This is a genomic window from Amycolatopsis sp. NPDC050768 (assembly GCF_040654155.1).
Lineage (GTDB): Bacteria > Actinomycetota > Actinomycetes > Mycobacteriales > Pseudonocardiaceae > Amycolatopsis.
On the sequence record NZ_JBFAHL010000009.1, the window covers coordinates 165,906 to 219,590 of the forward strand.

Consider the following 53,685-nt stretch of genomic DNA (forward strand, 5'->3'; position numbering starts at 1 on the left):
TCCCGGTGCCCGACAGCAGGTCGTCGGGCAGCGAGTAGCCGAAGAAGCCTTCGAACATGCCCAGGATCAGCAGCGTCGCGCCGATCAGCCACGTCGCTTCGCGCGGCCGCCGGAACGCGCCCGTGAAAAACACCCGGCACATGTGCACCGACATCGCCGCGATGAAGATCAGCGCGGCCCAATGGTGCACCTGCCGCACGAACAACCCACCCCGGACTTCCATCGAAATGTCCAACGTGCTGGCAAAGGCCCGCGACATCTCCAGACCCTGCATGTTCGTGTACACGCCGTGGTAGGTGACCGCTTGCATCGACGGGTCGAAAAACAGCGTCAGGTAGACACCGCTGAGCAGCAGCACGATGAACGCGTACAGCCCGATCTCGCCCAGCAGAAACGACCAGTGCGTCGGGAACACCTTGTTCATCTGGTGCCGCAGGCCCTTGGACACGTGGTAACGGTCGTCGACCGCCTTCGCCACCACGCCGGCGGCCTTGAGCGCGCCCGGGTCGGACTTGGTCGGACTGGTCAGTGAGCTCATGTGATCCTCACTCGCCTACGCAGGACGGCCACCGCGAACACGGCGCCCAACACTTCGACGACGGACAGCACCCCATTTGTGACAACTCCCGGCCCCAACCACGCTCCGAACACGAACGACAACACCATCGAGACGCCGAGCAACACCGCGCCCGACCGCCCGCGCGTGCGGAAGTGGCGCCAGATCCCCACCGCCGACAGCCCCAGGATCCCGACGGCCACACCCACCGACGCCACGCTCGGGTGCACCACCGCGCGGGCCACCACGCCGGCGCAGTGCAGCGCGACGATCACCGCCAGCACCCGATCGATCCATACCACCAGCGGGGGATCCTTCACCACGGCATGGCCGTTCACCCGCCGCGCGACCTCCGGCCCCGGCGTCATCGCTGCTCACCCGGAGTCGTGGTGTCCAGGGGAACCGCGGCCGACCGGACCAGGCCCAGTTGGACGGATTGGCGAGGCAACAGCGCGTCCAGCAGCCAGTCGACCGCCGTGCGGATGCGGTTGCCCGGCATGGCGAGCAGGTGGTAACCGCGCGTGACGAGCTTCGCGACCCAGCCCGACAGCGGGATGTGCAGCGGGTTGGCAGCGGCCTGCGCACCACCGAGGTCGACCACGAACCCCAGGTCGTGGTGCTTGTACTCGCGCGCGATGCCGAAGCCGAGGGAGGCGGCGACGTTGCGGCCGGCGAGAGTGCCCTGGCGGGTGGCGTGCTGGGCAGTCATGGCGGTGACCTCGCCGGGGCGGGTGAGGTCGGGGACGGCGGACGCCTCGCCGCAGGCGAAGATGCGGGGGTGGCCGGGGACGGCGAGGGTGGTGTCGACGACGAGGCGCCCGCGTTGCGTCTCGAAGCCGGCGCCGGCGACCAGCGGGTCCGGGCGGACACCGACGCACCACGCGATGGTGCGCGTCGGCACGAACTCGCCCGAGGTGAGCCAGACACCGTCGGTGGTGGCCTCGCGGACGGAGGTGCCCGTGAGCACCTCGACGCCACGCTTGCGGAGGACCCGATCCGCGGCCCGGGAAAGCCGCGGATCGAGCTCCGGCAGCACCTGGGGAGCGAGGTCGAGCAGCAGCCAGCGCGTCCGCTGCCCTTCGAGCTCCCGGTGCCGCCGCTGGATGGCCTTCGTGAACAGCGGGCCCTGGGCAGCCACCTCGGTCCCGGTGTAGCCGGCGCCGACCACGACGAACGTGCACCGCGCGTCGCGCTCCTCCGGTGAATCACTGGCGGCGGCCAGCTCCACCTGCCGGATCACGTGGTCGCGGAGGTACAAGGCTTCGGCGACACCGCGGAAACCGTGCGCATGTTCGGCGACGCCGGGGATCGGCAGGAGCTTGGTGACGCTGCCCCCGGCAATGATCAGGCGGTCGTAACGAAGCTCGTGGACCGCGCCCTCGGGGTCCGTATAGGACAGTCGATCTTTTTCCGGCGCGATCGCCGTCACCGTGCCGAGAGCCAACCGGACATCGGGCAAGGCGGCCGGGAGCGACACCGTCACCCGCCGCGGGTCGACGACGGCGGCAGCCACTTCCGGAAGCAGCGGCAGGTACCGGAAGTAGTCCGTCTCGTTGACGATCACGATCTCGATCCCCGCCGCCTTCGGCAAAGACCGCCGCAACGCACGAGCGGCGCGGTAGCCGGCGACCCCGCCGCCCACGATGACGACTCTGGTCGGATCCCCGTCCATGCGTCCAGCCTTTCTCCACGAGAGCCTGACCCAGGTCAGCCTGCCACCGCGTGCCCGATTCGTACCCTCAGTCGTCCAACCACACAGGACACCGCAGAACCTGGATATTCAGTATCCAGATTCAAGTCACAAGCTCACGGCAAGCTTTCCTTGGCTCCTCATAACCAGGACATTAATCATCCCGATTAACCATGTCAAGAAGGGCGCGCGAGCCGGACGAACCGGCCCGCGCGCCCGAGAACTCTCAGCCCACCAACGCAGACGGGTGCTGCGCCAACGGCGTCACACTGACACTCATGTACTTGAACAACGGCAGGTTCCACAGCAGGTCGTGCAGCTCGCCGTTGTCCGAGACGTCGAACACACTCAGGTTCGAGTACTCACCCACGACCCGCCACAGGTGGACCCACTTCCCCTCCCGCTGCAGCTTCTGGCTGTACGCCTTCTCCGTCGCCAGCAGCTCGTCCCGGAACCCGGGGTCGAGGTCCAGCGGCAACGAGACGTCCATCCGCACCGCGAACAACATGCCGGCCTCAGGCGGGGTCGAGCACGAAGTCGTACCGGACCTCTTCGCCGGCGCCCGACGAAGCCGCGGTCGGCGCGAGGATCAGCGCGTCCTTCACCGCCGTGGCGATGTCGTCGCCGACGTGCTCACCACCGTCGAAGTAGAGCTGCGTCGTGATCACCTGGTGCCCCGGCGCGTAAACCTTGATGTGCAGGTGCGCCGGACGCCACGCGTGCCAGCCGGCCGCGGCGATCAACGCGCCCGTCGCGCCGTCGGTCGGGATCTGGTACGGCGCCGGGTGGATCGTGTGGATCGAGAAATTGCCCTCGGCGTCCGTGGTGAAGCGGCCGCGCAGGTTCCACTCCGGGATGCCGGGCGCGAACTGCGAGTACAGACCGTCGTCGTCGGCCTGCCAGAAGTCCACCACCGCACCCGCGAGCGGTTCGCCCGCCACCGAGCGCGCCTGGCCGAAGAAGCGCAGCGGCTGCCCGCCCTCGCCTTCGCGCATCGGCAGGGTGCCTTCCGCGCCGAACTCCGGCGCACCCTCCACGTAGTACGGACCTTCGATGCTCCCGGCGGTCCCCTCGCGGCTGGCGTTCGCGACCTTCTCCACCTCGTGCTCGATGAACACGTCGAGGAACAGCGGCCACTCACCGTCTTCGCCGACCCGGATCAGCCACGCCTTGAAGGCGTTGTACTCGTCGTAGGTCAGCTGGTGCTTGCGGACGACCTCGTGCAGCGCGGCCAGCGCGTCCGTCGCGATCGCGTCCACGCGGGCCGCGTCCGCCGCGGCGGAACCCTTGGCCCGCTCCTGGAAACGCTCGGTCGCCGACGCACCCGAAGCTGCGGCTGTGGGCGAAACGACTTCAGTCATGGCAAATACCTCTCTTCGTGGTGGGAATCAGTCCTGGCGGTAGCGCGCGAGCTTGCCGTCGTCGAGCTGGATGCCGAGGCCGTGGCCTTGCGGCACGCGCAGCTCGCCGTGCTCGATGCGCAGGGGTTCGGCGAGCAGGTCGTCGGTCATGTCGAGGAAGTTCGACAGCTCACCGGCCCGCCGCGAGGTGAGCTCGAACGCGGCCCCGAACGTCGCCGCGCACAGCGAGCCGATCTGCCCGTCGATCTGGTTGCCGAGCACGACCTCGACGCCGAGCCCGGCACACAGGTTGAGAACCCGCTGCGAGTACGTGAAGCCGGTGCGGGCCGTTTTGATGCTGACGCCGTGCGCCGCGCCGGCCAGCAGCTCGCGCGTGACTTCGCCGGGCCGCGTCGCGCTTTCGTCTGCGTAGAGCGGGATCCGGCTCTGCGTGGCGAGCCACCGGCGACCGAGCACGTCGTCGGCCGGGCACAGCTCCTCGGCGAACAGCAGGCCGACGTCCTCGAGCGCCCGCAACGCGGCGGCCGACTCCGAGGCCGTCCAGCCGCGGTTGCCGTCGATGTAGAGCTCGACGTCGTCGCCGAGCGCGGCCCGCAGCGCGCGGCAGACGTCCACGTCGAGACGGATCGGCTTGCGGCCCACCTTCACCTTGAACGTGGTGATGCCGTAGAGGTCGCGCACGCGCTCGGCCTCGTCCACCATCTCGCCCGGCTGCGCGAACCCGACCATGTGGCACACGCGCATGCGGTCGGTGTAGCCGCCGAGCAGCTCGGTCACGGACACGCCGAGGCTCTGCCCGATGAGATCCCACAGCGCCATGTCGATCGCGCTCTTCGCGGCCGGGTTCCCCACCGTGCGGTCGAGTTTGGCGTGCACGGCCTCGCGGGCCAGCGGCGACATCCCCAGCAGCTGGGGCGCGAAAACCGAGTCGATGACGGCCTTGATCGAGCCCTGGGTCTCCCCGTAGGTGAACGGCCGGGGCGGGGCTTCGGCGGTCCCCACCAGACCCTCGTCGGTGTGCACCCGCACGAGGATGTGCGCGGCCGTGTCCACCTCGCCGCTCGCGAACCGCAGAGGTTTGCGGTACGGGATGGCGAACGGGATCGCCTCGATTTCGGTGACTTTCATCGCGGTCCTTTCACAGGGGCCGGATCAGCGCCTGATCAGCGGACTGCGCACCACGTGGGTGCCCGCGGCGCGGTCGGCGGAGTCGAAGAAGTCCTCGCGGTAGATGTCCCGGGGGAACAACCGCGCCTTCATCAGCGCCTTCATGGTGTCCGAGACCATGTCCGGGCTGCCGCAGATGTAGGCGACGTTCCCGCCCGCCCGGGGGAAGTCCTCGGCCAGCAGCGCCGGAACCCGTCCGGAACGGCCGTCCCAGTCGTCGCGCGAAAGCGCCGGCCGGTAGGTGAACCAGTCTGTGCGCGCTTCGAGCTCCTCGAAGTACTCCCGGTCGTAGAGATCGTCCTTGGTGGCCACTCCGTGGTACAGCGTGACCTGGTGTCCGCCGCCGTCCTCGTCGATGTGGCGGATCATCGACTTCAACGGCGCCAGCCCGGTGCCCGAACCGAGCAGCAGGATCGGCTGCGTCCGAAGTGGACGGAACGAGAACCGCCCGTACGGACCGGACAACGTCACGTCGTCACCGGCCTTCAGGCTGGAGAAGACCCAGCCGTCGGTGGCGACGCCGTTTTCCGAGCGCTTCACGTGCAGCTCGATCAGTGACCCGTTCGACGGCGTGCTGGCGATCGAGTACGGCCGCTGGTGCCCACCCGGCACGTCGAGCAGCACGTACTGCCCGGGGTTGAACCGCATCGGTTCCTCGAGCGCGAGCACCAGACGACGGACGTCGGGCGCGATCTCGTCGAGGCTGTCCACCCGGGCGCGGAAGTCGCGCACCGGGTGGACACCGACGCCCTCGTCCATGTCGACTTCACCCTCGAGCACCACGTCGCCGCGCGGCTGGGCCACGCAGATCAACGCGGCACCCTCGTCGCGCTCGCTTTCCAGCAACGCGTACGGCGACGCGTCGCCCAGGTCGACCTCACCGTCGAGGATCTGGGCCTTGCAGGTGCCGCACGTGCCGTGGGTGCACGCGTGCGGCAGCCAGATGCCCTCGCGCAGGCACGCGTCGAGCACGGTCTGGTCCTCCCGGCACTGAATCTCGGCGCCGATCGGTTCCACGCGGATGGTGTGCGTCGTCAAGACGAATTCTCCGTTCAGGCGGTGAACTGCAGCAGCGCCTTGTGGCCGATGCCGAGTTCGGTGAGCGGGGCTTCGGCGGAGCCGTCGAGTGGCCGGCCGTTCACCCGCCAGTCGCGCACCGCCGTCGGGTCGAAGTCCGGGTCGGACGCGGCCCAGGGGCCGACGACCGTCTCCACGAACTCGCCGAAGCCCAAGGCCTTCGGCACGCGGAAGCAGGCAGCCGAGCAGAACAGGGGGTTGCCTTCCCAGTGCACGTAGACGAGCTGGTCGTCGCCGAAGAGCTCGGCGCGGTCGGCCGACGGGAAGTCGTAGTCGTAAAGAGCTTTCACCGCCATGTCAGACTCCCTGTTCCACGTCGCCGTTGTGCCACCCGATCCACGACTTGTGGTCGGGCGAGCCCTTGTACTCGCCGTTGTCGCCTTCCTGGATCCCGTACCACTCCAGGACTTCCGGCACCGACGGGCCACCGCAGTTGCCCTGGTAGATCTGGTGCACAGGCAGCCACGCCTGCACGAACTTCTCCGGCTCGCGCTCGAAGATCCACTGGCAGCCGTCGCTGCAGGTGTGGAACTGCTCGCCACGGAACTCGCTGGAGCGGAAGGAAGTCTTCGCCGGGTCGTCCTTTTCGGTGAACACCATGGGGATCTGGCAGACCTGGCACAGCTGCGGCAGACCCTGGAAGAACATCCGGCCACCTCCGGCCTCGATGCGGTGGTGCTTCTCCCACACGGGCCGGTAGTGCTGGTCGAACGTCTCCGGGTACTGCTCGGCCAGCCACTTCATGTGCTGCTCGTTCGGTGCCTGCGTGGTGAACGAAGCGGCGAAAGAGAAGTTGTGCAGCACCTTGTAAACCTCGTGCGACAGCTTGTCCTTCTCGGCGATCGCGTCCTGCACGTGGCGCGGCGGGCGGATGCCGTAGTACTCCAGGTCCGGGAAGAGACCGCCGAGCATCTGGTCCTCGAAGTAGAGCTCGAACGCCTCCTTCCAGCTCATCACCGGCTTCGGCAGCATGTAATCCATCATCCCGGCGACCAGCGCGGACATCCGGTACGCGCGCCAGAACCACTTGTCGATCCAGTCCTGGATGATCGGCACGTTGCCCTCGTCCTGCTCCAGCAGGAACTTGATGGCCTCCAGGCCGAGCGTCATGTGCCGGCTTTCGTCGGACTGCGCCGAGAAACCGAACGACATCGTCGGCATGTCACCGTTGAAGCTCGCGCCACTCATGAACGGCACGAACAACAGGTTGGTGAGCAGGTACTCGAAGCTGAACGAGATCGAGATCAGGAACTCGAACGGCCCGGCCGTCATGGCGTCGTCGAACAGCGACTTCGGCACCGACAAGTACCACACGCGGTCGTGCATCTTGGACCAGCTGTGGAAGCCGCCGTAGTACTTGTTGTAGTTGCTGATCGTGTGGATCTGCGTCTGGCAGTGGCGCAGCTCGTCCACGCTCTGGCACAGCGCGGCGAACCGCGGCGCCGGGCCTTCGAGGTAGCGCCCGAGGTAGGCGAAGTGCCGGTGCGCGGCGTACTCCAGCGGCGTCACGCCCTGGATGAACAGCTTGATCGCGTTGAGGTAGCTGGCGTCCGCAAGGCCCAGGTGGCCCTGGCTCTGCGCGAACCCGTCGAGCACGGCGTAGAGCCGCTTGTCCTTTTCGGCCTGGTACTTGTAGTACGCGTCCACGGTCAGGCGGAACGGGTCTTCCCAGCCGTCCCAGTCGTGGACCTTGATGCCCTCGTAGTTCGTGTACGGGAACAGCTGTTCCTTCGTGACGTAGCTGGGATCCCAGTCCAGGTCACGGGTGAGCAGCGCGTAGCGCTCCTTGAGCGGCAGCTTGCGGCGCGGTGCGGTCTGAGTCATGTCCTAGTGCTCCCACTTCACGATGATCCGGTCGTCGTCCCACTCGGAGAGGTTCCCGGCGAACGAGACGATGGCCAGCTGGAACTCGCCGGTCTCCCACTCCCGCCCGAGCTCTCGCTCCACCGACTCCCGGTTGATCACGATCTGGCCCGCGGCCTGGATCTTCACCAGACCCGGCAGGTGGCGGACGGTCAGCTCCGGGTTGTCGGCCCGGATGGCGGCGACGAGGCCGCGGTTCTCTTCGGACTCCTGGATGTCGATGCCGACCTGGCGCAGGGTGTCGCTCATGCCGCACCTCCGGTGACCTGGGCCCAGCGCTGTTCGGCGGCGGCCGTGGTGCGCGCGAGCGCGGCGACCGTGCCGGCGTCGGGCAGCTGGTGGTCGACGACGCGCGCCAGCTCCGTGGCGGCCTCGTGCGCGAGGGGGTTCCACGTCGCGACGATGCGGGACAGGTGTTCCCGGTTCTCCACGCCGTGTTCGCCGTCGGCGGCCCACGCCTTGATCAGCGCGTCGAGCCACTTGCGCTGGTCCTTGAACCAGGTGTGCAGGTACTGCGTGAACAGGCTGTACGCGCCGGCGCCGCTGGTGAGCGCGATCTCGTCGAGCTCGCGGTAGAGCACCGGGTAGATCAGCGAGTCCACGAGGTCGACCGCGACCAGGCCCTCGGCCCAGTCGGGCGTGACCATGGCTTCTTCGGTGAACCGGCGCAGCGGCTGCAAGTGCTCGCTGTCCAGCCACTCGCGCTTGGCGACCTGCAGCAGGTCACCCGTGCCCGCGCCCAGCGCGATGCCGACGCGGGAGAGCATCTGCGCGTTGCCGATGCGGTCGAACGCCGCGAAGGTGCAGCACTGCTCCAGCGAGGTCCCGTACGCGAACCGTGCACCACCGACGCTCACCATCTGCGCGCCGGATTCGTAGTGGCGCAAGGGAAGGATGGCCGTGGTGAGCACCGTGCGCCACGCCGCGGGCAGCTTCGCCAGCAGCTCGCGCTCTTCGAGGTACGCCATCTGCTTGGTGAACTCGTCGTGCAGGTTCGCCCGGTTGGTGACGTACGGCGTGTAGTAGAACTGGCGCGGATCCGTGTAGCTGTAAGGATCCTTGAGCTTCAACACGGTGTAGTCCGCGTCGTAGAGCTCACGGTGCTGGTCCCACGTGGGCCGGTAGTGGAAGTTCTCGCGCGGTTCGACGTCGAGCGTCGCCTCGAGGTAGCGGCTGGCCGGCTGGTCGCCGAACCGGTCGATCACGTTCTGGTAGGTCTGCCTCTTCGGCTCGATGACCTGATACCGCAGTTCGTATTGCATCAGTCCTCTTCCAGGTCAGTGGTGGGCGGGGAGAGGGTCCAGCCTCAGCAGGCTCAGCAGCAGCGCCCGGAGCTCCTCGTCGCCGGCCAGGCGCCGCGGGACCTCGTCGGCTTCACCGGCGATCACGAGCTGCACGGTCGCTTCCCGGCCGGACATCGCGGTGCGGATGCGCGCGCTGCGGTCGGAAAAGCCCACGGTGAAAGCGAGTTCTCCGTCGTTGCTGTCGTCGACGAGGCTGAACACCGGCCCGTGCTCGCGGAGGATCGCGTTGGCTTCGCACACCAGCTGCTCGGCGAGGGAACGGATGATCACCTGCTCGTCGGTGGCCACGGCCACCGATCTCGGGGCGGCCGGTTCGGTGGCCGGCACGGGGGCTTCCTCCCCGTCCAGCAACGACTGGACAGCCAGCATGAACGGGGTCACGGCTCCTCCTTGAGTCCGGGAAAACCTCGACCAGGGAATACCTGGCATTTCACGATTGTTTCCGACGGATTCGGAAATGAGAAATACTTACAACTTCACGATCGATAGATGCGGCTTATCAATCGCGATGGCTCAGCGCGGGCCGCCGAGCAGCGAGTGGGCGCGCGAGAGCACCTTGGCGACGTGCGGCGAGAGGTCGTCCGCGCGCGTCGCGGCGGCCAGCTGGACCTCACGGGTCGTGCCCGCCAGCGGCCGGTACTGCGAGCCCGTGATCTGCAGATGGCGCACGGACGCGGGTACCAGGGCGACGCCCAGCCCACCCGCGACGAACGAGACCAAAGTGGAGGTCTCGCCGACTTCCTGCACCACGGACGGCACGAACCCGGCCTGCTGACACGCGTCGAACACGGCGTCGTAGACCACCGAACGGTGCCGCGACGGGTAGCAGATGAACGGCTCGTCGCGCAGGTCCGCGAGCCGCACAGTGTCACGGTCGGTGAGCGGGTGACTGGCGGGCAGCACCGCGATCAGCGGCTCGCGGCGCAGCACCTGCACCACCAGCCCCGGCTCGCGGACGGGCGGGCGGAGGAAACCGATGTCGAGGGTCTCCTCCACCAGCGCCGTCACCTGGTCGGGGGTGAGCATCTCGCCCTTGAGGTCCAGCTCGATGCCCGGGAAGTCGCGGCGCAGCACCCGCGCGAGCGAGGGCAGCAGCTCGTAGGTGGCCGAGCCGGTGAAGCCGATGGCCACCCGGCCGACGTCACCCCGGGCGACGCGACCGGCCTCGACGCTCGCCGCGTCCACCGAGGCCAGCACCGCGCGGGCCCGGTCGAGGTACCGCTGTCCGGCGGGCGTGAGCTGCACCTTCCGCGTGGTGCGCGTCAGCAGTTCGACGCCGAGCTCGGCCTCGAGCTGCTTGATCTGGTGCGACAGCGCGGGCTGGGCGATGTGCAGCCGGTCGGCGGCGCGGCCGAAGTGGCACTCCTCGGCGACGGCGACGAAGTACCGCAGGTGCCGCAGCTCCATCCGGACCTCACCTCCGACCGACCTCGGCTCACACCGCGAGCGACTCCACTGTTCCAGCCGGCTCGTACTCCGGCCAGGCGGCGTACGGACCGGCCTGGTTCAGCAACTCTGCCGGGTCGTCGACCGGAGGGTAGATCCACTGCTCGTTGATCGTGTGTTTGAGGTCCTTGGCGATGTGCTCGGTCATCTGCGCCTCGCGGTCCCAGCCCGACGTGACGACCGCGCCCGCCGGCCCGAGCGAGAGGCAGGTGACATACGGCGCCGGCTCGAACCGGACCAGGGCCTCGTCCAGCAGGTCCGCGGCGACGTTGTGCCCCGCGAACTTGCCCTGAGGAAGGGCGTGCTGGCAGCTCTGCATCACCACGCGGCCCTCGGCCGGCGACAACGCGGCGGCCGTGTCGCCGGCCGCGTACACGTCGGGGACACCGCGAACGCGCAGGTACTCGTCCACGTCCAGTCGGCCGAGGTGGTCCTTCTCCGCCGCGATGAACGACGTGAGCGGGCTGGCCGTCATGCCGGCCGTCCACACGACCGTCGACGTCGGGATCACCGTGCCGTCGGACAGGCGCACCTTGTCGTGGGCGAGCTCCTCCAGGCTGACGCCGAGCCGGACCTCGACGCCGAGGTCGGCCAGGGCCTTCTCGATCGCCGGCCGCGGGCCCTCGCCCAGCTCCGGCCCGACGGCGTCGAGCCGCTCCACGAGCACCACGCGGACGTCGTCGGCCAGCTCCTTCAGCCGTCCGACGAGCTCGGTCGCGATCTCCAACCCCGTGAACCCGGCGCCGACGACCACGGCGGTGAACCTGCCTGGCCCGGCTTCGCGGTCCGGCAGCCGGCGCAGGTGCGAGTCGAGCGTGGCCGCGCCGGCGAGGGTGTCGATGTCGAAGAGATGTTCGGCGCCGGGCAGCGCGGGCCGCACGACCTGGCTGCCCGAAGCGAGCACGAGGCGGTCGTAGCCCAGCGTGGCGGTGGTCCCGTCGCGACGGACCGCGGAGACCGTGCGCGCGTCGGTGTCGATGCCGACGACAGTGCCGGCGACGCGGCGCACGCCGATCGGGCCGAGCACCCGGTCGAGCGGCACGCGCATGCGGTCGGGATCCGCCTCGTAGAGCCGCGGCCGGATCACCATGTCGTCGCCGGCGTTCACCACGGTCACCTGAAGGTCCTTTTCGGACAGTCCGCGTTCCTGGCGGAGCTTCACGGCGCTCGCCGCGCTCCACACCCCGGCGAAGCCACCGCCTACGATCAGGATCCTTGACATCCGGATTCTCCTCCCACACGACACCGTGTCGACCACCGTCGGTCAGCGGCCGGTGACGTCGAACCCTACGAATCTGGATATATACTGTCAAGGTTCCGCGAGTCCGAACACCGACTGATACACGGGAACGACGAATCCATACCTTCACCGTCCGAATGTCGCCTGGCCACCCCGGTGTCCCACTGACCCGGACGTCACCCGCTCGAACCTTCCAGGAGGCTCGGCATGAAACTGACCACGATCCGCACGAGTGGCGGCACGCGCGCGGCGCGGGCCGAAGGCGACGGCACGCTCGTCGAGCTGCCGTACCCGGACGTCGGCGCGCTGCTTCTTGATCCACAATGGCCGGTCGCCGCGGCGGGCCGGGCGCACGAGGCGATGTTCTGCGACCGGGCGCCATTGTCGGCGCGCCCGGGGAAGGTGGTCCGGGTCGACTTGGGCCGGCGGTCCGTCCACGTGACCCGGCCGAAGTCGTTCGCCGGGCCGCGGGACGCGATCGTGCTGCCCCAAGAATCCGTGGCCGCCACGTGGAAGGCCGAGCCGGCGGTGGTCATCGGGCGGCTCGGCACCATCGCGGGGTTCTCGATCCTGAACGAGGTCACCGTGCCGTGGCTGTCACTCGGCCCGGCGCTGGTGACTCCCGACGAGCTGCCGGGAGGTCTGCGACCCCGGCTCGCCCTGCACAGCTTCGTCGACGGCCGGCCGGTGCAGAAGACCGACACCGCGGATCTGGACTTCGTCGCGTTGGTCCACCGAGTCTCGCAACATGTGCGGCTCGAGCCGGGTGACGTCGTCGCGGCGGGGCACGAGGAGGTTCCGCTTTTGCTGAGCGCGGGTTCCGTCCTCGAAACGGAGATCGACGAGATCGGTTTCCACGAGAACGTCCTGGAACGGGTTACGTGAGCGTCGCCGTTGCCCGGAAGGTGCCGAGCCGGTCGGCGATGCGGTGGCTGATGGCGAGGCCGGCCTCGGTGACGTTGCGGGCGGCCTCCGCGACTGCCTTGCGCGTGAACGTCTCGCTCAACCCGGCGATGGAGACGGCGCCCACCGGATTGCCTGTGAGGTCGGTGATCGCGGCGGCCACCGACGTGGTGCCGCGCTGGAACGAGTGACTGACGACGAACCCGTCGCGCCTCGCCGTCGTCAGCACGGCGGTCAGCTCGGTGAAATCGGGTGCGGGCAACCGTTCCGCTTCACAGGTCAGCGAAACGAGCCGCTCCACCACCTCCGGCTCCAGCGCGCTGAGCGCGGCCTTGCCACAGCCGGTGCGGTGCGCGGGCGCGCGAAGGCCGACGCGGTTGCGCATCGGCCGCGGCTCCCGGCCGGTGATGCGGTCGAGGTACACGACCCAGCCGTCGACGAACTGCGCGAGGTGCGTTTCCTGACAGGTGCGCAACGGCAGCCGCCGCAACAGGCCTTCCGACGCGGTGGCCAGGCCGGTGCGGTCGATCACCTGGCCGCCGAGCCCGACCAGCGCGGACCCGAGCCGGTACCCGCGCCGCGGCACCTGTTCGAGCATCCCGGCCTGGCACAGGGCCAAGCACAACGAGTGCGTGGTGCTGCGCGGAAGCTGCGTGCGTTCGGCGAGCTGCCGCACGCTGAGTGTCGGCTGAACGGGGCTGAACGCGTTGAGCACGACCATCGCCTTCGCGACGGACGCGTTCCCTTTCGACGCGACGACCATGGCGTGCCTCCGTTCGAGCCCGATGCGGAAAATACCCCCGCCCGGGCCAGATCGGCGATCCTCTGTCCGGCTGTACCGCACGCGAGAATTGCGCTTGCGGTGCGGCAAAAGGAGTCCGGTCAGGCCGGACGCTTCGGCTGTGTTCCGCCGTTGCGGCCTCTAGCGTGCCGAGGATGTCCAGCGTGTTCCGGATGTCCCCCGAGAGGAGCCCGCGCGTGCCTGGTGCGACGCCGGAAGAACGGTTGCGAGCCACCGGTCTGAGCCTGCCCGCGCTGCGGCCGGTCGCCGGCAACTACGTCGGCGCGTACCAGGAAGGCTCCCTCGTCTACCTGGCCGGGCAAGGCTCCGAAGGCTGGCTCGGTCGGGTCGGCGAAACTCTCACGGCCGAAGACGGCTACGCGGCTGCGCGTGAGTGCATGCTGCACTTGCTGGCTCAGCTGCGTCAGACGCTGGGCAGCCTCGACCGGGTGCGCGGCATCGCGAGGGTCGTCGGCAACGTCTCGTGCACCGACGATTTCACCGGCGTGGCACAGGTCCTCAACGGTGCGTCCGACCTGCTGGTCGAGGTCTTCGGCGACGCCGGGCGCCATCCCCGCTCGGTCGTCGGCGCGAAGGCGCTGCCCAAGGGCATTGCCGTCGAAGTGGACCTGATCGCTGTCGTGGAGCCCGCCGGTCGCTGACCGGCGGGCTCCACGCGGTCACGGGATGATGGCGGTGACCACGACACCGTCGGGCAGCTGTTCCACGAGGGTCGCGCCGATCCCGGACGTCGACCCGGTGACCAGCTCGGTCCGGCCGTTGAGGTCGAGCTTCACGAGCTCCTCCGATCAGGCCAGGCCGAGCTGCTGGTTGAAGGTCTGGTTGTCCCAGAACAGGAATTCCTCGTCCATCGTGCCGCGACGGTTCCAGATCCCGACGGTGGCCATGTTGATCGCGTACTTCCGGCCGGTCGGCTGGATGAAGCCGCCCTTGCCGTCGGGCATCGGGCGGGTGAAGGTGCCCTGCATCACGCCGGTGACAGCGGTGAGCTCGTTTTTGGCCACGCGCAAGGGATGTGATTGGATGCGCGTGTCGGGCGCCCAGACGAACATCGCGGCGAGGTCGGCGATGTGCTGGTCGATGCCGTCGGTGTAGTGCCCGTCAGGCCAGTGCACGCGGATGTTGCGGGCGTGGCTTTCGTCGAGGCGCTTCCAGCCGGCGTGGGAGAAGACGTCGAAGTCGAGCTCGTCGAACGTCTCCAGGTGCTTGCGCTCGTCGTGCGTCAGGTTGCGCGGATAAGGCGGATTCGGCACGGGGTGGGCGGCCGGGTCCGGCAGCAGCGGCTGCCCGGCGGCCTCGGCCACGTTGCCGCTCGCGACGGCGGTGAGGGCGAAGGCACCGAACGCGGCGGCGGCTCCGCCTTTGAGCGCGGTACGGCGATCCATGATTGCTCGCTTTCAGCTGGCAGAGGGGAGTTCGCGCCCGGTCGCCCAGGCGTGGCTGGTGGAGACGATGGCGGTGACGACGTCGAGTTCGGTCTCGTCGCGGGGCCCGTAGACGAGGACCATGCCCGGCGTGAGCCGGATCCCGGCGAGCGGGTGGGCGACGGCCCAGCCACGTTCGATCGCTTCCGCGGCAAGGGAAACCGGCAGGGCGACGTGCAGGGAACCGTCGGCGCGCGGGTGCAGGTGGGCGAACTCGCCGGCCCGCGGCACGAGGAACGCGTCGGCCGGCCCCGCCTGGCCGTCGGCGAGCATGAACCCGCGGGCGCCCGGCACGGAGATGGCCGACTGCTCGCTGTTCACCCCGGGTAGCGCGTTGACGCGGGCGAACAGCTTTTCCTGCAGCTCGGCCGGGGCGTTGCCGGTGAGCTGCTGCTGGGGGATGGTGACGCTGACGTCCGGCCGCTTTCCCGTTCGCAGTGGAAGGTCCTCGAGTCCGTCCCACCGCGTCGGCTGAGGCCCGGGCACACGGCGCCGCTCGAGGAAGTCCGCGCGCTCGGCGAGCCAGCCGCCGAGGGAGGCCAGTGCGTCGGGCGCGATGCCGTGGCCCACCGGGTCGCGCCGCGCGATGGTGGGCGCTCCGGACTCGGCCGTGAGGTAACGCCAGGTCCGGTCCTGCAGGTCGCGCGGGATGACCTGGTCGTGCTCACCGTGCGCGAGGAACACGGGCAAGCCCGCCAGCCGCGCCGGGTCAGTGGGCACACCCGCGTCGAACGGCAAAGTGCCGTAAAGGATGGCGGCGCCGGCGAAGCGGTCCGGATCGTCCAGGACCAGGCCGCCGGCGAACGCGGCCCCGCCGCTGAACCCGATCAGCAGCACGGGCCCGCGTTGCCGGTCGAGCCAGGCGCGGAACCAGTCCATCGTGATCCGTAGTGACTCCGGCGTCGGGCGGCCGATGCCGCGGTTGGCGAACCACGCGAAGCCACCGCCTTCCGCGATCGGTGCTCGCACTGCTGCGTAACGGAAACCCTTGGGCAACGCGTCGGCGAGCCCGATGATCTCGGTCTCGCGCGAGCCGCGGCCGTGCAGCAGCACGACCAACGGCCCTTCGGCACCTCGGGTTTCGACGACCGGGGTTTCGACGACCGGGATTTCGACAACCGGCTCGTTCATCGGAGTGTCCTTTTCAGACGGTCGGGCCGAGCAGCGCCCAGCCGGACTGCCAGGGCCAGTTGTTGCCGGCGTTGAGGGCGATGTTGAGGAACGCCATCTCCTCCAGCGCGCGGGCCATGCGCAGGCCGCCGGCGTCGATCGGGCGGAAACCCAGCGAGGTGAGCAGCTCCGCGACGACCTTCTTGGCGTCGGTGTCGTCGCCGGCGTAGAAGGCGTCGAGCCGGTGACCGCTCTCGGTGGGCGTGCCGAGGCGGCCGGCGAAGATGGTGTTGAAGGCCTTGACCACGGCGGCGTCGGCGACCAGGCGCTGCAGCGTCTGCACGGCGGCGGTCTCTTCGATGTCGAGGTCGGTGAACGTCGCGTTGAGCGGGTTGGTGGCGTCGACCACGACCTTGCCGCGCACGGCAGGCGCGATCTCCTGGGCGACGGCGCCGACGGCGTTGCCCGGCACGGCCAGCACCACGACGTCGGCGTCGGCCACCGCGTCGAGGTTGCTCGCCGCGCCCCGCGCCCCCGTCTCGGCGGCGACCTTGGCGGCCTTCTCCGGACTGGTCGCGGTCAGGGTCACCGCGTGCCCGGCGTCGACGGCGGCCTTGCTGAGAGCCGAGCCGACGTTGCCGGCTCCGATGATGGCGATCCGCATGATTACCTGCTCCTTCAATATCTGACTGTTCAGATACTGACACGGTAACCACAAGATGCCTTCCGATGCAATAGCTGACGCGTCAACCTTCTCCGCGTACACTTGCGGCATGGACCCGATCGACGACCGCCTGATCACGACGTTCGGCAGGCTGGTCGAGGCCAGTAGCCAGTTGGAACGCCGGCTCGGGCCCGCCATGCAGGCCGAGACCGGGCTGCAGCACACGTGGTTCGAGGTGCTGATCCGGCTCGCCCGCTCCGACGGCGGGCAGCTGACGATGAGCGCACTCGCCGGCGAAGTGGCACTCACCACAGGCGGCATCACGCGGCTGATCGACCGCATCGAGGCGGCCGGCTACGTCGAGCGCCGCCCGTGCCCGACCGACCGCCGCGTCGCCTACGCCGGTATCACCGACGCGGGGCGCAAGGTGCTTGACCAGGCCGCGACGGCCCACGCGCGCAACTTGCGCGCCGCGTTCGCCGCGTTCTCCGAGACCGACCTGGACACCCTCGACGGGCTACTGGACCGCGTCCGGCACGGTTTTGAGATTGCTTGAAGGTTCAAGTCGGACGGCGTAGCGTTTTGACTGAACGTTCAACTGCCCACGCTTGGAGACGTCCGTGCGATTCCAGCTCCTCGACATCCTGCCGCACCTGCAGAACCCGGTCACCGGGCGAATCGTCAGCACGTCGGACCGGTACGCGCAGGCGTTGAACACCGCGCAGCGGGCCGAGCAGATCGGCTTCGACGCGGTGGCGCTCGGCGAGCGGCACGCGGGCCCGTTCCTGTCGGCCGGCGTGACCGTGCTGCTCGGCGCGATCGCCGCGACCACGAGCCAGGTCCGGATCCAGACCGGCGTCACCGTGCTGTCCATTTCGGACCCGGTGCGCATCGCCGAGGACTTCGCCACGATCGACCAGCTCTCCCGCGGCCGCGTCGAGATCGTGATCGGCAAGGGCAACGAGGCCCGGCAGCTGCCGATGTTCGGCGTCGAGCCCGGGCAGCAGTGGGACCAGCTGGCGGAGAAGTACGAGCTGCTGCGCCGGCTGTGGCGCGAGGAAAACGTGACGTGGGAAGGAAAGTTTCGCGGCGCGCTTGACGGGGTCACCACCCTGCCCCGCCCATTCGCCGGCGCTCCCCGCGTGTGGCACGGCTCCGCGACCACCCTGACGTCCGCCGAACTCGCCGCGAAGTGGGGCGACCCGCTGTTCAGCGCCAACGCCATCCAGCCGCGCGACAACTACAAGATCCTCATCGACCACTACCGCGCCGAGTACGACCGCCACGGCCACGACCCCCGCTACGCCTTCGTCGGCGCCGGCGCGGGCTTCCTGTACCTGGCCGATTCCACACAGGACGCGCGCGAGCACTTCGGCCCGGTGTACGAGAAGATGGTCGAGTTCTTCAACAAGCCGGGCAACCACACGCCCGGCAACGAAATGGACTTCCGCGACATCGACCACGCCATCGCCGAAGGTCCCGTGCTCGTCGGCAGCCCGCAGCAGATCATCGACAAGATCCTGTACTTCCACGCCGCCTTCGGCCACGACCTCCAGTCGTTCAGCCTGCCCACGATGCTCCCGCACGAACAGCAGCTCGAGATGCTGGAGCGCTTCGCCGCCGAGGTGATCCCCGTGGTGCGCAAGGAAGCCCCCACGACACTGTGGACAGACGCCGACCCGTACGGCGCCCGCCCCGCCTTCGCCGGCAAGCAGGTCCCGGACGCCGCCGCCCTCATCGACGGCCGCTGATTTTCCCTGTCCCGCCAGGCAGGACGCAGGTTTTGATCACCCCGATGGAGGCATCCGTTTCGGGTGGGCTTGCCGGTACCGTGAGCGCCGACCTCCCGGCCGAAAGGTGTTCAGCAGGTGTCGGACTCAGATCTCGCGGCGGGCGTCAGCTCCACCGCCCTCATGGTCGCGGCCGCGCGCGCCATCGAAACCCACCACCCGCACAGCCTGCTGCGCGACGAGTACGCCGAGCATTTCGTCCGCTCGGCCAACTCCCCCGTCGCCCTGCCCACCCGCATCGAGGACGTCTCCCTCGGCGACGCGGACCCCTTCTGGGGCCACCTGGGCCGCTTCTTCGCCGTCCGCGCCCGCACCTTCGACGACTTCCTGGCGGACTCCGCCCCGCACACCCCGCAAATCGTCATCCTCGGCGCCGGCCTGGACACCCGCGCGCTGCGCCTGGACCTGCCCCCTTCGGTGACCTGCTACGAGATCGACCGGCACGACGTCCTCACCTTCAAATCGAAGGTCCTGGGCTCCCTGGGCGCTCTTTCGCCTGTACCCCACCACCTCCTCCCGGCCGACTTGGCCGACGACTGGCCCTCTGTCCTACTGTCCGCGGGCTTCAACCCCTCCGTGCCCACCACGTGGATCGCCGAAGGCCTCCTCCTCTACCTCCCCGCGCCGGTCGAGACCTCCCTCGTCGACACCCTCAACACCCTGTCGGCCCCCGGCAGCCGCGTCGGCCTGGAAACCCTCCCCGGCCAGGACTCCCTTCGCGACCACACGCTCTTCGACACCAGCACTGCGGAAACCGGGTCGCACCTGGGCAGCCTCTTCGATCCTGACCCTCGTCCTGACACGCCCGCTGCTCTGCGCGCCGCCGGGTGGACCCTCACGACCTCGCCGGTGGACACCTTCACGAGGCGGTACGGGCGAGGCCCGGACCCGTCGATTCCGGGGCCGATCCTTCAGTCTCGCTTCACCTTCGGTGAGAAGGACGCCTGAACGCCGTCATTTCCGAGCGACGCCGGCGAGCAGCAGCGACTCATTGGGCGAAGGCAGGTGCGCGGTCCGGTCACCGTCGCTGGCGTCCTCCGGGTGCCAGAGCGGGGTCCACATAACGCCGGGCTCCAGCAACGTGAAGTCGCCAAAGAAGTCGGCGATCTCCTTGCGGCTCCGGAAGACGACGGGACTCGACGACGTGTCGTACAGGCGTTTGAGGTCCGCGAGCATCTCCGGGTAGCCGGGCGGGACGAGGGGCTGGTAGTCGCCGGTGGTGCAGACCTCGAGCGGGGGCGGGGTGTTCGTGCTCCCGGAACAGCCGGTCGCGAGGAGGGCTGCGGCCAAGGCGACGGCCGCGATTCGGATGTGCACGGCGACCTCCTCAGCCTGGTTGCTCACGCTCCGTCAAGATCGTAATCCGCTTCGAGCGGAAACGGTGGCGGGCGCGGCGGCGCGAGCGGTCCACTGGTGCTTGTGAAGGCGGCCTACGACGAAATCGCGGACTGGTACGAGGGGCAGTTCCTGCGCGAGCAGCAGTCGGATCCGCTCGGGATCTCCGCCGCGCGTCGGGAGCTGCTCGGGGCGGGCACCGGGGTGTGCCTCGAGGTCGGGTGTGGCACGGGCGTCCACGCGGGCGTGGTGCGGGAGCTGGGGTGGACGCCCATCGGGGTCGACTTGTCGGCCGGGATGCTGCGGTACGGGCGCGAGCGGATGCCGGTCGCCCGCGCGGATGCGCAGCGGTTGCCGGTGCGGGACGGCGGCGTGGACGCGGTCGTCGCCGTCATGGTGCACACCGACATGCCGGCGTATCCGGCCGTGCTGCGCGAGGTGGAGCGCGTGCTGCGGCCGGGTGGGGTGTTCGTGCACGTCGGGGTGCATCCGTGTTTCTGCGGCAGCTTCGCGGATCGCAGCGACCCGGCCGCGGCGGTGATCCGGCCGGGCTACCGGGAGCGGCACTGGACAAAGGATTCGTGGACGGACCAAGGGATCCGGGACAAGGTCGGGGCGACGCACTGGCCGTTGCCGGAGTTGCTCAACGCGTTCGTGGACGCGGGGTTCGGGCTGGAGCGGTTCAGTGAGGGTGGGGTGCCGTTGCCGATCGTGTTGTCGGTGCGGGCCGCAGCGTAAAGGGCCGACCACGCGGACCATCGGCGCCCCACCACGGTCAGCGGCCAGGGAGCCGTTCCGTGATCTCCTGCAGGAACCATTCGTTGCCGTCCGGGTCGTGGAAGGTGGCGAAGGTTCCGTAGGACGCGCGGGTGGGATGGGGGCCGTCGGCGAGATGGGTCGGGTTCGTGTGGTGGAAGACGCCGCCCTTGTCGTGGAAGGGGGTGGAGGCGGGGATGCCCGCGGCGGCGAGTTCGGTGACGGCCGCCGGGAGGTCCTTGACGATGAGGTGGAGGCCGCGGACTGAGCCGGGAGGGGCAGTGGTGACGCCGGTGCCGAAGAGGATCGACGTCGCGGAGCCGGGCGGGGTGAGGTGGACGACGCGGTAGTCGTCCGCCTGGTAGTCGACGTCCAGGCGGAAGCCCAGGGAGACGTAGAAGGCCTTGGCGCGGTCCACATCGGACACGGGCAGGACGATGAGTTCTAGTGAGAAGTCCACGATTCTCCTTACAGCGAGTGCGGGTGGAGGAGGTCGGAAAGGCCGAGGCGGGTGAGGAACTGCGTGCGGGCCTGGTCGGCGCCGGCGCTGACCGCTTCGGAGCCGTCGTCGACCGGGTCGATGTGGAGGCGGAAGGGGCGGGTGCCGTGGGGCAGTGCGAGGACGTCGGTGACGGCGGTGGCGACGGCGCCGGCATCGATGTCCGGCGGGGCCAGGTCGGAGAGCCGCGCGGCGACGTGGTCGAGGAGGCCCGGGTAGAGGTTTTCGTAGGTGGCTGCGCGGGCGGTGTCGGTGGCGGGGTGGCCGTTGGCGAACAGCGAAGTGCCTTGGGCGAAGACGCCGGGGACGACGATCGTGGTCTCGATGTCGAAGCGGGCGAGCTCGGCGGCGTAGGAGACGGCGAACGCGTCCATGGCCGCTTTGGCCGCGAAGTACGGCGCGAGGTACGGCGGGGGCCGCCCTTGGTGCTGGAGGAGCCGATCCACACCAGGAGGCCGTGGCGGCGCTCGCGGAACTGCGGCAGCACGGCACGGTTGACGCGTTGGGGGCCGGAGACGTTGGTGTCCATGACCTCCGCGATGTCGTCCGGGGTGAAGGCTTCGGCCGGGCCCATGGCGAGGTAGGCGGCGTTGTGGACGACGACGTCCAGCGGCTCGGGGATCGAGGCGACGGCGCTGTCCACTGAATCCTGTGAGCGGACGTCGAGTTCCACCGCGAACAAGGCCACCGATCGGGAGGACGCGTAGGTCGCCAGCGCGGCGGCCGCGGGGGCGTTGCGGCCGGTGAGGTCGCGGATGCCCGCGTAGACGGTGTGGCCGGCGTCGGCCAGCGCGCGCACGATCAGCGCGCCGAAGCCGGAGCCCGCGCCGGTGACGAGGACGGTCTTGCCCATGGCACTCCTTGGTCCATCGTGGGCAGCCGCCGAAAGGGCTGCCGAATGGTCGAACCATGGAGCGGAGGGAAATCATTGCGTGGTAACGAAACTTCGGCGCGATCCGTGGGTTTGGCGAGATCCGTGCACGAACGAAAACGGCCCTCCCCCACCGAAAACCCGGCGAGGGAGGGCCGCAGAAGAAGAACTCAGCCGCCGTACTTACTGGTGCACGTGGCAACAGTCGGCGAAGTGAATCCGTCGCGGAAGGCCTCCACCCGGGCGAAACCGGAGGGCACCGTCGTACCGGAAGGGTCGGAAGCGATGACGCTCTTCGGCGACAACAGCTCCGCGATGGCCTCGTCCAGGTCACCCGGCGAAAGCTCCAGCGTCGCCTTCTTGTCCGGCGTCAACGTCCCCGCCCACATGCCCGTCAGGCAGGCCGTGAGCTGGCCCGTGGAAGCAGTGTCCAAGCGCAGGCCGTAGGCCTTTTCGACCGCCAACGCGTATCGGGACGCCACCTCGGCGAACGCGGCGAAGTCGCCGAAGCCGCCGGAGGTGCCGCGCGACGGTGGGGTGCCGACGCGGCGAAGGGAGTCCAGGTCGACCGACACGGTGTCGGTCGACGGGCAGTACGCGGAGGGGCTGGTCACGCGAGCGTCCGAGCAGGACTCGGGGTCGGAGGTGAGCTTGGGGGCGCCCTTGGGGAAAGCGGCGCGCAGGCTCGACTCCAGGTCCTGCAGGTTGGCCGGGTCCACGACGTCCAGGTTGCCCTTGCCGTCGCCTGTGTCGAGGTCCTTGGACGAGAACGGCAGCTGGCTGGTGCGGCTGACGACCTCGGCGTTGTCGATGGCGGCGCAGCGCTTCGGGCCGTCGGTGAAGCCGAACTGGAAGGCGGACACGCGGTCGAACGCGCTGCCGTGCGCGCCGGCGGTGTCGAAGCTGGAGCCGGCGGAATCGCGGATGAAGAAGAGCGTCGCCATGATCTGGTTGAGGCCTGTGCCGGTCGACACCTGGAAGTGCGGCGAATTGCCTTCCGCGACCCAGCGGAAGAACGTTCCCGCGTAGCAGTCGGCCTGCTGTTCCTTCACGATCGACGGGGTGTTGGGGCTCAAGCCCAGGCGCGTCTGAACGGCGTGGCCCAGTTCGTGCGCCAGGACGGCGACCACGGACATCGGGCCGAACGAGTCGTTCAGCATGGGCAGGAGCTCGCCGCGATCCCAGGCGACCAGGTCGCCGGAGGGGCAGTAGAAAGCGTTCACGAGGCCGGCGGTGCTGGAGCCGCAGAGGTTGAGGCCTTGGCCGCGCGAGTCGTAGGAAATCAGCTGGCCGACGGGTTTGTAGTCCTTGCCGAAGCTCTCCGGCAGCTGCTCGGTCCAGTACTGCTGCACGTCGGCGACGGCGTTGGCGGCGAGCTTGTCGATCGCGCCGCCGTCGGTGTTGGCGACAGGCAGGTCGGTGTCCGCGACGCCGGCCTTCGGGCCGCTCGGACCGTCGGTGATGGCGAGGCCGGCGACCTTGGCCGGGTCCGGCCGGTCGACGCCCGCGCTGCCCTGGACGGCCGTGGTGCACCCGGCCAGCAGCACGGCGCCCGCGACCAGCGTCGCCACCCACGTGAACCGCGAAGTCATAGCTCCTCCAAGGAAAAAGAGCCGGTGCGACCGAGGGGCCGCACCGGCTCGAAGTAGATCAGGCGCCGAAGTGGACAGACTGGATGGCGTCGTCGAAGCCGATCGTGGAGAGGTCCTTCACGTCGCTGTCGACGACCGTCGACTTGCCGGTGCAGTTCGGGCCGGTCCACAGCTTGAGCGTGCCGTCGGTGGTCAGCGAGGAGGTGACGCCGGGGCGGGCCAGGTTCTGGCAGGCGTTGTCACCGGAACCGAAGGACAGGCCCTGCGAAGCGCCGTTGTCGCTGAAGAACGCGTCGTCGAACAGGATCGTGCTGGTGGCGGCCTTCGAGTCGCCCGACGGGGTCGGGGGGTTGTCCGAGGGCGGGGTCGTGGTGCCGGAGGCCGAACCGTCGAGCACCTTGCCACCGGTCGGGCTCATGCCGAACCACGTGCCGCCGACGCCCTCACCGTTGGTGTCGCCCGGGTTCTTGTCGCCGGAGAACGTGTAGGCGGGCCAGTTGCCGACCGTCAGCTGCAGCGAGCCGTCGTCGCGCTTCACGACGCCGATCGCGGACTTCTTGATGCCGGCGATGAAAACCTTGGTGCCCTTGGTGACCTTGACCGGCGGCCACTTCTTCTCGCAGTCGGCGTTGCAAGTGGACTTCGGCGGCTTCGGGGAGTCGTTGTCGAAGCGGTAGATCGTCATCCCGGCGCCGTTGATCACGACCGGGTTCAGGTTGCCCGCCTTGCCGGCTCGCAGCGACACCCACTTGGTGCGCACGTCCGCGGGCGCGCCGGCCGGTGCGAGGTCGCCGGTGTCACGAGCGGCGTTGTTGCTGCGGGCGGTGCCGCTCAGCAGGTCGAGACCACCGGCGTTGCCGGCGTCCACCGCGGCGCCGGCCGGGGCCGCGCTCGGGGTGCCGTCCGTCTGGCCGCCGCAGGCCGACAGCAGGGCCGCGCCCGCCGTCACGAAGGCAGCGAAAAACAGGGCGTGCTTGCGGAACATGGGGGAACTCCAGGGGGTTCGACCGGGGCTCCTGGACCGTCCGGAGCCGCTCTTGCCCGTGACACGGGGCTGGGGTCGAGTTCGGTTCACGTGAGTTCGAAAGTTTTTTGAGGAATCGGGAACTCGCAGGTCACGCGGGATTCCCGGTCGCACGCCCCGGCCCGGTTGCGGTAAGCATGGGCCATGACCAAGGTCCGGTTCGGCTTGCTCGGCCCCGTGGAGGCGCACGTCGCCGGCGAGCCCGTCGACCTCGGGCACGCGCGGCAGCGCTGGGTGCTGGCCGCGCTGCTCGCCGACGCCAACCGGCCGGTGTCCACGGAACGGCTCGTCGAGCGCGTGTGGGCGGACGAGCCGCCGTACCGCGCGCACCGGCTGCTCGCCAGCTACCTCTCCCGGTTGCGCCGCACGCTCGCCGCGGCCGAGGGCGTCGAGATCAAGCACGGCCCGAGCGGCTACGTGCTCACCACACCACCCGGGAGCGTCGACGTGCTGCGGTTCCGTGCGCTCGTCGCGCAGGCGCGCGCGCAACGGCGGCCGGAGCTGTTCGACGAGGCCCTCGCTCTGTGGCGCGATGACGCCTTCGCCGGTCTCGACACCCCGTGGGCCGACGCGGTGCGCGACAAGCTCGCCGCCGAACGCCTGTCCGCGCAGCTCGATCGCACGGACCTCGCGCTGCAGCTCGGCGAGCACAACGCCGTGCTCGCCGACGCGGCCCAGCGCGCCGCGGCTTTCCCGCTCGACGAGCGGATCGCCGGCCAGCTGATGCTCGCCCGCTACCGCGCCGGGCGGCAGGCGGGCGCGCTCGAGGAGTTCGACCGGATCCGCCACCGCCTCGCCGACGAGTTCGGCGCCGACCCCGGACCCGCGCTGCGCGAGCTGCACCAGCGCATCCTCACCACCGACCCGGAGCTCAGCCCGCCGCGCGAGACGCCCGTGCCGCGTCAGCTGCCCGCGCCGCCGCGGTGGTTCGTCGGGCGCGACGCGGAGCTGGCCGAGCTCGACGCCGCGATGGCCGGCGGCTCGGGCACGGTCGCGATCTCCGCGATCGGCGGCGCCGGCGGGATCGGCAAGACGTCGCTCGCACTGCGGTGGGCGCACCGGAATGTCGCGCGGTTCCCCGACGGCCAGCTGTACGTGAACCTGCGCGGCTTCGACCCGGCCGGTTCACCGCTGCGGCCCGAAGCCGTGGTGCGCCACTTCCTCGACGCGTTCGGCGTCGCGCCCGCGGCCGTGCCCGCCGAACCCGAAGGCGGTTTCGCGCTGTACCGCAGCCTTGTCGCGGGCCGGCGCCTGCTCGTGGTGCTCGACAACGCGCGCGACGCGGCGCAGGTCGAACCGCTGCTGCCAGGCAGTGAGACGTGCACCGTGATGATCACCAGCCGGCACCGACTCGGCGGCCTCGGCGTACGCGGCGCGCAGCTGCTCGACCTGGGCGAGCTGGCCGAACGCGAGGCGCGCGAGCTGCTCACTCGTCACCTCGGCGACCAGCGCGTGGCCGCGGAGCCCGCGGCTGTCAACGACCTCGTGCGCTGGTGCGGCGGCCTGCCGCTGGCGATCAGCGTCGTCGCGAGCCGGGCCGGCGCGAACCCGCGCTTCCGCCTGGAGGTGCTGGCGCGCGAGCTCGCGGACGCGTCGGCGCGGCTCGACGCGCTGGACGCCGGCGACCTGGCCACGAACGTCCGCGCGGTGTTCTCGTGGTCCTACGAAGCCCTCGACGCGGGAGCCCAGCGCGTGTTCCGGCTGCTCGGCGCCGTGCCGGGACCGGACGTGAGCCTCGCGGGCGCGGGTGCGCTGGCCGGTCTCGAGCGGCCCCGGGCGTTGCTGCGCCGCCTCGTCGACGCGCACCTGCTGCAGGAGCACCTGCCCGGCCGCTACCGGATGCACGACCTGCTGCGGCTGTACGCGGACGAGCTCGTCACCCCGCCGCAACGCGCCGAAGCACTGCGGCGCTTCACCGACTACCTGCTGCACACGGCCGGCGTCGCGAACCGGTTGCTGCGGCCGGAACGCCAGTCGATCGACCTCCCGGCGGCGAGCGCGCCCCCGCTGGCCGACCGCCGGGCCGCAACACGCTGGTTCCACGACGAACAGCACAGCCTCCGCGCGACGCTGGATTCCGCGGTGCGGCGTGGCGCGCACGAGGACGTGTGGCGGCTCGCGTGGAGCGTCAGCGGTTACCACGTGATCCACGGCCAGCTCGTCGAAGACCTGACAGCGTGGCAGGCCGGGCTCGCGGCCGCCCGCGCCCTCCACGACCCGGAACCGCAGGCCATCGCGGCGATGTACCTCGGCACGGCCTACACCCGCGCCGGGTCCCACGACCACGCCCTCCTGCACCTGCGCGAAGCGCTTTCCCTTGCGCAGCAAGCGGATCTCGCCGCCGACGCCGCCCGCGCCCTCGGCTGGGCGCTCGGCCAGAGCGGCGACTTCGACGGCGCCCTGCACCACACCGCCGTCGCGCTGGAGCACTACCGCGCCACCGACAACGGCCTGCGCCAGGCCGACGCGCTGAACACCCTCGGCTGGTACTGCGCACAGCTCGGGTTCCTGGCCGAAGCCCGCGAGCACTGCGAACAAGCGCTCGTGCTGTGCCGCAAGCACAACCACCACCGCGCGGAGACCGTGACGCTCGACAGCCTCGGGTACATCGCCTCGGCGATGGGCGAGCGCGAGGAGGCGCTGGCGCACTACACCGCCGCCCTCGCACTCGCCCACGACACCGAAGACGCCTACGACGAGCCCGTGATCCTCGCCAACCTCGGCGACACCCACGCCGCTCTCGGTGACCTGGCCGCCGCCCGCGACGTGTGGGCCCGGGCGCGCGAGCTGTTCCAGGCCCACGGCCGCACCGGCGACGTCGAGCGCATGGCCGCGAAGCTCGCGTCAGCCGAGCAGTGACGCGAGGTTGTCCAGCGCCGCTTGGAAAGTCGCCTCGACGTACGGGCGCACGGCGTCGGGCGCGGTGAAGGTGCCCGTGTACTCCAGGACGGCGCCACCCTCCGGCGCGGCGTGGACGACGAACGTGCCGACGTAGTCGCGGATCGGCCCGTTGTCGCCGAGCACGCGCCAGCGAAGGGTGCGCGTGTCGGCGGAGGACTCGATGAGCTCCTCGAACGTGACGGCACCGGTTTCGGTGGTCAGGCGGCGCGTGTCGATGAGACCCGGCGCCGATTCGCTGAACTCGGTGGCGGGGAACCAGGTGTGGACGTTGTGGAAGTCCGCGATCCGCTCCCACACCACGGCCGGGTCGGCGGTCATCCGCTTGCGCAGCTGCACGGTGGTCATGGCCGGTCCCTTCAGTACTTCGAGACGAACTCGGCCAGCTTGTCCAGCTCCACCAGCGACTCGTCGCGCGAGAGCGTGGGCAGGATCAGGGCGACGCGCTCGACGCCGAGGTCCTCGTAGGCGTGGATCACCCCGGCGTCGGTCGGGGTGTAGGTGACGGTGACAGGCACCGGACGGCCCGCGCGTTCGCGCAGGTCTTCGGTGTAGGCGCGCATGGCGTCGACGGGCAGGGGCGGCGCGAGCCAGCCGTCGCCGCGCTCGACGGTGCGGCGCGCGGCCGCCTTGCTCCAGCCGCCGATGTAGATCGGCGGGTGCGGCCGCTGCACGGGCTTGGGCCAGCTGTAAATCGGGTCGAAATCGACGTATTCGCCGTGGTACTCGGCCTTTTCCTGCGTCCACATCGCCTTCACGGCGTCGATGCGCTCGTCGAGGACCTTGCCGCGCTCGGCCGGGGCGACGCCGTGGTTCTGCAGCTCGTCGAGCACGTTGCCCGCGCCGACGCCGACGATCAGGCGGCCGCCGGACAGCTCGTCGAGCGTCGCGGCTTCCTTCGCGAAGACGATCGGTTCGCGCTGCACCAGCAGCGTCACCGCGAGGATGAGCTTGAGCCGCTCGGTCACCGCGGCCACCGCGCCGAGCGAGACGAACGGGTCGGGCATGCGGAACCACGGCGGGTCCATCTCGGCGCCGTTGCCGTCGAGTCGCGGGCCGTCGGTGACCGGAAGGTGCGTGTGCTCGGGGACGAGCAGCGACTCGAAGTCCCGCTCCTCCAACGCCCGGCCGAGCTCTGGGTAGGTGATGCCGCCGGTGTTGATGACCGTCCAGATGCCGAATTTCACGCCAGACCCCTCGTGTGCCGTCGAAGATCGTTCGTGATCAACGCTGACACGAGGGGACACCCCAGACCTGCCCCTGAGGTGGGTACCCGCAAGGCCCTGGCACGAGGGAAAACCGGGCAACCCGGGCGCGTGATCCCCGTCTCTTCGGCTACAGGTTGCGCGTCGCCAGGTGACGCCGGCGACGCAGGGTCGATCGGGACCGGACGACGCACGTCGCGGGGGCGACGCGGGGTGCCGGGCGAGCGGCGGCGCGGTGGGCGCGGTGCGCGCTGTGCAGCCACAGGACGTCGCGGCCGAAGGACCACACGAGCGTGACCAGGGCGGCCATCGTGACGGCCAGGCCCGCCAGGTGCGGCAGCAGGCCCGAGCCCGCGGCCACCAGCAGCACACCCTGCAGCGCGGCGACCACCTTGCGCGCCCGGCTGGGCGGCAGCGCGCCGTTGAGCCACGGCAGGGCCCAGGACGCCGCGACGAACGCGTAGCGCATCAGGCCGATGGCGAGGACCCAGTAGCCGAACGTCTCCGCGGCCAGCACGCTGAGCACCAGGATGAGGAACGCGTCGGACTCCATGTCGAACCGCGCACCGAGCGCCGAGGACGTGCCGGTGCGGCGCGCGACCTGCCCGTCGACGGCGTCCAGCGCCAGTGCGACGGACGCCAGCGGCACGAGCACCGCGAGCGGCACTCCCCCGTTCAGGTGGTCTGCGACCAGCGCCGTGACGCCGCCGATGAGGATGGCGCGGGTGAGCGTGACGTGGTCGGCGGGGCCCAGTGACCGGGCTCCGGCTTTGCGCGCGGCGCCCGCGAGCAGGGCCCACAGGCCGACGGTGTACGCCAGGCCCGCGGCCCAGCCGGCGGCGCCGAGGCCGACGGTCAGGGCGAGCACGCCCAGCAGCGCCACCTGGGCTCCGGCACCCGCGGCCTGCTGCCGAACGAGTGAACCCACGGTGGAACGTGATCGTGTAGTGGTGGTGACAGCCATATCGCCTCGATCTCGCGGCAGAGGAGGACGACCATGACACGTACGGGACAGGCCTTCTGGTTCAAATCCGCCGGAACCGGTGAGATCCGGGCGGCGGAGATTCCGGAGCCGGGACCGGACGAAGTGCTGGTCAGGACCCTGTTTTCCGGCATGAGCCGTGGCACCGAAAGTTTGGTGCTGCGCGGCGGCGTGCCCGAGAGCCAGCGCGAGGTGATGCGCGCGCCGTTCCAGGAGGGCGACTTCCCGTTCCCGGTGAAGTACGGCTACCTGAACGTCGGGCGCGTCGAAGCCGGGCCGGGTGAGCTGGTGGGGCGGACGGTGTTCAGCCTCTTCCCGCACCAGACCGAGTTCGTGGTGCCGGCCTCGGCGGTCACGGTGGTGCCGGACGACGTGCCGGCCGCGCGGGCGATCCTCGCGGGCACCGTGGAGACGGCCGTGAACGCGCTGTGGGACGCCGCGCCGCTGGTCGGCGACCGGATCGCCGTGGTGGGGGCCGGGATGGTCGGCAGCAGCGTCGCCGGGCTGCTTTCCCGCTTCCCGGGAGTGGACGTCCAGCTCGTGGACACCGATCCGGCTCGGGAGAAGGTCGCGGCGGCGTTCGGTATCCGCTACGTGCGGCCGGAGGACGCAGAGGGCGATCTCGACCTCGTGGTGCACGCGAGCGCGACCGACGCGGGGCTCGCGCGGTCGCTGGAGCTGCTGGGCCGCGAGGCGACGGTGGTGGACCTGAGCTGGTACGGCGACCGGCGCGTGAGCGTGCCGCTGGGCGAGAACTTCCACTCGCGGCGGCTGACGATCCGCAGCAGCCAGGTGGGCACGGTCTCCCCCGCCCGGTCCGCGCGGCGCACCTACGGTGACCGCATGGCCACGGCGCTGCGGCTGCTGGCCGATCCGGCGTTCGACGTGCTCGTGACCGGCGAGACCGCGTTCGAAGATCTGCCGAACCTGATCTCCCGCCTGGCCGGCGGGGACCTGCCGGGGCTCGCGCACCGGATCGTTTACCCGTAAGTTCTTGTGATTCCTAAGGAGAAAACCTTGTTCAGCGTCACCGTCCGCGACCACATCATGGTCGCCCACAGCTTCCGCGGTGAGGTCTTCGGTCCGGCGCAGAAGCTGCACGGCGCCACGTTCGTCGTCGACGCGACGTTCCGCCGCACCGACCTCGACGCCGACAACATCGTGGTCGACATCGGCCTCGCGACGCAGAAGCTGGGCTCCGTGCTGGCCGACCTCAACTACCGCAACCTCGACGACGACCCGGCGTTCGAGGGCATCAACACGTCCACGGAGTACCTGGCGAAGGTGATCGCCGACCGGCTGGCCGACGCCGTGCACGCCGGGGAGCTCGGCGAAGGTGCCCGCGGGCTGTCGGGGATTTCGGTGACGTTGCACGAGTCGCACGTCGCGTCGGCCGGGTACGAGCGTTCGCTTTGACCGACGTGGATCCGTCCGGCTACGCGCCGGAGTGGTTGCGGCTGCGGGAAGGCGCCGATTCCGTCGCGCGGGCTGCGTCCCTTGTGGACTCGCTCGCGTTGGCCGCGCCGGTCGTGGTCCGAGATCTGGGCTGTGGCACCGGTTCCATGAGCCGCTGGCTCACGGGCCGGTTGCCGCAGCCGCAGCGGTGGATCCTGCACGACCAGGATCCGGGGCTGGTGCGGCTGGCTGTCGTGGGTGTTCAGAATGCGACAGGCGAGGTTCGGGATGTCACACGGCTGACGGCGGCGGATCTTTCGGGAACGTCGCTGGTGACCGCGTCGGCGTTGCTGGACCTGTTCACGGCCGAGGAGATCCGGCGGTTGGTCGACGCTTGCGCAGGGGCGCGGGTGCCGGCTTTGCTGACGTTGTCGGTGGTCGGGCGGGTCGCGCTCACTCCGGCCGACCCGCGCGACGAGGCGGTGGGGGCGGCGTTCAACGCCCACCAGCGCCGGGAGGATCGGCTGGGGCCGGAGGCGGTGGCGTTCGCGGCTGCCGAGTTCGCTGCGCGCGGGTTCACGGTGAAGCGGGCGGCGACGCCGTGGCGGCTGGGAGCCGGGGATGCGGCGTTGATCGAGACGTGGTTCTCGGGCTGGGTTTCCGCGGCGGCAGAGGAGAATCCGTCGTTGGACTTGTCGGGGTATCGCCGGGTGCTCGACACGGTGGTTGTGGAGCACGAGGACTTGCTGGCTCTGCCTTAGTTGTCTTAGCTGCCTGGCTGCCTCAGCCGTCGGCCTCGCGGCGGGCTTTGGCTCGCCGTTTGCCCTCGTGCATCGCGGCGACGCGGGCGATCGGAATGGTGTGGCCTTCGGCGACGAGGTCGTCCGGAAGTGCCTGCGGTGCGGGCATTTCCGTCGCCCACGGGTCGGTGTCGCCGAGGAGGTCGAGTGCCGTGTGGACGGTGAAGTCGCGCGGAGTCACGTCGTCGGCCGCGGCCCACGGGATCGGGAACGACACGGTCAGGCCGGGCCGCACGCGCGGGCTGTAGGCGGCGACCACGGTGGCGCCGCCGGCGCGGGTGGAGTCGAGGAACACCTTGCCGTGGCGGTCTTCGCGGATGAACGCGGTGGTGGCGAGCTCCGGGTCGAGGCGTTCGGCGCGGGCGGCGATCGCGCGGGTGGCGGCGGCGACGTCTTCGTGGGCCTGGCCGGGTTTCAGGGGTACGAAGACGTGGACGCCCTTGGAACCGCTGGTTTTCAACGCGCCGGCCAGCCCGGCGTCGGCGAGAGCTTGACGGACCAGGCGCGCACCCGCGACGGCCAGTCCGAACGGCGCGCCCTCGGGTGGGTCCAGGTCCATGATCAGGTGGGTCGGACCTTGGGTGTGTTCGAAAAGCGTCAACGTGGGGTGGTATTCGATCGCGCGCTGGTTGCCGAACCACAGAAGCGTGGGGCGATCGTTGCACAACGCGTAGGAAACTTCCCGCTTCGAACTCTCGGCCCACAGCTTCACGCGCGGCACCCACTCGGGCGTGTACTTCGGCAGGTTCTTCTGCATGAACGCGTCCTGCCCGCGCAGCACGCGCACGACCGACAGCGGCCGGTCGTGCAGCACCGGCAGCAGCCGCTCCGAGACGCCGTCGAGGTAGTCGAGCAGGTCGCGTTTGGTCGCACCGGCGTCGGCGAACAGCGGCTGGTCGAGATTGGTCAGTTTGACACCCTCGCGTACGTCGTCGCTGCTCATCGGCCTACCTTCGCCCACCACGCGGGCGCCGGTCAACCGCTTCACACGAGCGGACGGCCCTCGCGGTAGCGCTTGCGGAGGTCGCGCAGGTACGCGTTGTAGGGGAACCGCTGCACGCTGCGCGGGAGGCGCCGCACGACGTGTCCGATGCCGCGCATGAGACGTTCGAATGTGCGCTGATCGTATTCGGTCCACGACAGCCGCATGTGCTCGCGGAAACACGCGGGCAGGAACCCGGTCGTCACGAACCGGTGGAACCGCCCGAACACCAGCGCGAACGGCCGCGGCAGGAACCGCAGGTCGACGAGGTCCCCGAGGTACGCGCGGGTGCGGTCGTCGAAGGTGACGCGTTGGAGCCCCTCGGCCCAGTACTTCGCGAACGCCTCGCGGTCCTCGGGCCACATCTCCGGCCGCACCTGCAACGTCGTGCCGAGCACCACGGCCTCGGCGTACAGCTCCTCGGGCGCGGCGCCACCGAAGAACGCCACGTGGACGTCCTCGAGTCCCTTGTAGAGACACGCGGCAACCCAGAGCTGCAGCTCCGGATCGAAGGCGTTGTAACCGACGGGGCTGTCCTTTGTGGATCTGACGTGCCGATGAGACCCGTTGACCGCCCTGCGGTACGCCTTGCGCTCGTCGTCGGTCCCGAACGTCGCGACCGCCAAATAGGTCCCCGTGGTGCGCGCGCGTTTGACCGGGTGCCTGAACAGGTTCCCGCTCTCGACACTGCTCTCCATCACCCCGTACCCCACCGGGGCCCGCCCGAGCTGCATGATCACGTTGGCGCTGCCGGCCATCAGCCCCATTCCGACCATGGCCTTCTTGAGCGCGTCACCCATGGCGCCTCCCGTCGGGATCAAGGAAACGCGACTGTTTACGTCGAGTCAAGAGCCGCCCGAGCCGCGTCCACGCTCCCGAGCCATCAGCCGAGGTGATCCCCGCCGCACTCGACCGGGGAGGGCGCGGCCACGCGGTTCACGCTGATCTAACGTGAGGCTCCGAGTCGCCAGTGAGGGCGGCCCGCTCCCGGGGACAGGCTGGGCGGCGCCCCGCGGTGGCCGCCGGGCTGGAGAAGCCGGGGGTGAAACCCCAGGCGCGTCGGCGGCGCGTCCCAGTGAGTCAGGGCGTGTGGCGTGCCGAAGGTGTTCCGAATGGCCCGGCCGGCGTGGTTGTCGCCGAAGGTGGCGCGGGTGGAGGTGCTCGGCGGGCTCGTCGTGGCGCTCGCGCTGATCCCCGAGGCGATCTCGTTCTCGATCATCGCCGGCGTCGACCCGCGGGTGGGGCTGTGCGCCTCGTTCACGATGGCCGTGGTGATCTCGATCGTGGGCGGGCGCCCGGCGATGATCTCGGCCGCGACGGGGGCGATCGCGCTGGTCGTGGCGCCGCTGGCGCGTGAGTACGGGTTCGGCTACCTCATCGCGACGGTGATCCTCGGTGGTCTGATCCAGATCCTGCTCGGCGCGCTCGGCGTGGCCAAGCTGATGCGGTTCGTGCCGCGCAGCGTGATGGTCGGGTTCGTCAACGCGCTGGCCATCCTGATCTTCCTGGCGCAGCTGCCGTCGCTGATCGACGTGCCGTGGCCGGTCTACCCGCTCTTCGCCGGCGGCCTGCTGCTGATGGTCTTCCTGCCCCGGCTCACCAAGGTCGTGCCGGCGCCGCTGATCTCGATCGTCGTCCTCACCGCGCTCACGATCGGCGCCGGCATCACCGTGCCGACCGTCGGCGACAAGGGCGCGCTGCCGTCCTCGCTGCCCGTGCCCGGGGTGCCCGACGTGCCGTTCACGATGAACACCCTCACCCTGCTCGCGCCGTACGCGATCGCGTTCGCGCTGGTCGGGCTCATGGAATCGATGATGACGGCCCAGCTCGTCGACGACATCACCGACACCCCGTCGAGCAAGACCCGCGAGGCCATCGGCCAGGGCATCGCCAACGTCGTCACCGGCATCTTCGGCGGAATGGGCGGCTGCGCGATGATCGGGCAGACCATGATCAACGTCAGGACCGCCGGCTCCCGCACGCGCCTGTCGACGTTCCTGGCCGGCACGTTCCTGATCATCCTGTGCATCGTCTTCGGCCCGCTCGTCTCGCGGATCCCGATGGCCGCGCTCGTGGCCGTGATGGTGCTCGTCGCGTTCGGCACGTTCGACTGGCACAGCATCGCCCCCGCCACGCTCAAGCGGATGCCCGCCGGCGAGATCACGGTCATGGTGATCACCGTCGCCGTCGTGGTGGCCACCAGCAACCTCGCGATCGGCGTGGTCGTCGGCACGATCACCGCGATGGTCATCTTCGCGCGCCGCGTCGCGCGGCTGCTCGACGTGACCGCCGCCGTGGACCCGGACGGCAACCAGGTCGTCTACGCGGTCACCGGCGAGCTGTTCTTCGCCTCCAGCAACGACCTCGTCTCCCGCTTCGACTACGCCGGCGACCCCGCCCACGTCGTCCTCGACCTCACCGACGCCCACATCTGGGACGCGTCCACCGTCGCCGCGCTCGACGCCATCACCACGAAGTACGCCGCACGCGGCAAAACCGTCGAGATCGTCGGCCTCAACTCCCCGAGCGCCCGCATGCACGGCCGGCTCACCGGCGAGCTCACGGCGCACTAGAGCACCGATCGCGCGAACTCGATCAATGTGCGCGCGGCGGGACCGCTCGGACCGTCGGCCCGCCACGCCAACGCGAGCTGACCGCGCAGCCGCGGCCGCAGCTGCAGCGTGTGGAGCTCGGTGGCGTAGTACCGCGCAAGGGATTCCGGCACGATCGCCACGCCGAGGCCGCGGATCGCCAGCTGTGCCAGCACGTTCGGGTCGCTGGCCTCGATCGTCACGCGCGGGTGGACCCCCGCCGTCGCGAAGCCGCGGTCGAGGACCCCGCGCACGCCGGTGCCCTTCGGCAGGCAGATCAGCCCGCGGCCGGCCAGGTCGGCCAACGTGACCTCCGAACGGGCGGCCAGATCGTCGGAGACAGCGGTAACGGCGACGACGGCCTCGTCGAGCACCACCTGCGCGGCGAGACCCGCGGGCACGCCGTCGGCGAGGCCGATCACGGCGACGTCGAGGCGGCCTTCGCGCAGCGCTTCGACCATCACGTCGGAGTTGGCCTCGCCCAGGGTGATCTCGACGCCCGGGTAGCGCTCGGCGAAATCGGCGAGGAAGTCCGGCAACGCGACCGGCCCCGCCGACGTCACGATCCCCATCGCCACCTGCCCGCGGACGAGGCCCTCGTGCTCGGCCACCGTCTCGCGCACGGCGGCCACCGCGGCGAGCGCGGCACGGGCGTGGGGCAACGCGGCGGCGCCGACGTCGGTGAGCCGCACCGCGCGCGCCGACCGGTCGAACAACGGCTGCCCCAGCTCGCGTTCCAGGCGCCGGATCTGCGCACTGACGCCCGGCTGCGCGACGTGCATCCGGGCCGCGGCGCGCGTGAAGTTGGCTTCTTCGGCGACGGCCACGAAGTACTCGAGCTGGTGCAGTTCCATAAGCATTGATTCTAGTCCTGGGAAGCACTATCTCTTGGACTTCTCGAAGGCCCCGAGCCACGCTGGAGTCATGCAAACCTGCACCCCTGGCCAGGACGGCTATCGCGAGGAAATCGCCGGTTTCCAGACCGGCATCGAGTCGGCGCCGAAGCTGGTCGTCGCCGCCGCGACGGCCGCCGACGTCGCCGAGGCCGTGGGCAACGCCGCGACCCGCGACCTGCCCGTGGCCGTCCAGGCGACCGGCCACGGCCTGCGCGCCCCGGCCGACGGGGTGCTGATCTCGACGCGGCGTATGACCAACGTCGAGATCGACCCGGCCGACGCCGTCGCCCGGGTCGGGGCCGGCACCACCTGGGGCAAGGTGCTCGAGGCCGCCGCCGAGCACGGGCTCGCGCCGCTCAGCGGTTCGGCTCCCGGCGTCGGCGTGGTCGGCTACACGCTCGGCGGCGGCTTCAGCCTGCTCGGGCGCCGCTACGGCCTCGCCGCCGACCACGTGCGCTCCGCCGAAGTCGTGACCGCCGACGGCAGGATCGAACGCACCACCGACCTCGGCGCCGGCGTGATCACCGCGTTGGAGTTCGGCCTCGTCCCGGTGACCAGCCTGTACGGCGGCGGCCTCTACTTCGACACCCCGAAGGTGCCGGACGTCCTGCGCACCTGGCGTGACTGGACCGCCGATCTCCCCGACACGCTCACCACGTCACTCGCCCTGATCCCCTACCCGGACCTGCCGATGGTGCCGGAACCGTTGCGCGGCAGGCACATCGCCCATGTCCGCGTCGCCCACCTCGGCGACGACGGCCCGCGGCTCGTCGCACCTCTGCACGCGCTGGGACCGCTCGTGGACACGCTCAAGACCATGCCGTTCACCGACTCCGGCTCCATCGCCGCCGAGCCGCCGCACCCCCACGCGTACCTCGGCGACAACCGCGTCGTCGCGCAGCTGCCCGACACCACGATCGACGCGATCCTGGAGCACGCCGGCCCTGGCGCGCCCGTGCCGACCGTGCTGATCGTCGACCTCCTCGGCGGCGCCTACGCCCACGCGAAGGCCCCGGACTTCACCCCCGACTCGCGCTACACGATCCGCGTTCTGTCCGTTTTGGACGAATCCGGACCGGACCCGGTACGCGCGGCCCACGCCAAACTGTTTGTCCCACTCACCGCGACAGGCCGGTTGCGCAGTTTCGTGTACGGGCAGCCGCTCTCCTAAGTCGATCTTAAGTTTTCACCGGAGCTCTCGACGCCCGCGGCGCGCTGAGTACATTTGCGCCAGGCCAGTCGAATTCTGGGGGCTGGCACTACTGGGAAGGTTCACCGCGAATGGGTATTCAGGATTCTTCGCGCCGTTTTTCCCGGCTGGGCGCGGTCGTCGCGGCGACCGCGGTCGCCGGGGGCGTGCTGCTCACCGGCGCCACGGCCGAGGCGGCACCGCAGTCGGCCAACGCGTGTTCGGGCACCCACCAGGCGGGCGGCGCGCCGCAGGTCTGGAGCAAGGCGTCGCACTCGGGCTGCAGCGTGTTCGGCTCGCCGGGCCGCAAGCAGGGCTACAGCTTCACCGTGACGAACAACCAGACCGCCTGCGTGCAGGGCTGGGGATTCGACTCGGCGCACCCGAAGGGCGGCTGGTTCGACATCGGCTGCGGCGTTTCCGGGCACATGACCGTGCCGTGGGGAAATGTGCTGGGCGAACCGCAGGTGCGGGTGAAGAGCGTTTCCCTCCTGCCGACGCTGCTCGACTGGTACAACTGATTTTCTGAAACCGCGGCCGGCGAATTCATTTCCCCGATGAATTCGCCGGCCGTTTCTTTCACTTCTCACCCCCGGCGGTTGCCCTTTCTCCACTCGCTCCGCACGCCCGCCAACGCCTGACCACAACTGGGCGTTTTGTGCGGTTTCGGGGCACTTCGCGCGGTCTCGTGGGACCGTCTGCCCTCAACCGTCGGCCGCCTGCCAGTGACCGCTCCGCAGGTGTTCACGCGGCGTTGGTGTCGGCTGGATTGGATGGACGGTCGACACCACCCCCGCGTGAGGAGTTTTGCCTTGTCCGCCGACCCCACCACCCCCACCCCCGAGCCCGACTCCGGCACCACCCGCCGCCGGTTCCTGCAGGGCGCGGGCGTCGCCGCCGGAGCGCTGATGTTCGGCGGGATCGCCGACGCGGGCACCGCGGACGCCGCCACCCTGGGCAGCAACGGCCTGCCGCGAGGGTTCAAAGGCGACCTGTCCGACCTGAGACACGTCGTGATCCTGATGCAAGAGAACCGTTCGCTCGACCACTACTTCGGCACGTTCCCCGGTGTGCGCGGCTTCAATGACAAGCAGGCGCTGAAGTTCCAGGACGGCACCACCGTCTTCCAGCAGAAGGACAAGACCGGCGCCACCGTGACGCCGAAGGTCGACGACGGCATGTGGGGCAACGACCACGGCGCCTGGGGCGACGTCGCGCACCGCAGCTGGGACCAGTGGGTGCAGCACAACGGCGCGAGCTGCATGAACTACCACAGCGACGGCTACATGAGCTTCTACCACTCGGTGGCGGCCCAGTACACGATCGCCGACCAGAACTTCTGCTCCGAGTTCGGCCCGACCGACCCGAACCGCAAGTACCTGTGGAGCGGCACGTCCAACACCGAGACCGGCAACACGGACGAGTCGAACTACAGCCGCCCGTGGATCACCGTGCCCGAGCAGCTGCAGCAGGCCGGCATCGACTGGCGCCTCTACTCCGACAACAGCGGCACCGGCCGCCAGGGCTACCTCAGCTCGTGGATCGGCGACTACGGCGACAACGAGCTCAAGTACTTCAAGGGTTTCGAACCCAACGGCCTGAGCCCGCTGGACCCGAAGCTGCAGCCCGGCACCGGCCTGATCTGGCGCGGCAACGCCACCTACTACGCCGGCAAGACCACGCCGAACGACGACTCCGACGCCAACCTGCGGGCCGTCCTCAAGGACTTGCGCGACGCCTGCCAGCCGGGCGCCGAGCACCCGCTGCCGGCCGTCTCGTGGATCGTCGCGCCCTACGGCTGGTCCGAGCACCCGGACGCCGACACGCTGCACGGCGAGCGCTACGTCAAAGAGGTGCTCGACATCCTGCAGGGCAACCCGGACATCTGGAACCACACGCTCTTCATCCTCAACTACGACGAGAACGACGGAAAGTTCGACCACGTGCTCCCGCCGTGGCCCGAGGCCGGCACCGCTGGCGAGTACACCGGCTCGTACCCGCTCGGCTTCGGCCCGCGCGTGCCGATGCTGCTCGTGTCGCCGTGGTCGCGCGGTGGCTACGTCGCTTCGGAGGTCTTCGACCACACGTCGACGATCAAGTTCCTGGAGAAGTGGGCGGCGCACCTCGGCAAGCCGTTCACCTGCCCCAACATCAGCGACTGGCGCCGCTCGATCGCCGGTGACCTGACGAGCGCGCTCGACTTCGCCCACCCGCAGACCGGGCCGGCGACGTTCGCGGACCCGGCGGCCGAGGAGCCGGTGAAGGTCGCGGCCGGCCACATGAAGCCGCGGCCGCTGAGCTTCCACCCGCACGCCACGGTCACGCAGGACCACAAGGGCAAGGTCACGGCGAAGATGACGCTGGCCGGCGGCGACAAGGGCAAGGCCGTGAGCTTCCAGGTCTTCCCGGACAAGCTCAAGCCGTTCACCAGCACGCCGTTCACGGTCACCGAGCGCAAGTCGCAGTCCTACACCTGGGACACCTCCGCCACCGGCGGTGAGTACGCGTTCTCGATCTACGCCAACGACGGCTTCGTGCGTTCGTTCGCGGGCAAGGTCACCTCGTCCGGGCACGACCCGCGCGTGGACGCCGACCTGCTGCAGCCGACGGTGCTGGTGCGCGAGCAGCACGTGCGCTTCACGCTGCACAACGACAACCTGCTCAAGCCGATGCACTACAAGCTGACCGCGAACGACTTCAGCGGCGGGACCAAGACCGTCACGGTGCTCGGCCTGCTGCCGGCGATCGTGAACTGGCCGACCGAGAACGGCTACTACGACGTGGTCATCACGGTCGAGGGCGACTCGACGTGGCAGCAGCGCTACGCCGGCCGGATCGGCGAGGACTGCTAGTCCTGCTTCGCCGCGGCGGCCGGTGGATCCTTCACGGGTCCGCCGGCCGTCAGCGTTTGTTCCGGCGGACGCGGTCGAGCCAGGAGAAGTCGCTGCTCTGGTAGCGCGCGAGCTCGGCGGCGTGGAAATCGCGGCGCGTCTCCTTGAGCGCGTCCCAGCCGTCTTCGGCGGCGCGACGGCCGCGTCGGCGTGCCCGGACGTCGAACATCGCCGCGGTCGCCACCACGACCACCACGGCTCCCACGAGGATCACCAGCAGCGTCACAGCCCCCACCACCCAGAGTAATTCGCAGGTCACGGGCGCGAACCCGCCGCGCGGGTGCCCGTGATCGTCCACCTATACTCCCACAGCAGCCAGGCGATTGGGGTCGATTTCTTGCGAACGATGAGCCATGACGAGTACCTCGGCATGCGCAGGTTCCCCGGCCTCGACGGCCTGCGCGCCATCGCCGCGACGATCGTCGTGTTCTTCCACTTCGCCGGGCCGAAGTTCGTGTGGCCGTCGGGCTGGGTGGGCGTCTACATCTTCTTCGTGCTCTCGGGGTTCCTGATCACGACGCTGCTGCTGCGCGAGCAGGACCGCACCGGGCGCATCTCGCTGAGCGGTTTCTACGTGCGGCGCGTGTTCCGGATCCTGCCGCCGTACCTGGTGATCCTCGGCGGGATCATCGCGTTCGTGCTGCTGCGCGGCGAGTTCCTCGCGCGCGACTTCCCCCACGCGCTGAAGTACTACCTGACCTTCCTCAACGAGTTCTTCCCCGGCTCGCACGGCAACGGCTCCGACAACTTCTTCTCCGGCTCGTGGACGCTGGGCATCGAGGAGAAGTTCTACCTGGTGTGGCCGTTCCTGCTGGTCGCGATCGGCATCGGCGCCGCGCGGCGCAAGCTCGCGCTGGTGCTCGCCGCGATGGCCGTGCTGCTGGCGCTCGTGCCGCTGACCACGGGCGGCTGGCTGCTCGACTTCTCGCCGACGGCCATCTACCGCTCCAGCATCCACTACGCCATCCTGCTCGGCGGCTGCCTGCTCGCGATCCTGCTGCACTACCGGCGCAGCTTCGCCGTGCTGCGGCCGTTCACGCACCCACTGGCCGCGATCCCGATCGTCGCCGGGTTCCTCGCAGTGCACGCGAACCTCGACCCGCTCTGGCGCGAGACGCGGCAGAACCTGCTGGTGCTGCTCGCGTACGCGGTGCTCACCATGCTGCTGCTGATCGTGCTGCTGTCACCGGGCCCCGCGCGCTGGCTGCTCTCGACGGCCCCGATGCGGTTCGTCGGCGAGCGGTCGTATTCGCTGTACCTGCTGCAGGGCCCGGTGCACTTCGTGGTGGTGCAGGCCGTGCCGGCGCTGGGTCACAACCGGCTGATCACGGCCGTGACGGTGTTCCTGGTCGACCTCGCGATCGCCGACCTGATCCACCGCTGGGTCGAACAGCCGATGATCGCGACCGGCAAGCGGCTGCTCACGCGCCGGCAGGCCCGCAAAGCCGCACGGGCCGCGGTTCCTGCCGACGCGTCGCCGGCGCCGGCGAGCGTTTGAGCGGTTGGGGCGCGCTCAGCGCTCCAGTACGAAGACCGGGATCAGGCGCGTGGTCTTCTTCTCGTAGTCGGCGAAGCCCGGCATGTGCGCGACCATGCCGGCGTAGAGGCGGTCACGCTCGGCGCGGTCCTCGATCAGCTTGGCCGTGGCGTCGAACTTCTCGGTGCCGATCTCCAGCGCGACCTTCGGGTTGGCCACGAGGTTGTGGTACCAGTCCGGGTTGGTGTCCGCTCCGCCCTTGGACGCGGCGATGACGTAACGGTCGCCGTCGGTGGTGTAGACCAGGGGCGCGACGCGCTGGGTGCCGCTCTTCGCGCCGGTGTGGGTCACCAGGATCATGTTCGCGCCCTCGAACATCCCGCCGACCTTGCCCTCGTTGGCGCGGAACTCGTCGATGATCTGCTGGTTCCAGTCCGACATGGGGTGGTGTCCCTCCAGTTTGGTTTTGCGACCAAACTTACTTTGTTTGCAAAACTGATGTCAATGCGAGGTACCCTCTTGCGCGACAAGGTGTTTTGCGTGGTTCTGGTCGAAGGAGCGGGATGACCACCGGACCGAGCCTCGAGGACGGCGTGCGCGAATTGCTGCTGCTCATGCCCCGCCTGGCCGGCCGCGGCAAGCGCACCCCGGTGCCACCCGAGCTCGCGGACCTGTCGCTCGCGCCGCGCCACCTGTGCCTGCTGTCCATCTTGTTGTTCGACGGCCCCATGACCGTCACCGAACTCGCCGGCCGCCTCGAGATCGCCCCCACCACCGCCAGCCTCATGATCGGCGACCTCTCACGCCAGGGCGTGCTCGCCCGCGACGAAGACCCGGCCGACCGCCGCCGCACGATCGTCAGCATCAGCCCTGCGCAGCGCGCCGCCGTGGACGCCTGGCTGGCCCCGGGGGCGCGGGCTTGGGAGCGGGCGCTGGCGCCGTTGTCGCCGGTCGAGAGGGCGTTGGTGATCGACACCTTGAAGACCTATTCGGAGGAGTTCACGGACGGGTGCTGCTGATTCCTTCAGCGAGGGCCTTGGCGTGGGCTTCTCCGGGGCACGCGTGGGGGCCGGTTCCGAAGGGGAAATCCTTGAGATCGACGGTGACTTCGGTGCCGTCGACCCAGCGGCGGGTGCTGGGGACGGGTGGGCCTTGGGTGCTCTTGACCAGGCTCTCCGTGGCTGCGGACTGGACCAGTAGGCCGACTTTGGCGGCGGTTCGCTCGTCGGGTTGCCCCAGTGCTTCGACCAGCCGCGCTACGGCTTCGTCGGCCTCGGTGGTTTGGGGGAAGTGGGGCTGGTAGGCCTTCGCCACTTTGTCGACATCTCCGGGGTCGACCTCGAACCCGAGCACCTCGGCGAGTATCTCGACCGGTCCTTGGTCAGGGTTCGCTGCTTCTCTCAGCGCTCGCGGCTCCGCCCTGGCGAGCTCCTCGATGACCAGCTCGCGTCGCCTGGCGTGATCCTCGCCGCTGCTGAACCTGGCGACCATCGCGCGCAACCAGGCCATGTTCACGGCGACGGGCGGCACGGGCGCGTTGGTGAGGAGCTCGCGGGAATCCATGCTGGGAACGGTAGGGCCGGGAAGCGTCGGTGCCGGCCGAAGTGTCACCTCAAAAAGCCAACCACTCCGCCTGCGGCCCCTCACACCGATGCGGCCGCGGCGCATCGTGCTGGTACCACCAAGCCTCGCTCACCCGCCCGTTCGGCAGCGTGTACCGAGGCGGCCCCGCGGCCCGACGCATCCCGGCGGCCTCCAGGGACCGACCGCTCGCCACATTCCCCACCTCAGCCCCGGCCCGGACCCGCGGCAGCCCGAGATGCGAGTGCGCCAGCACCAACCCAGCCGTGAACAGATCCCGCCCCAGCGCGCGTCCGCGATACGCCGGCGCAAGGTACCCGCCCGTCTCCGGACCGCCGTTCTCCCCGGCGTGCACGCTGACCAGCCCGGCGCACCGGTTCTCCCGCAGGTCGATGGCCACGATGTCGACGGACTGCGGATCCGGATAGGTCCAAGCCGGCCCGGTGCCGGGGGTCACGCGGAGGGCTTCGGACCGAAGGGGCTCGGCGATGACCGAATCCGCGAGCCAGCCGAGCCACCGCTGGGCGGCCGGATCGCTGCCGGAGGCCACCGCGGCGGCGTATTCCCAGGCAGTGGGGGTGCGGAAGAGGAACCGGCCGATGGCGAACGCGTGGCCCCTGCGGTCGCAGGTGCGTTTCGCCATGAGCCGGCCTCGGCGGGTCAACCGGCCGAACAGCGGTGCTTCACCCAGGTTCACCATCGCGCGCCAAATGGTACCCGCAGTCACGGCCCGCGGTTGTTATGGTGACCAGGTGACGGCCGTACCGGAGTCAACCGAGCTCGACGCCGGGCGTGCCGCCCAGCCTCGGCAGCTGATCGTGTCCGTATACGGCTTCTACCACCGCATCGAGGGTGGCTGGCTGTCCGTGGCGTCGCTCATCGACCTGCTCGCGGCGCTCGGCGTCGACGAGCCGGCGGTGCGCTCGTCGATCTCGCGCCTCAAGCGCCGGAGCATCCTCGACGCCGTGCGGCGCGACGGGACCGCCGGCTACGAGCTGTCGGACACCGCGCTGGCGATCCTGCGCGAAGGCGACGACCGCATCTTCCGCCGCGACCGCGCGACGCTGGCCGACGGCTGGTTGCTCGCCGTGTTCTCCGTGCCCGAGACCGAGCGCCACAAGCGCCACGTCCTGCGCACGCAGCTGGCGCGGCTCGGGTTCGGCACGGCGTCGTCCGGCGTGTGGATCGCGCCCGCGCACCTGCACCAGGTCACGGCCGAGGCGCTGACCCGCCTGGGCCTCGCGAGCTACGCCGACCTGTTCCGCGCCGAACACCTGGCGTTCGGAAACGCACAGGACAAGGTCCGCGAGTGGTGGGACCTCGACCAGCTCGACGAGCTGTACACGGCGTTCCTCGAAGAGCACGCCCCCGTGCTCGACCGCTGGAAGCGCCGCCGCACGGTGCCCGGCGACGAGGCGTTCGCCGACTACGTGCGCGTGCTCACCGGGTGGCGGCGCATGCCCTACCTCGACCCGGGGCTGCCTGCCGAACTGCTGCCCGCCGACTGGTCCGGCATCCGCGCCGCCGAGGTGTTCTTCGCGCTCCACGAACGCCTGGAAGCCCCGGCCCGCGAGTACCTGCTGCAGGTCCTCAGCGGCTGAGCACCGCGAAGCCCTGCACCTCCACCAGAGCCTCGACGTCCCACAGCCGGCTCACGCCGATGCCCGCCATCGCCGGGTACTCGGTGCCGGCGAGGCTCTTCCACACCTTGCCGATCTCGCGCGCGTGGGCCTTGTAGTCGTCCATGTCGACGATGTAGATGGTCACGCTGCACAGGTCCGCGGGCTCGCCGCCGGCCGCGCGCAGGGCCGTGAGCAGGTTGCCCAGCGCCTGGGAGAACTGCTCGACCACGCCGTCGCCGACGATGCTGCCCTCGGCGTCGAGAGCGGTCTGTCCGGCGAGGAACACGAGCTGTCCGGTTGCGGACACGGCGTGGGAGAAACCGGACGGACGGCCCAGCTCGGGCGGGTTGATGCGCTCCATGTCACGGAAGCCTAGCTCATGTATCGCATTCTTGACGATCGTATGTCAGACGACATATCCTTGCTCTCGTGCGGATATCGGTTCTCGGCGGCGGCCCGGCGGGCCTGTACTTCGCCGCCCTCGCGAAGCAGCTCGGGCCAGGCCACGAGATCACGGTGTGGGAACGCAACGCGCCGGACGACACCTTCGGGTTCGGCGTGGTGTTCTCCGACGAGACGCTCGGCGGCATCGAGACCGCCGACGCGCAGGTCCACGAGGCCATGAGCCGCGAGTTCGCGCGCTGGGACGACATCGACGTGCACTATCGCGGCGAGGTCCACACGTCCGGCGGCCACGGGTTCGCCGCGATGAGCCGCAAGCGCCTGCTCGCGATCCTGCAGGAACGCTGCCGCGAGCTGGGCGTCGACCTGCGCTTCCGCACCGAGGCCCCCGACCCGGAGCAGCTCTCGCGCGACTACGACCTCGTGATCGCCTCCGACGGCGTCAACTCGGGCGTGCGCCGGCGGTTCGCGGACTCGTTCCGCCCGACCCTCGAGTCGCGCCGCTGCCGCTACATCTGGCTCGGCACCGACCTCGTCTTCGACGCCTTCAAGTTCCATGTGCTCGAGACGCCCCACGGGATCATGCAGATCCACGGCTACCCCTACGGCCGCGACGGCAGCACGTTCATCCTCGAGCTGCACGAGGACGTGTGGCAGCAGGCGTTCGCGCCGATCGCCGCCACCGACCTCGGGCCGGGCGAGAGCGACGAGAAGTCCATCGAGCTGATCCGCGAGCTGTGCGCCGACGTCCTCGGCGACCACCACGTGCTGGCCAACAACTCGAAGTGGAACACCTTCGGCACCGTCCGCTGCGAAAGCTGGGTGCACGACAACGTGGTGCTGCTCGGCGACGCCGCCCACACCGCCCACTTCTCCATCGGCTCCGGCACGAAGCTGGCGATGGAGGACGCGCTGGCGCTGGTGGCGTGCCTGCACGAGCAGGACACCGTGCCCGACGCGCTGGCGGCGTACGAGGCCGAGCGCAAGCCGGTCGTCGAGTCGACGCAGCGCGCGGCGCAGGCGAGCCTGGAGTGGTTCGAGAACCTCGCGCAGTACACGCACCAGGAGCCGGAGCAGTTCGCGTTCAACCTGCTCACGCGCAGCCGCCGCGTCACCTACGACAACCTGAAGCTGCGCGACCCGGAGTTCGCCACGGAGCTCGACGAGTGGTTCGCGCGCTCGCTGGGCACGACACCCGCGCCGCCGATGTTCCAGCCCGTGAAGATCGGTGAGCTGGAGCTGCCCAACCGCGTGATCGTGTCGCCGATGGACATGTACGTGGCCGTCGACGGGGTGCCCGGCGAGTTCCACCTCGTGCACCTGGGCGGCAAGGCGCTCGGCGGCGCCGGCCTGGTGATGACGGAGATGATCTGCGTGTCGCCCGAGGCGCGGATCACGCCGGGCTGCCCCGGGCTGTACAACGACGAGCAGGAGCAGGCCTGGAAACGCATCGTCGACTTCGTGCACGGCAGCACGCCGGCGAAGATCGGCCTGCAGCTGGGCCATTCCGGGCGCAAGGGCTCGACGAAGCTCATGTGGGAGGGCATGGACGACCCGTTGCCGGACGGCAACTGGGAGGTCTGCGGACCGTCGCCGTTGCCGTACCGGCCGGACAGCCAGACGCCGCGTGAGCTGAGCGTCGAGGAGCTGGCGGAGATCCGTGAGCAGTTCGTGGCTTCGGCGCGCTCGGCGGCGCGGGCCGGGTTCGACCTGCTGGAGCTGCACTGTGCACACGGGTATCTGCTGTCGTCGTTCATCTCGCCGCTCACGAACCAGCGGACCGACGAGTACGGCGGCTCGCTGGAGAACCGGCTGCGGTACCCCCTCGAGGTGTTCGACGCGGTGCGCGAGGTGTGGCCGGCCGAGCGGCCGATGACGGTCCGCATCTCGGCCAGCGACTGGTACGACGGCGGGATCGAGGCCGACGAGGCCGTCGCCATCGCGACGGCGTTCGCCGAGCACGGGGCCGCCGCGGTCGACGTGTCGACCGGGCAGGTGGTGAGCGAGGAGAAGCCGAAGTTCGGCCGCAGCTACCAGACGCCGTACGCCGACCGGATCCGCAACGAGGTGGGGCTCAAGTACGGCACGGCCGTGATCGCCGTCGGCGCGATCTCCTCGTACGACGACATGAACGCGCTCATCCTCGCCGGCCGCGCCGACCTGTGCGCACTCGGGCGCACGCACCTCTACGATCCACAGTGGACCTTGCACGCGGCGGCGGAGCAGGACTACGTGATGCCGTGGCCGAAGCCGTGGGCGGCCGGGAAGCGCCGGCCGCAGACAGGCCGCACCGACGGGCCGGAGCCACGGCTGGAACTCGTACGCACCGGTGGGCACCAGACCGCGCACGCCCGCTGGCGACCGGAAAGGGATCGATGAACGCCTTCGCACTGACGCCGGAACAGCAGGCTTTCACAGCGTCCGTTCGCACCATCGCCACGGAACAGCTGCGACCGCTCGCCGAGGCCGGCGAAGAAGGCGCGGTGAACCGGCCGCTGCTCAAGGCGATGGGCTCGCACGGTCTGCTGGCGCGGCTGTTCCCCGGCGTCTCGGCGGGTAACCCGACGCGCCAGGCCGCGGCGTTCGACCTGTGCCTGCTGCGCGAAGCGCTGGCGACCGTGAACACCGAGGCCGAGACGGCGCTCGCGTTGCAGGGACTGGGAAGCTACCCCGTGCTGCAGTCCGGAAAGGACGAACAGGTCGCGCGCTGGCTGCCGGCCGTAGCAGCGGGCGACGCGGTGGCGGCGTTCGCGCTGACCGAGCCCGACGCCGGTTCCGACGCGGCCGCCCTGCAGCTGGCGGCCGAGCCCGACGGCGACGGCTGGCGGCTCACCGGACAGAAGATGTGGATCTCCAACGCACCCCAGGCCGACTTCTACACCGTCTTCGCGCGCACGACGCCGGACGCCGGCTCGCGGGGTGTGAGCGCGTTCGTCGTGCCGGGCGACCGCGCGGGCCTGTCCGGTGAGCACCTCGACCTGGTCAGCCCGCACCCGATCGGCACGCTGGAGTTCGACGGTGTGCGCGTGCACCGCGACGAGCTGCTGGGCGAGGAGAACCGCGGCTTCGCCGTCGCGATGCGGACGCTGGACCTGTTCCGGCCGAGCGTCGGGGCGTTCGCGGTGGGGATGGCGCAGGCCGCTCTCGACGCGACCGTGGAGTACACGGGCTCGCGCATTGCTTTCGGTGGTCCGCTGGCGAAGCAGCAGACCGTGGCGCACACGCTCGCGGAGATGGCGACGCGGACGGAGGCGGCGCGACTGTTGGTCTACGCCGCGGCGTCCGCGTACGACGCGGGCGAAACCGGCCTGGCCGGTCGGGCGGCGATGGCGAAGCTTTTCGCGACGGAGTCGGCGCAGTACGTCGTGGATTCCGCGGTGCAGCTGCACGGCGCGCGGGCGCTGCGGCGGGGGCACCTGCTGGAGCACCTCTACCGGGAGGTCCGGGCGCCGCGGATCTACGAAGGCGCGTCGGAGATCCAGCGGACGATCATCGCGCGGTCGCTGCGCTCCTGAAGTTTCCGCTCAGCGCGATATCCGTGCTCCTGTTCCGGGGCGGCCGGTAGTTTTGGCGACATGTCGAGGATCGCGGTCACCATCACCACTCCGGACGGCCTCTGCACGGCCACACTGCACACGCCGCTGAGCGCCGGCCCCGCGGTGATCCTGTACGCCGACGCGGCCGGGGTTCGCGAGACGTTCGCCGAGATGGCGGACCGGCTCTGCGCGCTCGGCTACGCCGTCCTCCTGCCGGACGGCTACTACCGCACGCCATACGCGCCATTCGACGTCACCACGGTGTTCAGCGTGCCCTCGGAACGCGAGCGGCTGACGCAACTCGCGCGGAGCGTGACGGCGGAGATGGCGGTGCGCGACACGGGCGCGTACCTCGACTTCCTGTCCGGGCGCAGCGAAGTCGCAGGCTCGCTGGTGGGGACAACCGGGTACTGCATGGGAGGGCGGTTTTCGCTGTGGGCCGCCGCGCGTTTTCCGTCGCGCGTCGTGGCCGCCGCTTCGTTCCACGGCGGCAACCTCGCCGCCGACGATCCCGACAGCCCCCACCTGCTGGCCGACCGGATCCGCGCGTCCGTGCTGGTCGCGGCGGCGCAGGACGACGGTGCGTTCCCTCCTGAGCAGTTCGAGCGGCTGCGTGGGGCGTTCGTCGGCGAGGGTGTTCGGCACACTCTGGAGACGTATCCCGCCAAGCACGGGTTCGCGGTGCCGGACAACGACACGTACGACAGTGCCGCGGCGGAACGTCACTGGACCGCGCTGGCCGGGCTGTACGCGGAGAATTTGCCGCGCTAGGGGCGGAAAAGCGGACCGGCGTCCTTGGCGGTGGGCTGCGTTCCGACGAGCCGGACGGTCACCGGCAGGAGCGCGGCCTGCGCCAGCCGGGTGCGCGTCGTCCTCACCGGCGTTCCTGGTCGGGTAGAGCGGCCGAGTCGCATGGACCGAGGCTAGGCGGCGACGGCCTTCTTCGGCTTGCGCTCCAGCCACAGCTGGGCGCCGACCAGCGCGACCGTCCAGCTCACCCACGCGGCGATGGCCGCGACGGACTGCATGAACGCGACCTCGCTGCCGCCGAACGTGGTGGCCATCTGGGGTTCCAGGATGATGATCGCGATCGGCGAGATGAGCCGGTTGAGGATGATCGACATGGTCAGCGCGAAGCTGCGGATCATCCAGCGGCGGTGGTCGCCGAAGCGACGGTCGCGGGCGGCGCGGTAGCCGGCCCAGGTGCAGCCGATCCAGATGACCGCGAGCATGACGTCGCTGGCTCGCGTGGCGGGGCCGAAGGGGCTGGCGGCGCCGATCGTCAGGGCCATCACGCCCGAGGGCAGCACGCCGCCGAAGACGTAGGCGCGGCCGGCGTAGCGGTGCACCACCGGGAAGCGGCGGCGGATCCACGGCCAGATCTGGACGACCGCGCAGATCATCGCGATCGAGCCGAACACCACGTGGCCCACGAGGAACCAGTAGTGCGCGCCGAAGCCGGCCGGGGCCGGGACGCGCGACTGCGCCGGGTCGAGCGCGAGGTAGGGCGGCAGCGAGTACGCCAGGAAGGCCACCACGACCAGCCCCAGAACCCCGATCCACGGGCGGCGCTTCTTCGTCGTGCGCGGCTGCTGCGCCGGCACCCGCGGTGGTCGCAGATCCGTCCCCGCCGTCATGGCCACTCTCCCTCGATCGTCACCTGATGCTCTACGAACGTAGGTCCGGCGGGGGTGGCTCAACCATGGTGCGCGCTGGCGTCGGCGGGGTGGGGACAGCCTTACCCTCGGCCGGGTGATCTTCGGACTTGCCTTGACGCGCAGGGCAACGTTTAGCGTCTCCGCCATCCACTCGAGCGGAGGCACGATGCAGTTCGCGGTCAGCTACAACCCGGCGTTCCACGGGCTCGGGGGCCTCGTGGCCTTCGCGCGCCACGCGGAGACGTGCGGCTTCGAGGGCCTCCTCCTGCCGGAACACCTGGCCTCGCGCCCGGGCGTCAAGCTCGGCGGGTGGGAGATCCCGCCGACGCTGCCCTACGCCGACCCGCTCGAATGCCTCGCGCACGTCGCCGCGGTCACCGACCGGCTGCTGCTCGGGACCGGGGTGCTGCTGCTGCCGTACCACCAGCCGGTCGCGCTGGCCAAGCGCCTGGCCACGCTCGATGTCCTGTCCGGCGGCCGGCTGCGGCTGGTGACCGTCGGCGTTGGCGCGCTGCCGCATGAGGCTTCGGCGGCCGGGGTGGACTACCGCACGCGAGGCCGTCGTGCGGACGAGGCGCTCGACGTTCTCCGTCTACTGTGGACGGGCGGCCCCGAAGGCGTGAGCCATCACGGCGAATTCGTCGAGTTCGACGACCTCTGCAGCTACCCAAACCGGTCGGCACCATCCCGATTCGCGTGGGCGGGTCCAGCCACGCCGCCGCGCGCCGGGCCGGGTTGCGCGGTGACGGCTGGTTCCCGGGCGGCTCGCTCACCCCTGACGACCGCGTCGCCTTGTTCGACCTGGTCCGTGCGACCGCGGAGAAGGCAGGCCGCCGCACACCGGACTACACGCGCTGGGGCTCGACCGAGCTCACGTCAGAGGGCATCGACGCGCTGGCCGCCGAAGGCGTGACCCGCGTGGTCGTCTCGGCCGGGAGCGCCGATCCGCAGGAACGGCTCGACGAGCTGTCCGCGTTCGCCGAACGGTTCGCCCTTCACGCGTAACTGGCGTGGGCGGCGATCACCCGCCAGCCGTCCGACGTGCGCAGCCACGTGCGGGTGTAGCGCATCCGCGCGGTGAACGGCTCACCGCCGAGCGAACCCGACAGACGGCCGAGAAACCACGTGACGCCGGTCGTCCCTTCCGAGAACACCCGCAGGTCTTCCTCCACGAGCTCGGTCAGGACCTGGCTGCCGCTGCGGTGACCAGCCAGGTCGTCGGCCTTCGAAGCGACCGAGCCGAACGTGAAGATCAGGCGGTCGTCCAGGAGTTCGTCGAGCGCACCGACATCACCGGCCAGCTGCGCGGCCTGGAGGCGGTGTTCGGCGTCGAGCAAGGTCGGGTCCACGGGGCGGCTCCTTCATCGGGCGGGAGAACGCCATCGTGGCTTGGAAACCTGCCGCGCGAAGGGAAGTTCGCGCAGAGCCGAAGTCGTTCAGCCCCCAACCGCGGCGAAGGGCACCTCGACGAGAATCGAGGTGCCCTTCTCTTCACCCCCGGGGTGAGTCAGGAACCGCGGACCCGCCGCACCGTGTCGCGGTAGAACAGGCCGCTCTGCTTGATCGTGCGCACCTGCGTTTCGTAGTCGACGCGCACGAGGCCGAAGCGCTTGGCATAGCCGTACGCCCACTCGAAGTTGTCCAGCAGAGACCACGCGAAGTAGCCCCGGATGTCCGCGCCTGCCAAACGCGCGGCAGCCACCGCGGCCAGGTGCGAAGCCAGGTAGGCCGTGCGGCCCTCGTCGCGGACGAAACCGTCGGCGTCGGGCGCGTCGTCGAACGCGGAGCCGTTTTCGGTGATGTACAGGGGCAAACCGGGGTAGTCGCGGCCGAGGCGGGTGAGCAGCTCGGTGAACTTGCCCGGCAGGATCTCCCAGCCCATGGCCGTGGTCGGCTCGCCGAACGGCACCGCGCGCTGCACCGGGAAGCCGTCCTCGCCGACGGTGCGGCCCTGCTCGTCGATGCCGGAGTACTGCTGGCCGAAGTAGTAGTTCACGCCCAGGAAATCCAGCGGGGTCGAGATGACCGCGAGGTCACCGTCCTCAATGGGCAGTGAAGAACCGCGAACCGCCAGGTCCGCAACAATATCCGCCGGGTACTCACCGCGCACCAAGGGATCGAGGTAGACCCGCACGCCCATGCCGTCGGCGTTGCGCGCGGCCTCGCGGTCGAGCTCGCTGCCGGACGCGGCGTCGGACGTGCCCATGTTGAGCGTGATGCCGAACTGCGTGCCCTCGGGTGCGGCCTCGCGCATGCGCTGCGTGGCCAGGCCGTGCCCGAGCAGCAGGTGGTGGATGGCCTTCATGCCGGCCGCGAAGTCGCGTCGGCCCGGGGCCATCACGCCGTGCACGTAGCCGTGCATCGCGGAGCACCACGGCTCGTTGAGCGTCGTCCAATGGCGCACGCGGTCGGAAAGCCGGTCGAACACCAGCATCGAGTAGTCGGCGAAGCGGTACGCGGTATCGCGCGCCGGCCAGCCGCCCGCGTCTTCGAGCTCCTGCGGCAGGTCCCAGTGGTACAGCGTGAGCCACGGCGCGAGGTCCTTGGCCAGCAACTCGTCCACGAGCCGGTCGTAGAACCCGAGACCGGCCTCGTTGACCGGGCCCTTGCCGTGCGGCTGCACGCGCGGCCACGCGACGGAGAAGCGGTAGGTGTCGGCGCCGAGCTCCTTGACGAGCCCCACGTCCTCCGGCATGCGGTGGTAGTGGTCGCACGCGACGTCGCCGTTGTCGTTGTTGTCGATCGCCCACGGGACCTGGCAAAAGGTGTCCCAGATGGACGGTGTGCGCCCGTCTTCGGCCACCGCGCCCTCGATCTGGTACGCGGCCGTCGCCACGCCCCACCGGAAGTCCGGCGGCAGCGAGTCGATCAGCGCCTGCTGCTCGCGGGTCGCAGCGTCGGTGGTCTCGGTCAAGGGGTCTCCTTATCTACGACTTGACGGCGGCGACGGGGTCGGCCGGGTGCAGCCAGCACGCCACGGTGCGCGCGGAATCGTCACGATCGGCAGGCACGCCGAGCACTGGCACCTCGGTGGTGCAGCGGTCGAACGCGTGCGGGCACCGCGGTGAGAACGCGCACCCGACCGGCAGCGACCGCGGGTCGGGCG

Annotated in this window: 59 protein-coding genes and 1 pseudogene (2 of these 60 running past the window's edge); 21 read left to right on the forward strand and 39 right to left on the reverse strand. The window is 70.0% G+C overall.

Annotated features, from left to right (window positions below):
• The 14 genes from AB0H62_RS26500 to AB0H62_RS26565 all read right to left on the reverse strand — a co-directional run.
• A protein-coding gene (locus AB0H62_RS26500; RefSeq protein ID WP_360588823.1) for a ubiquinol-cytochrome c reductase cytochrome b subunit crosses the window boundary here: on the reverse strand, positions 1 to 538 show its start. 1,058 nt of this gene lie to the left of the window's left edge; only the first 538 of its 1,596 coding nucleotides appear in the window; the start codon lies at positions 536 to 538; its stop codon lies beyond the left edge, outside the window.
• The gene (locus AB0H62_RS26505; protein ID WP_220244464.1) at positions 535 to 924 is read right to left on the reverse strand and encodes a hypothetical protein; all 390 of its coding nucleotides are present in this window, start codon (positions 922 to 924) and stop codon (positions 535 to 537) included. Before AB0H62_RS26505 ends, AB0H62_RS26500 begins: the two co-directional genes overlap by 4 nt.
• Positions 921 to 2,228: an FAD-dependent oxidoreductase gene (locus AB0H62_RS26510; RefSeq protein ID WP_220244465.1), complete on the reverse strand. Its 1,308-nt coding sequence runs from the start codon at positions 2,226 to 2,228 to the stop codon at positions 921 to 923. Before AB0H62_RS26510 ends, AB0H62_RS26505 begins: the two co-directional genes overlap by 4 nt.
• 244 nt (positions 2,229 to 2,472) lie before the next feature.
• The gene (catC, locus tag AB0H62_RS26515) at positions 2,473 to 2,754 is read right to left on the reverse strand and encodes a muconolactone Delta-isomerase (protein WP_266118206.1); all 282 of its coding nucleotides are present in this window, start codon (positions 2,752 to 2,754) and stop codon (positions 2,473 to 2,475) included.
• Positions 2,755 to 2,761: 7 nt separating this feature from the next.
• Complete coding sequence (gene catA, locus AB0H62_RS26520; RefSeq protein ID WP_220244467.1) at positions 2,762 to 3,607, reverse strand: catechol 1,2-dioxygenase; 846 nt, start codon at positions 3,605 to 3,607, stop codon at positions 2,762 to 2,764.
• A gap of 27 nt (positions 3,608 to 3,634) precedes the next feature.
• Entirely contained in the window at positions 3,635 to 4,735 is a 1,101-nt protein-coding gene (locus tag AB0H62_RS26525; RefSeq protein WP_220244468.1) for an enolase C-terminal domain-like protein, read from the reverse strand.
• Positions 4,736 to 4,759: 24 nt separating this feature from the next.
• Positions 4,760 to 5,812: a 2Fe-2S iron-sulfur cluster-binding protein gene (locus AB0H62_RS26530; RefSeq protein ID WP_220244469.1), complete on the reverse strand. Its 1,053-nt coding sequence runs from the start codon at positions 5,810 to 5,812 to the stop codon at positions 4,760 to 4,762.
• A gap of 14 nt (positions 5,813 to 5,826) precedes the next feature.
• Complete coding sequence (locus AB0H62_RS26535; protein WP_220244470.1) at positions 5,827 to 6,147, reverse strand: phenol hydroxylase subunit P4; 321 nt, start codon at positions 6,145 to 6,147, stop codon at positions 5,827 to 5,829.
• Between the two features lies 1 nt (position 6,148).
• A complete protein-coding gene (locus tag AB0H62_RS26540; protein WP_360588827.1) occupies positions 6,149 to 7,675 on the reverse strand; it encodes a YHS domain-containing protein in 1,527 nt (508 codons plus the stop codon).
• Positions 7,676 to 7,678: 3 nt separating this feature from the next.
• Positions 7,679 to 7,963 carry an MmoB/DmpM family protein gene (locus AB0H62_RS26545; protein WP_220244472.1) on the reverse strand — a complete coding sequence of 95 codons (285 nt, stop codon included), beginning with the start codon at positions 7,961 to 7,963 and terminating at the stop codon, positions 7,679 to 7,681.
• A complete protein-coding gene (locus tag AB0H62_RS26550; RefSeq protein WP_220244473.1) occupies positions 7,960 to 8,976 on the reverse strand; it encodes a phenol 2-monooxygenase in 1,017 nt (338 codons plus the stop codon). The genes AB0H62_RS26545 and AB0H62_RS26550 overlap by 4 nt, the downstream gene beginning before the upstream one ends.
• 15 nt (positions 8,977 to 8,991) lie before the next feature.
• Positions 8,992 to 9,399 (reverse strand): hypothetical protein, encoded by a 408-nt coding sequence (locus AB0H62_RS26555; RefSeq protein WP_220244474.1) that lies wholly within the window; start codon positions 9,397 to 9,399, stop codon positions 8,992 to 8,994.
• Positions 9,400 to 9,531: 132 nt separating this feature from the next.
• Positions 9,532 to 10,425, reverse strand: coding sequence for a LysR family transcriptional regulator (locus AB0H62_RS26560; RefSeq protein ID WP_354874937.1), 894 nt, complete (start codon positions 10,423 to 10,425; stop codon positions 9,532 to 9,534).
• 28 nt (positions 10,426 to 10,453) lie between these two features.
• Positions 10,454 to 11,686 (reverse strand): FAD-dependent oxidoreductase, encoded by a 1,233-nt coding sequence (locus AB0H62_RS26565; protein WP_360588830.1) that lies wholly within the window; start codon positions 11,684 to 11,686, stop codon positions 10,454 to 10,456.
• Between the two features lie 225 nt (positions 11,687 to 11,911).
• Between AB0H62_RS26565 and AB0H62_RS26570 the strand changes: the two genes are divergently transcribed.
• Positions 11,912 to 12,589 (forward strand): fumarylacetoacetate hydrolase family protein, encoded by a 678-nt coding sequence (locus AB0H62_RS26570; protein WP_360588832.1) that lies wholly within the window; start codon positions 11,912 to 11,914, stop codon positions 12,587 to 12,589.
• Here the strand turns inward: AB0H62_RS26570 and AB0H62_RS26575 are convergent.
• Positions 12,582 to 13,370, reverse strand: a complete 789-nt coding sequence (locus AB0H62_RS26575; protein WP_360588835.1) for an IclR family transcriptional regulator — start codon at positions 13,368 to 13,370, stop codon at positions 12,582 to 12,584. The two genes, AB0H62_RS26570 and AB0H62_RS26575, sit on opposite strands and share 8 nt — an antisense overlap.
• A gap of 173 nt (positions 13,371 to 13,543) precedes the next feature.
• Between AB0H62_RS26575 and AB0H62_RS26580 the strand changes: the two genes are divergently transcribed.
• Entirely contained in the window at positions 13,544 to 14,050 is a 507-nt protein-coding gene (locus AB0H62_RS26580; RefSeq protein WP_220244479.1) for a RidA family protein, read from the forward strand.
• 147 nt (positions 14,051 to 14,197) lie between these two features.
• Here AB0H62_RS26580 and AB0H62_RS26585 read toward each other — a convergent pair whose 3' ends face one another.
• From AB0H62_RS26585 to AB0H62_RS26595, 3 genes are read right to left on the reverse strand one after another with little or no spacing between them, the layout of a single operon-like run.
• The gene (locus AB0H62_RS26585; RefSeq protein WP_360588837.1) at positions 14,198 to 14,794 is read right to left on the reverse strand and encodes an ester cyclase; all 597 of its coding nucleotides are present in this window, start codon (positions 14,792 to 14,794) and stop codon (positions 14,198 to 14,200) included.
• Positions 14,795 to 14,806: 12 nt separating this feature from the next.
• Positions 14,807 to 15,964: a luciferase family protein gene (locus AB0H62_RS26590; RefSeq protein WP_220244481.1), complete on the reverse strand. Its 1,158-nt coding sequence runs from the start codon at positions 15,962 to 15,964 to the stop codon at positions 14,807 to 14,809.
• Between the two features lie 13 nt (positions 15,965 to 15,977).
• Positions 15,978 to 16,607, reverse strand: coding sequence for a prephenate dehydrogenase/arogenate dehydrogenase family protein (locus tag AB0H62_RS26595; protein ID WP_220244482.1), 630 nt, complete (start codon positions 16,605 to 16,607; stop codon positions 15,978 to 15,980).
• Positions 16,608 to 16,716: 109 nt separating this feature from the next.
• Between AB0H62_RS26595 and AB0H62_RS26600 the strand changes: the two genes are divergently transcribed.
• The 3 genes from AB0H62_RS26600 (at position 16,717) to AB0H62_RS26610 (ending at position 19,345) form a co-directional block, all read left to right on the forward strand.
• Positions 16,717 to 17,163: a MarR family transcriptional regulator gene (locus tag AB0H62_RS26600; RefSeq protein WP_220244483.1), complete on the forward strand. Its 447-nt coding sequence runs from the start codon at positions 16,717 to 16,719 to the stop codon at positions 17,161 to 17,163.
• A gap of 64 nt (positions 17,164 to 17,227) precedes the next feature.
• Complete coding sequence (locus AB0H62_RS26605) at positions 17,228 to 18,358, forward strand: LLM class flavin-dependent oxidoreductase (RefSeq protein WP_360588840.1); 1,131 nt, start codon at positions 17,228 to 17,230, stop codon at positions 18,356 to 18,358.
• 117 nt (positions 18,359 to 18,475) lie between these two features.
• On the forward strand, positions 18,476 to 19,345 hold the full coding sequence (locus AB0H62_RS26610) for an SAM-dependent methyltransferase (protein ID WP_360588842.1): 870 nt from the start codon (positions 18,476 to 18,478) through the stop codon (positions 19,343 to 19,345).
• Positions 19,346 to 19,351: 6 nt separating this feature from the next.
• Here AB0H62_RS26610 and AB0H62_RS26615 read toward each other — a convergent pair whose 3' ends face one another.
• On the reverse strand, positions 19,352 to 19,741 hold the full coding sequence (locus AB0H62_RS26615; protein WP_360588844.1) for an SAM-dependent methyltransferase: 390 nt from the start codon (positions 19,739 to 19,741) through the stop codon (positions 19,352 to 19,354).
• A 69-nt stretch (positions 19,742 to 19,810) separates the two neighbouring features.
• Here AB0H62_RS26615 and AB0H62_RS26620 point away from each other — a divergent pair, with 69 nt between their 5' ends.
• Entirely contained in the window at positions 19,811 to 20,470 is a 660-nt protein-coding gene (locus AB0H62_RS26620; protein WP_360588846.1) for a class I SAM-dependent methyltransferase, read from the forward strand.
• 37 nt (positions 20,471 to 20,507) lie between these two features.
• On the opposite strand, the gene AB0H62_RS26625 is transcribed toward AB0H62_RS26620, so the two are convergent.
• The 5 genes and pseudogenes from AB0H62_RS26625 to AB0H62_RS26645 form a co-directional block, all read right to left on the reverse strand.
• Positions 20,508 to 20,948, reverse strand: coding sequence for a VOC family protein (locus AB0H62_RS26625; protein WP_220244486.1), 441 nt, complete (start codon positions 20,946 to 20,948; stop codon positions 20,508 to 20,510).
• Between the two features lie 8 nt (positions 20,949 to 20,956).
• Positions 20,957 to 21,433, reverse strand: a complete 477-nt coding sequence (locus tag AB0H62_RS26630) for a hypothetical protein (RefSeq protein WP_360588848.1) — start codon at positions 21,431 to 21,433, stop codon at positions 20,957 to 20,959.
• A gap of 17 nt (positions 21,434 to 21,450) precedes the next feature.
• A pseudogene (locus tag AB0H62_RS26635) lies at positions 21,451 to 21,840 on the reverse strand (SDR family NAD(P)-dependent oxidoreductase); the annotation flags it as partial.
• Between the two features lie 188 nt (positions 21,841 to 22,028).
• Entirely contained in the window at positions 22,029 to 23,450 is a 1,422-nt protein-coding gene (locus AB0H62_RS26640; protein WP_360588850.1) for a neutral zinc metallopeptidase, read from the reverse strand.
• Positions 23,451 to 23,508: 58 nt separating this feature from the next.
• The gene (locus tag AB0H62_RS26645; RefSeq protein WP_220244489.1) at positions 23,509 to 24,435 is read right to left on the reverse strand and encodes a hypothetical protein; all 927 of its coding nucleotides are present in this window, start codon (positions 24,433 to 24,435) and stop codon (positions 23,509 to 23,511) included.
• A gap of 183 nt (positions 24,436 to 24,618) precedes the next feature.
• On the opposite strand from AB0H62_RS26645, the gene AB0H62_RS26650 reads away from it, so the two are divergent.
• Positions 24,619 to 27,333 (forward strand): BTAD domain-containing putative transcriptional regulator, encoded by a 2,715-nt coding sequence (locus AB0H62_RS26650; protein WP_360588852.1) that lies wholly within the window; start codon positions 24,619 to 24,621, stop codon positions 27,331 to 27,333.
• On the opposite strand, the gene AB0H62_RS26655 is transcribed toward AB0H62_RS26650, so the two are convergent.
• The 3 genes from AB0H62_RS26655 to AB0H62_RS26665 form a co-directional block, all read right to left on the reverse strand.
• The gene (locus AB0H62_RS26655; RefSeq protein ID WP_360588854.1) at positions 27,319 to 27,720 is read right to left on the reverse strand and encodes an SRPBCC family protein; all 402 of its coding nucleotides are present in this window, start codon (positions 27,718 to 27,720) and stop codon (positions 27,319 to 27,321) included. The two genes, AB0H62_RS26650 and AB0H62_RS26655, sit on opposite strands and share 15 nt — an antisense overlap.
• Positions 27,721 to 27,731: 11 nt before the next feature.
• Positions 27,732 to 28,559 (reverse strand): LLM class F420-dependent oxidoreductase, encoded by an 828-nt coding sequence (locus tag AB0H62_RS26660; RefSeq protein WP_360588856.1) that lies wholly within the window; start codon positions 28,557 to 28,559, stop codon positions 27,732 to 27,734.
• Positions 28,560 to 28,707: 148 nt separating this feature from the next.
• On the reverse strand, positions 28,708 to 29,505 hold the full coding sequence (locus AB0H62_RS26665) for a CDP-alcohol phosphatidyltransferase family protein (protein ID WP_360588859.1): 798 nt from the start codon (positions 29,503 to 29,505) through the stop codon (positions 28,708 to 28,710).
• 69 nt (positions 29,506 to 29,574) lie between these two features.
• Between AB0H62_RS26665 and AB0H62_RS26670 the strand changes: the two genes are divergently transcribed.
• The 3 genes from AB0H62_RS26670 to AB0H62_RS26680 are packed head-to-tail and all read left to right on the forward strand — an operon-like array spanning position 29,575 to position 31,715.
• The gene (locus AB0H62_RS26670) at positions 29,575 to 30,549 is read left to right on the forward strand and encodes a zinc-binding alcohol dehydrogenase (RefSeq protein ID WP_220244494.1); all 975 of its coding nucleotides are present in this window, start codon (positions 29,575 to 29,577) and stop codon (positions 30,547 to 30,549) included.
• 27 nt (positions 30,550 to 30,576) lie between these two features.
• Positions 30,577 to 30,975, forward strand: a complete 399-nt coding sequence (locus tag AB0H62_RS26675; protein WP_220244495.1) for a 6-carboxytetrahydropterin synthase — start codon at positions 30,577 to 30,579, stop codon at positions 30,973 to 30,975.
• 5 nt (positions 30,976 to 30,980) lie between these two features.
• Positions 30,981 to 31,715 (forward strand): class I SAM-dependent methyltransferase, encoded by a 735-nt coding sequence (locus tag AB0H62_RS26680; protein ID WP_360589054.1) that lies wholly within the window; start codon positions 30,981 to 30,983, stop codon positions 31,713 to 31,715.
• Positions 31,716 to 31,737: 22 nt separating this feature from the next.
• Here AB0H62_RS26680 and ligD read toward each other — a convergent pair whose 3' ends face one another.
• Together ligD and AB0H62_RS26690 are read right to left on the reverse strand one after the other, a co-directional pair.
• A complete protein-coding gene (gene ligD, locus AB0H62_RS26685) occupies positions 31,738 to 32,697 on the reverse strand; it encodes a non-homologous end-joining DNA ligase (RefSeq protein WP_220244497.1) in 960 nt (319 codons plus the stop codon).
• Positions 32,698 to 32,738: 41 nt separating this feature from the next.
• Complete coding sequence (locus tag AB0H62_RS26690; RefSeq protein ID WP_360588862.1) at positions 32,739 to 33,536, reverse strand: oxygenase MpaB family protein; 798 nt, start codon at positions 33,534 to 33,536, stop codon at positions 32,739 to 32,741.
• Positions 33,537 to 33,848: 312 nt separating this feature from the next.
• Between AB0H62_RS26690 and AB0H62_RS26695 the strand changes: the two genes are divergently transcribed.
• Positions 33,849 to 35,309 (forward strand): SulP family inorganic anion transporter, encoded by a 1,461-nt coding sequence (locus AB0H62_RS26695; RefSeq protein ID WP_360588864.1) that lies wholly within the window; start codon positions 33,849 to 33,851, stop codon positions 35,307 to 35,309.
• On the opposite strand, the gene AB0H62_RS26700 is transcribed toward AB0H62_RS26695, so the two are convergent.
• Positions 35,306 to 36,181: a LysR family transcriptional regulator gene (locus tag AB0H62_RS26700; protein WP_360588866.1), complete on the reverse strand. Its 876-nt coding sequence runs from the start codon at positions 36,179 to 36,181 to the stop codon at positions 35,306 to 35,308. The two genes, AB0H62_RS26695 and AB0H62_RS26700, sit on opposite strands and share 4 nt — an antisense overlap.
• Positions 36,182 to 36,251: 70 nt before the next feature.
• Here AB0H62_RS26700 and AB0H62_RS26705 point away from each other — a divergent pair, with 70 nt between their 5' ends.
• The 3 genes from AB0H62_RS26705 (at position 36,252) to AB0H62_RS26715 (ending at position 40,264) form a co-directional block, all read left to right on the forward strand.
• A complete protein-coding gene (locus AB0H62_RS26705) occupies positions 36,252 to 37,394 on the forward strand; it encodes an FAD-dependent oxidoreductase (protein ID WP_220244501.1) in 1,143 nt (380 codons plus the stop codon).
• A gap of 110 nt (positions 37,395 to 37,504) precedes the next feature.
• Positions 37,505 to 37,933, forward strand: a complete 429-nt coding sequence (locus AB0H62_RS26710; RefSeq protein ID WP_220244502.1) for a hypothetical protein — start codon at positions 37,505 to 37,507, stop codon at positions 37,931 to 37,933.
• A 291-nt stretch (positions 37,934 to 38,224) separates the two neighbouring features.
• The gene (locus AB0H62_RS26715) at positions 38,225 to 40,264 is read left to right on the forward strand and encodes an alkaline phosphatase family protein (protein ID WP_360588869.1); all 2,040 of its coding nucleotides are present in this window, start codon (positions 38,225 to 38,227) and stop codon (positions 40,262 to 40,264) included.
• A gap of 49 nt (positions 40,265 to 40,313) precedes the next feature.
• On the opposite strand, the gene AB0H62_RS26720 is transcribed toward AB0H62_RS26715, so the two are convergent.
• Positions 40,314 to 40,529 (reverse strand): hypothetical protein, encoded by a 216-nt coding sequence (locus tag AB0H62_RS26720; protein ID WP_360588871.1) that lies wholly within the window; start codon positions 40,527 to 40,529, stop codon positions 40,314 to 40,316.
• A gap of 120 nt (positions 40,530 to 40,649) precedes the next feature.
• Between AB0H62_RS26720 and AB0H62_RS26725 the strand changes: the two genes are divergently transcribed.
• Complete coding sequence (locus AB0H62_RS26725; RefSeq protein WP_360588872.1) at positions 40,650 to 41,801, forward strand: acyltransferase; 1,152 nt, start codon at positions 40,650 to 40,652, stop codon at positions 41,799 to 41,801.
• Positions 41,802 to 41,816: 15 nt separating this feature from the next.
• Here the strand turns inward: AB0H62_RS26725 and AB0H62_RS26730 are convergent, their stop codons facing one another.
• On the reverse strand, positions 41,817 to 42,221 hold the full coding sequence (locus AB0H62_RS26730) for a nitroreductase family deazaflavin-dependent oxidoreductase (protein ID WP_220244506.1): 405 nt from the start codon (positions 42,219 to 42,221) through the stop codon (positions 41,817 to 41,819).
• A gap of 122 nt (positions 42,222 to 42,343) precedes the next feature.
• Here AB0H62_RS26730 and AB0H62_RS26735 point away from each other — a divergent pair, with 122 nt between their 5' ends.
• The gene (locus AB0H62_RS26735; RefSeq protein WP_360588875.1) at positions 42,344 to 42,799 is read left to right on the forward strand and encodes a MarR family winged helix-turn-helix transcriptional regulator; all 456 of its coding nucleotides are present in this window, start codon (positions 42,344 to 42,346) and stop codon (positions 42,797 to 42,799) included.
• Here the strand turns inward: AB0H62_RS26735 and AB0H62_RS26740 are convergent.
• Both AB0H62_RS26740 and AB0H62_RS26745 read right to left on the reverse strand, forming a co-directional pair.
• Positions 42,780 to 43,343, reverse strand: a complete 564-nt coding sequence (locus AB0H62_RS26740) for an oxidoreductase (protein ID WP_360588877.1) — start codon at positions 43,341 to 43,343, stop codon at positions 42,780 to 42,782. The genes AB0H62_RS26735 and AB0H62_RS26740 overlap by 20 nt on opposite strands.
• Positions 43,344 to 43,392: 49 nt before the next feature.
• A complete protein-coding gene (locus tag AB0H62_RS26745; protein ID WP_255638476.1) occupies positions 43,393 to 44,004 on the reverse strand; it encodes a GNAT family N-acetyltransferase in 612 nt (203 codons plus the stop codon).
• Between the two features lie 109 nt (positions 44,005 to 44,113).
• Here AB0H62_RS26745 and AB0H62_RS26750 point away from each other — a divergent pair, with 109 nt between their 5' ends.
• A complete protein-coding gene (locus AB0H62_RS26750; protein ID WP_360588879.1) occupies positions 44,114 to 44,962 on the forward strand; it encodes a PaaX family transcriptional regulator C-terminal domain-containing protein in 849 nt (282 codons plus the stop codon).
• Here the strand turns inward: AB0H62_RS26750 and AB0H62_RS26755 are convergent.
• The gene (locus AB0H62_RS26755; protein ID WP_220244510.1) at positions 44,952 to 45,344 is read right to left on the reverse strand and encodes a RidA family protein; all 393 of its coding nucleotides are present in this window, start codon (positions 45,342 to 45,344) and stop codon (positions 44,952 to 44,954) included. The genes AB0H62_RS26750 and AB0H62_RS26755 overlap by 11 nt on opposite strands.
• A 68-nt stretch (positions 45,345 to 45,412) precedes the next feature.
• On the opposite strand from AB0H62_RS26755, the gene AB0H62_RS26760 reads away from it, so the two are divergent.
• The 3 genes from AB0H62_RS26760 to AB0H62_RS26770 are packed head-to-tail and all read left to right on the forward strand — an operon-like array spanning position 45,413 to position 49,692.
• The gene (locus tag AB0H62_RS26760; RefSeq protein WP_220244511.1) at positions 45,413 to 47,764 is read left to right on the forward strand and encodes a bifunctional salicylyl-CoA 5-hydroxylase/oxidoreductase; all 2,352 of its coding nucleotides are present in this window, start codon (positions 45,413 to 45,415) and stop codon (positions 47,762 to 47,764) included.
• Complete coding sequence (locus AB0H62_RS26765) at positions 47,761 to 48,900, forward strand: acyl-CoA dehydrogenase family protein (RefSeq protein WP_360588882.1); 1,140 nt, start codon at positions 47,761 to 47,763, stop codon at positions 48,898 to 48,900. The genes AB0H62_RS26760 and AB0H62_RS26765 overlap by 4 nt, the downstream gene beginning before the upstream one ends.
• A 60-nt stretch (positions 48,901 to 48,960) precedes the next feature.
• On the forward strand, positions 48,961 to 49,692 hold the full coding sequence (locus AB0H62_RS26770; protein ID WP_360588884.1) for a dienelactone hydrolase family protein: 732 nt from the start codon (positions 48,961 to 48,963) through the stop codon (positions 49,690 to 49,692).
• 152 nt (positions 49,693 to 49,844) lie between these two features.
• Here the strand turns inward: AB0H62_RS26770 and AB0H62_RS26775 are convergent, their stop codons facing one another.
• Positions 49,845 to 50,558: a DUF2306 domain-containing protein gene (locus AB0H62_RS26775; RefSeq protein WP_220244514.1), complete on the reverse strand. Its 714-nt coding sequence runs from the start codon at positions 50,556 to 50,558 to the stop codon at positions 49,845 to 49,847.
• A 187-nt stretch (positions 50,559 to 50,745) separates the two neighbouring features.
• On the opposite strand from AB0H62_RS26775, the gene AB0H62_RS26780 reads away from it, so the two are divergent.
• Positions 50,746 to 51,492 carry an LLM class flavin-dependent oxidoreductase gene (locus AB0H62_RS26780; protein ID WP_360588887.1) on the forward strand — a complete coding sequence of 249 codons (747 nt, stop codon included), beginning with the start codon at positions 50,746 to 50,748 and terminating at the stop codon, positions 51,490 to 51,492.
• Between the two features lie 82 nt (positions 51,493 to 51,574).
• On the opposite strand, the gene AB0H62_RS26785 is transcribed toward AB0H62_RS26780, so the two are convergent.
• The 3 genes from AB0H62_RS26785 to AB0H62_RS26795 all read right to left on the reverse strand — a co-directional run.
• Positions 51,575 to 51,928 carry a nuclear transport factor 2 family protein gene (locus tag AB0H62_RS26785; protein ID WP_360588889.1) on the reverse strand — a complete coding sequence of 118 codons (354 nt, stop codon included), beginning with the start codon at positions 51,926 to 51,928 and terminating at the stop codon, positions 51,575 to 51,577.
• A gap of 158 nt (positions 51,929 to 52,086) precedes the next feature.
• The gene (locus AB0H62_RS26790; protein WP_360588891.1) at positions 52,087 to 53,493 is read right to left on the reverse strand and encodes a GH1 family beta-glucosidase; all 1,407 of its coding nucleotides are present in this window, start codon (positions 53,491 to 53,493) and stop codon (positions 52,087 to 52,089) included.
• A gap of 13 nt (positions 53,494 to 53,506) precedes the next feature.
• Positions 53,507 to 53,685, reverse strand: partial view of an ABC transporter ATP-binding protein gene (locus AB0H62_RS26795; protein ID WP_360588893.1) — the 3' portion only. The gene runs 838 nt beyond the window's last position; the window shows 179 of its 1,017 coding nt (coding positions 839–1,017); its start codon lies beyond the right edge, outside the window; its stop codon occupies positions 53,507 to 53,509.

What these genes read in the sequence shown, in the direction of transcription:
- AB0H62_RS26700 (WP_360588866.1), bottom strand. Translation starts at nt 36,181, where the DNA reads ATGGAACTGCACCAGCTCGAGTACTTCGTGGCCGTCGCCGAAGAAGCC.
- AB0H62_RS26780 (WP_360588887.1), top strand. Translation starts at nt 50,746, where the DNA reads ATGCAGTTCGCGGTCAGCTACAACCCGGCGTTCCACGGGCTCGGGGGC.
- AB0H62_RS26775 (WP_220244514.1), bottom strand. Translation starts at nt 50,558, where the DNA reads ATGACGGCGGGGACGGATCTGCGACCACCGCGGGTGCCGGCGCAGCAG.
- ligD (WP_220244497.1), bottom strand. Translation starts at nt 32,697, where the DNA reads ATGAGCAGCGACGACGTACGCGAGGGTGTCAAACTGACCAATCTCGAC.
- AB0H62_RS26505 (WP_220244464.1), bottom strand. Translation starts at nt 924, where the DNA reads ATGACGCCGGGGCCGGAGGTCGCGCGGCGGGTGAACGGCCATGCCGTG.
- AB0H62_RS26730 (WP_220244506.1), bottom strand. Translation starts at nt 42,221, where the DNA reads ATGTCGGACTGGAACCAGCAGATCATCGACGAGTTCCGCGCCAACGAG.
- AB0H62_RS26765 (WP_360588882.1), top strand. Translation starts at nt 47,761, where the DNA reads ATGAACGCCTTCGCACTGACGCCGGAACAGCAGGCTTTCACAGCGTCC.
- AB0H62_RS26770 (WP_360588884.1), top strand. Translation starts at nt 48,961, where the DNA reads ATGTCGAGGATCGCGGTCACCATCACCACTCCGGACGGCCTCTGCACG.
- AB0H62_RS26645 (WP_220244489.1), bottom strand. Translation starts at nt 24,435, where the DNA reads ATGTTCCGCAAGCACGCCCTGTTTTTCGCTGCCTTCGTGACGGCGGGC.
- AB0H62_RS26550 (WP_220244473.1), bottom strand. Translation starts at nt 8,976, where the DNA reads ATGCAATACGAACTGCGGTATCAGGTCATCGAGCCGAAGAGGCAGACC.
- AB0H62_RS26570 (WP_360588832.1), top strand. Translation starts at nt 11,912, where the DNA reads ATGAAACTGACCACGATCCGCACGAGTGGCGGCACGCGCGCGGCGCGG.
- AB0H62_RS26670 (WP_220244494.1), top strand. Translation starts at nt 29,575, where the DNA reads ATGACACGTACGGGACAGGCCTTCTGGTTCAAATCCGCCGGAACCGGT.
- AB0H62_RS26695 (WP_360588864.1), top strand. Translation starts at nt 33,849, where the DNA reads ATGGCCCGGCCGGCGTGGTTGTCGCCGAAGGTGGCGCGGGTGGAGGTG.
- AB0H62_RS26650 (WP_360588852.1), top strand. Translation starts at nt 24,619, where the DNA reads ATGACCAAGGTCCGGTTCGGCTTGCTCGGCCCCGTGGAGGCGCACGTC.
- AB0H62_RS26510 (WP_220244465.1), bottom strand. Translation starts at nt 2,228, where the DNA reads ATGGACGGGGATCCGACCAGAGTCGTCATCGTGGGCGGCGGGGTCGCC.
- AB0H62_RS26600 (WP_220244483.1), top strand. Translation starts at nt 16,717, where the DNA reads ATGGACCCGATCGACGACCGCCTGATCACGACGTTCGGCAGGCTGGTC.
- catC (WP_266118206.1), bottom strand. Translation starts at nt 2,754, where the DNA reads ATGTTGTTCGCGGTGCGGATGGACGTCTCGTTGCCGCTGGACCTCGAC.
- AB0H62_RS26690 (WP_360588862.1), bottom strand. Translation starts at nt 33,536, where the DNA reads ATGGGTGACGCGCTCAAGAAGGCCATGGTCGGAATGGGGCTGATGGCC.
- AB0H62_RS26735 (WP_360588875.1), top strand. Translation starts at nt 42,344, where the DNA reads ATGACCACCGGACCGAGCCTCGAGGACGGCGTGCGCGAATTGCTGCTG.
- AB0H62_RS26585 (WP_360588837.1), bottom strand. Translation starts at nt 14,794, where the DNA reads ATGGATCGCCGTACCGCGCTCAAAGGCGGAGCCGCCGCCGCGTTCGGT.
- AB0H62_RS26745 (WP_255638476.1), bottom strand. Translation starts at nt 44,004, where the DNA reads ATGGCGAAACGCACCTGCGACCGCAGGGGCCACGCGTTCGCCATCGGC.
- AB0H62_RS26710 (WP_220244502.1), top strand. Translation starts at nt 37,505, where the DNA reads ATGGGTATTCAGGATTCTTCGCGCCGTTTTTCCCGGCTGGGCGCGGTC.
- AB0H62_RS26705 (WP_220244501.1), top strand. Translation starts at nt 36,252, where the DNA reads ATGCAAACCTGCACCCCTGGCCAGGACGGCTATCGCGAGGAAATCGCC.
- AB0H62_RS26540 (WP_360588827.1), bottom strand. Translation starts at nt 7,675, where the DNA reads ATGACTCAGACCGCACCGCGCCGCAAGCTGCCGCTCAAGGAGCGCTAC.
- AB0H62_RS26595 (WP_220244482.1), bottom strand. Translation starts at nt 16,607, where the DNA reads ATGCGGATCGCCATCATCGGAGCCGGCAACGTCGGCTCGGCTCTCAGC.
- AB0H62_RS26565 (WP_360588830.1), bottom strand. Translation starts at nt 11,686, where the DNA reads ATGTCAAGGATCCTGATCGTAGGCGGTGGCTTCGCCGGGGTGTGGAGC.
- catA (WP_220244467.1), bottom strand. Translation starts at nt 3,607, where the DNA reads ATGACTGAAGTCGTTTCGCCCACAGCCGCAGCTTCGGGTGCGTCGGCG.
- AB0H62_RS26545 (WP_220244472.1), bottom strand. Translation starts at nt 7,963, where the DNA reads ATGAGCGACACCCTGCGCCAGGTCGGCATCGACATCCAGGAGTCCGAA.
- AB0H62_RS26640 (WP_360588850.1), bottom strand. Translation starts at nt 23,450, where the DNA reads ATGACTTCGCGGTTCACGTGGGTGGCGACGCTGGTCGCGGGCGCCGTG.
- AB0H62_RS26560 (WP_354874937.1), bottom strand. Translation starts at nt 10,425, where the DNA reads ATGGAGCTGCGGCACCTGCGGTACTTCGTCGCCGTCGCCGAGGAGTGC.
- AB0H62_RS26525 (WP_220244468.1), bottom strand. Translation starts at nt 4,735, where the DNA reads ATGAAAGTCACCGAAATCGAGGCGATCCCGTTCGCCATCCCGTACCGC.
- AB0H62_RS26575 (WP_360588835.1), bottom strand. Translation starts at nt 13,370, where the DNA reads ATGGTCGTCGCGTCGAAAGGGAACGCGTCCGTCGCGAAGGCGATGGTC.
- AB0H62_RS26590 (WP_220244481.1), bottom strand. Translation starts at nt 15,964, where the DNA reads ATGAACGAGCCGGTTGTCGAAATCCCGGTCGTCGAAACCCCGGTCGTC.
- AB0H62_RS26580 (WP_220244479.1), top strand. Translation starts at nt 13,544, where the DNA reads ATGTCCAGCGTGTTCCGGATGTCCCCCGAGAGGAGCCCGCGCGTGCCT.
- AB0H62_RS26725 (WP_360588872.1), top strand. Translation starts at nt 40,650, where the DNA reads ATGAGCCATGACGAGTACCTCGGCATGCGCAGGTTCCCCGGCCTCGAC.
- AB0H62_RS26535 (WP_220244470.1), bottom strand. Translation starts at nt 6,147, where the DNA reads ATGGCGGTGAAAGCTCTTTACGACTACGACTTCCCGTCGGCCGACCGC.
- AB0H62_RS26655 (WP_360588854.1), bottom strand. Translation starts at nt 27,720, where the DNA reads ATGACCACCGTGCAGCTGCGCAAGCGGATGACCGCCGACCCGGCCGTG.
- AB0H62_RS26740 (WP_360588877.1), bottom strand. Translation starts at nt 43,343, where the DNA reads ATGGATTCCCGCGAGCTCCTCACCAACGCGCCCGTGCCGCCCGTCGCC.
- AB0H62_RS26755 (WP_220244510.1), bottom strand. Translation starts at nt 45,344, where the DNA reads ATGGAGCGCATCAACCCGCCCGAGCTGGGCCGTCCGTCCGGTTTCTCC.